The organism is Zoogloea sp. (assembly GCF_041908905.1).
GTDB lineage: Bacteria > Pseudomonadota > Gammaproteobacteria > Burkholderiales > Rhodocyclaceae > Zoogloea.
The window spans coordinates 1-50,802 of sequence record NZ_JAYREK010000026.1 but is presented as its reverse complement, the minus strand read 5'-3'; the positions used below and the strand labels follow the sequence as shown (position 1 = coordinate 50,802).

44 protein-coding genes and 4 tRNA genes are annotated in these 50,802 nt (G+C 69.5%); 23 read left to right on the top strand and 25 right to left on the bottom strand.

All coding sequences use genetic code 11. From position 1 onward, the window contains the following. Positions 1 to 28: 28 nt before the first annotated feature. From ACE3OU_RS13650 to ACE3OU_RS13615, 8 genes are all read right to left on the bottom strand, one after another. Positions 29 to 568, bottom strand: a complete 540-nt coding sequence (locus tag ACE3OU_RS13650; RefSeq protein ID WP_374242101.1) for a multiheme c-type cytochrome — start codon at positions 566 to 568, stop codon at positions 29 to 31. Between the two features lie 393 nt (positions 569 to 961). Continuing rightward, complete coding sequence (locus ACE3OU_RS13645; protein WP_374242100.1) at positions 962 to 1,429, bottom strand: GDP-mannose mannosyl hydrolase; 468 nt, start codon at positions 1,427 to 1,429, stop codon at positions 962 to 964. Then, positions 1,426 to 1,944, bottom strand: a complete 519-nt coding sequence (locus tag ACE3OU_RS13640) for a GNAT family N-acetyltransferase (RefSeq protein WP_374242099.1) — start codon at positions 1,942 to 1,944, stop codon at positions 1,426 to 1,428. Before ACE3OU_RS13640 ends, ACE3OU_RS13645 begins: the two co-directional genes overlap by 4 nt. Positions 1,945 to 1,967: 23 nt before the next feature. After that, positions 1,968 to 2,333: a hypothetical protein gene (locus ACE3OU_RS13635; protein ID WP_374242098.1), complete on the bottom strand. Its 366-nt coding sequence runs from the start codon at positions 2,331 to 2,333 to the stop codon at positions 1,968 to 1,970. Positions 2,334 to 2,373: 40 nt separating this feature from the next. Further along, positions 2,374 to 3,147, bottom strand: a complete 774-nt coding sequence (locus ACE3OU_RS13630; protein ID WP_374242097.1) for a competence/damage-inducible protein A — start codon at positions 3,145 to 3,147, stop codon at positions 2,374 to 2,376. Continuing rightward, complete coding sequence (locus tag ACE3OU_RS13625) at positions 3,148 to 3,891, bottom strand: EI24 domain-containing protein (protein WP_374242096.1); 744 nt, start codon at positions 3,889 to 3,891, stop codon at positions 3,148 to 3,150. It abuts the gene before it with no gap. Between the two features lie 167 nt (positions 3,892 to 4,058). Continuing rightward, on the bottom strand, positions 4,059 to 4,796 hold the full coding sequence (locus tag ACE3OU_RS13620; RefSeq protein ID WP_374242095.1) for an N-acetylmuramoyl-L-alanine amidase: 738 nt from the start codon (positions 4,794 to 4,796) through the stop codon (positions 4,059 to 4,061). Beyond that, the gene (locus ACE3OU_RS13615; RefSeq protein WP_374242094.1) at positions 4,793 to 5,707 is read right to left on the bottom strand and encodes a TraB/GumN family protein; all 915 of its coding nucleotides are present in this window, start codon (positions 5,705 to 5,707) and stop codon (positions 4,793 to 4,795) included. Before ACE3OU_RS13615 ends, ACE3OU_RS13620 begins: the two co-directional genes overlap by 4 nt. Positions 5,708 to 5,776: 69 nt before the next feature. Between ACE3OU_RS13615 and miaA the strand changes: the two genes are divergently transcribed. Further along, positions 5,777 to 6,733: a tRNA (adenosine(37)-N6)-dimethylallyltransferase MiaA gene (miaA, locus tag ACE3OU_RS13610; RefSeq protein ID WP_374242093.1), complete on the top strand. Its 957-nt coding sequence runs from the start codon at positions 5,777 to 5,779 to the stop codon at positions 6,731 to 6,733. Positions 6,734 to 6,823: 90 nt separating this feature from the next. On the opposite strand, the gene ACE3OU_RS13605 is transcribed toward miaA, so the two are convergent. Then, positions 6,824 to 7,468 (bottom strand): PEP-CTERM sorting domain-containing protein, encoded by a 645-nt coding sequence (locus ACE3OU_RS13605; RefSeq protein ID WP_374242092.1) that lies wholly within the window; start codon positions 7,466 to 7,468, stop codon positions 6,824 to 6,826. A gap of 510 nt (positions 7,469 to 7,978) precedes the next feature. Here ACE3OU_RS13605 and nadC point away from each other — a divergent pair. Together nadC and ACE3OU_RS13595 are read left to right on the top strand one after the other, a co-directional pair. Further along, entirely contained in the window at positions 7,979 to 8,827 is an 849-nt protein-coding gene (nadC, locus tag ACE3OU_RS13600; RefSeq protein ID WP_374242091.1) for a carboxylating nicotinate-nucleotide diphosphorylase, read from the top strand. 76 nt (positions 8,828 to 8,903) lie between these two features. Continuing rightward, positions 8,904 to 9,794 carry a hypothetical protein gene (locus ACE3OU_RS13595; RefSeq protein ID WP_374242090.1) on the top strand — a complete coding sequence of 297 codons (891 nt, stop codon included), beginning with the start codon at positions 8,904 to 8,906 and terminating at the stop codon, positions 9,792 to 9,794. 111 nt (positions 9,795 to 9,905) lie between these two features. Here ACE3OU_RS13595 and ACE3OU_RS13590 read toward each other — a convergent pair whose 3' ends face one another. Both ACE3OU_RS13590 and ACE3OU_RS13585 read right to left on the bottom strand, forming a co-directional pair. Beyond that, a complete protein-coding gene (locus ACE3OU_RS13590; protein ID WP_374242089.1) occupies positions 9,906 to 10,109 on the bottom strand; it encodes a SlyX family protein in 204 nt (67 codons plus the stop codon). 72 nt (positions 10,110 to 10,181) lie between these two features. After that, on the bottom strand, positions 10,182 to 10,868 hold the full coding sequence (locus tag ACE3OU_RS13585; protein WP_374242088.1) for a 2-phosphosulfolactate phosphatase: 687 nt from the start codon (positions 10,866 to 10,868) through the stop codon (positions 10,182 to 10,184). Between the two features lie 452 nt (positions 10,869 to 11,320). Here ACE3OU_RS13585 and ACE3OU_RS13580 point away from each other — a divergent pair, with 452 nt between their 5' ends. The 9 genes from ACE3OU_RS13580 (at position 11,321) to ACE3OU_RS13540 (ending at position 19,967) form a co-directional block, all read left to right on the top strand. Then, positions 11,321 to 12,307 (top strand): TerC family protein, encoded by a 987-nt coding sequence (locus tag ACE3OU_RS13580; protein WP_374242087.1) that lies wholly within the window; start codon positions 11,321 to 11,323, stop codon positions 12,305 to 12,307. A 108-nt stretch (positions 12,308 to 12,415) separates the two neighbouring features. Continuing rightward, on the top strand, positions 12,416 to 14,353 hold the full coding sequence (locus ACE3OU_RS13575) for a U32 family peptidase (protein ID WP_374242086.1): 1,938 nt from the start codon (positions 12,416 to 12,418) through the stop codon (positions 14,351 to 14,353). A 13-nt stretch (positions 14,354 to 14,366) separates the two neighbouring features. Next, the gene (locus ACE3OU_RS13570; RefSeq protein ID WP_374242085.1) at positions 14,367 to 15,056 is read left to right on the top strand and encodes a hypothetical protein; all 690 of its coding nucleotides are present in this window, start codon (positions 14,367 to 14,369) and stop codon (positions 15,054 to 15,056) included. Between the two features lie 20 nt (positions 15,057 to 15,076). After that, positions 15,077 to 15,304 (top strand): hypothetical protein, encoded by a 228-nt coding sequence (locus tag ACE3OU_RS13565; RefSeq protein ID WP_374242084.1) that lies wholly within the window; start codon positions 15,077 to 15,079, stop codon positions 15,302 to 15,304. Next, positions 15,301 to 15,696: a thioredoxin domain-containing protein gene (locus ACE3OU_RS13560; protein ID WP_374242083.1), complete on the top strand. Its 396-nt coding sequence runs from the start codon at positions 15,301 to 15,303 to the stop codon at positions 15,694 to 15,696. Before ACE3OU_RS13565 ends, ACE3OU_RS13560 begins: the two co-directional genes overlap by 4 nt. Before the next feature lie 33 nt (positions 15,697 to 15,729). Next, on the top strand, positions 15,730 to 16,140 hold the full coding sequence (locus ACE3OU_RS13555) for an HIT family protein (RefSeq protein ID WP_374242082.1): 411 nt from the start codon (positions 15,730 to 15,732) through the stop codon (positions 16,138 to 16,140). Positions 16,141 to 16,149: 9 nt separating this feature from the next. Further along, entirely contained in the window at positions 16,150 to 17,670 is a 1,521-nt protein-coding gene (locus ACE3OU_RS13550; protein ID WP_374242081.1) for a cyclic nucleotide-binding domain-containing protein, read from the top strand. Between the two features lie 103 nt (positions 17,671 to 17,773). Then, the gene (locus ACE3OU_RS13545; RefSeq protein ID WP_374242080.1) at positions 17,774 to 18,796 is read left to right on the top strand and encodes a class I SAM-dependent rRNA methyltransferase; all 1,023 of its coding nucleotides are present in this window, start codon (positions 17,774 to 17,776) and stop codon (positions 18,794 to 18,796) included. Positions 18,797 to 19,067: 271 nt separating this feature from the next. Beyond that, positions 19,068 to 19,967, top strand: coding sequence for a PEP-CTERM sorting domain-containing protein (locus ACE3OU_RS13540; RefSeq protein WP_374242079.1), 900 nt, complete (start codon positions 19,068 to 19,070; stop codon positions 19,965 to 19,967). Positions 19,968 to 19,986: 19 nt separating this feature from the next. On the opposite strand, the gene ylqF is transcribed toward ACE3OU_RS13540, so the two are convergent. Next, a complete protein-coding gene (ylqF, locus tag ACE3OU_RS13535) occupies positions 19,987 to 20,931 on the bottom strand; it encodes a ribosome biogenesis GTPase YlqF (RefSeq protein ID WP_374242078.1) in 945 nt (314 codons plus the stop codon). Between the two features lie 83 nt (positions 20,932 to 21,014). Between ylqF and ACE3OU_RS13530 the strand changes: the two genes are divergently transcribed. From ACE3OU_RS13530 to ACE3OU_RS13520, 3 genes are read left to right on the top strand one after another with little or no spacing between them, the layout of a single operon-like run. Continuing rightward, positions 21,015 to 21,599 (top strand): DUF1415 domain-containing protein, encoded by a 585-nt coding sequence (locus ACE3OU_RS13530; protein ID WP_374242077.1) that lies wholly within the window; start codon positions 21,015 to 21,017, stop codon positions 21,597 to 21,599. Continuing rightward, positions 21,586 to 22,452, top strand: coding sequence for an SAM-dependent methyltransferase (locus tag ACE3OU_RS13525; RefSeq protein ID WP_374242076.1), 867 nt, complete (start codon positions 21,586 to 21,588; stop codon positions 22,450 to 22,452). The genes ACE3OU_RS13530 and ACE3OU_RS13525 overlap by 14 nt, the downstream gene beginning before the upstream one ends. Further along, positions 22,446 to 23,069 (top strand): hypothetical protein, encoded by a 624-nt coding sequence (locus ACE3OU_RS13520; RefSeq protein ID WP_374242075.1) that lies wholly within the window; start codon positions 22,446 to 22,448, stop codon positions 23,067 to 23,069. Before ACE3OU_RS13525 ends, ACE3OU_RS13520 begins: the two co-directional genes overlap by 7 nt. 10 nt (positions 23,070 to 23,079) lie before the next feature. Here ACE3OU_RS13520 and ACE3OU_RS13515 read toward each other — a convergent pair whose 3' ends face one another. Next, complete coding sequence (locus ACE3OU_RS13515) at positions 23,080 to 23,580, bottom strand: DUF4124 domain-containing protein (protein ID WP_374242074.1); 501 nt, start codon at positions 23,578 to 23,580, stop codon at positions 23,080 to 23,082. A 317-nt stretch (positions 23,581 to 23,897) separates the two neighbouring features. Here ACE3OU_RS13515 and ACE3OU_RS13510 point away from each other — a divergent pair, with 317 nt between their 5' ends. Further along, positions 23,898 to 24,044 carry a hypothetical protein gene (locus ACE3OU_RS13510; protein ID WP_374242073.1) on the top strand — a complete coding sequence of 49 codons (147 nt, stop codon included), beginning with the start codon at positions 23,898 to 23,900 and terminating at the stop codon, positions 24,042 to 24,044. A gap of 122 nt (positions 24,045 to 24,166) precedes the next feature. Here the strand turns inward: ACE3OU_RS13510 and ACE3OU_RS13505 are convergent. The 4 genes from ACE3OU_RS13505 to ACE3OU_RS13490 form a co-directional block, all read right to left on the bottom strand. Then, a tRNA-His gene (locus ACE3OU_RS13505) sits at positions 24,167 to 24,242 on the bottom strand. 57 nt (positions 24,243 to 24,299) lie between these two features. Further along, positions 24,300 to 24,375 (bottom strand) — tRNA-His (locus ACE3OU_RS13500). A gap of 47 nt (positions 24,376 to 24,422) precedes the next feature. After that, a tRNA-Arg gene (locus tag ACE3OU_RS13495) sits at positions 24,423 to 24,496 on the bottom strand. Positions 24,497 to 24,527: 31 nt separating this feature from the next. Further along, positions 24,528 to 24,604 (bottom strand) — tRNA-Pro (locus ACE3OU_RS13490). 208 nt (positions 24,605 to 24,812) lie between these two features. Here ACE3OU_RS13490 and ACE3OU_RS13485 point away from each other — a divergent pair. From ACE3OU_RS13485 to ACE3OU_RS13470, 4 genes are all read left to right on the top strand, one after another. After that, positions 24,813 to 27,635: a PAS domain S-box protein gene (locus ACE3OU_RS13485; protein WP_374242072.1), complete on the top strand. Its 2,823-nt coding sequence runs from the start codon at positions 24,813 to 24,815 to the stop codon at positions 27,633 to 27,635. 250 nt (positions 27,636 to 27,885) lie between these two features. Further along, entirely contained in the window at positions 27,886 to 30,576 is a 2,691-nt protein-coding gene (locus ACE3OU_RS13480) for a GNAT family N-acetyltransferase (protein ID WP_374242071.1), read from the top strand. 98 nt (positions 30,577 to 30,674) lie between these two features. Beyond that, a complete protein-coding gene (locus tag ACE3OU_RS13475; RefSeq protein ID WP_374242070.1) occupies positions 30,675 to 31,268 on the top strand; it encodes a DNA-3-methyladenine glycosylase I in 594 nt (197 codons plus the stop codon). 263 nt (positions 31,269 to 31,531) lie between these two features. Beyond that, positions 31,532 to 32,380, top strand: coding sequence for a D-hexose-6-phosphate mutarotase (locus tag ACE3OU_RS13470; RefSeq protein WP_374242069.1), 849 nt, complete (start codon positions 31,532 to 31,534; stop codon positions 32,378 to 32,380). Between the two features lie 21 nt (positions 32,381 to 32,401). On the opposite strand, the gene ACE3OU_RS13465 is transcribed toward ACE3OU_RS13470, so the two are convergent. Next, positions 32,402 to 34,354 (bottom strand): acyltransferase family protein, encoded by a 1,953-nt coding sequence (locus ACE3OU_RS13465; RefSeq protein WP_374242068.1) that lies wholly within the window; start codon positions 34,352 to 34,354, stop codon positions 32,402 to 32,404. A 132-nt stretch (positions 34,355 to 34,486) separates the two neighbouring features. Continuing rightward, positions 34,487 to 35,863, bottom strand: coding sequence for a hypothetical protein (locus ACE3OU_RS13460; RefSeq protein ID WP_374242067.1), 1,377 nt, complete (start codon positions 35,861 to 35,863; stop codon positions 34,487 to 34,489). 183 nt (positions 35,864 to 36,046) lie between these two features. Between ACE3OU_RS13460 and ACE3OU_RS13455 the strand changes: the two genes are divergently transcribed. Further along, positions 36,047 to 38,377, top strand: a complete 2,331-nt coding sequence (locus ACE3OU_RS13455) for a Tex family protein (RefSeq protein ID WP_374242066.1) — start codon at positions 36,047 to 36,049, stop codon at positions 38,375 to 38,377. A gap of 249 nt (positions 38,378 to 38,626) precedes the next feature. Here the strand turns inward: ACE3OU_RS13455 and dnaE are convergent, their stop codons facing one another. Continuing rightward, complete coding sequence (dnaE, locus tag ACE3OU_RS13450) at positions 38,627 to 42,118, bottom strand: DNA polymerase III subunit alpha (RefSeq protein WP_374242065.1); 3,492 nt, start codon at positions 42,116 to 42,118, stop codon at positions 38,627 to 38,629. A gap of 53 nt (positions 42,119 to 42,171) precedes the next feature. Beyond that, entirely contained in the window at positions 42,172 to 43,296 is a 1,125-nt protein-coding gene (locus ACE3OU_RS13445; RefSeq protein ID WP_374242064.1) for a rhomboid family intramembrane serine protease, read from the bottom strand. Between the two features lie 270 nt (positions 43,297 to 43,566). On the opposite strand from ACE3OU_RS13445, the gene ACE3OU_RS13440 reads away from it, so the two are divergent. Next, positions 43,567 to 44,601 carry a GGDEF domain-containing protein gene (locus tag ACE3OU_RS13440; protein WP_374242063.1) on the top strand — a complete coding sequence of 345 codons (1,035 nt, stop codon included), beginning with the start codon at positions 43,567 to 43,569 and terminating at the stop codon, positions 44,599 to 44,601. 24 nt (positions 44,602 to 44,625) lie between these two features. Here the strand turns inward: ACE3OU_RS13440 and ACE3OU_RS13435 are convergent, their stop codons facing one another. From ACE3OU_RS13435 to ACE3OU_RS13425, 3 genes are all read right to left on the bottom strand, one after another. Then, complete coding sequence (locus tag ACE3OU_RS13435; protein ID WP_374242062.1) at positions 44,626 to 45,009, bottom strand: hypothetical protein; 384 nt, start codon at positions 45,007 to 45,009, stop codon at positions 44,626 to 44,628. A 2-nt stretch (positions 45,010 to 45,011) separates the two neighbouring features. Then, positions 45,012 to 45,986, bottom strand: coding sequence for a quinone oxidoreductase (locus ACE3OU_RS13430; protein ID WP_374242102.1), 975 nt, complete (start codon positions 45,984 to 45,986; stop codon positions 45,012 to 45,014). A 119-nt stretch (positions 45,987 to 46,105) separates the two neighbouring features. Next, positions 46,106 to 48,400: an NADP-dependent malic enzyme gene (locus ACE3OU_RS13425; protein ID WP_374242061.1), complete on the bottom strand. Its 2,295-nt coding sequence runs from the start codon at positions 48,398 to 48,400 to the stop codon at positions 46,106 to 46,108. Positions 48,401 to 48,769: 369 nt separating this feature from the next. Here ACE3OU_RS13425 and ACE3OU_RS13420 point away from each other — a divergent pair, with 369 nt between their 5' ends. Further along, complete coding sequence (locus ACE3OU_RS13420) at positions 48,770 to 49,537, top strand: ParA family protein (protein ID WP_374242060.1); 768 nt, start codon at positions 48,770 to 48,772, stop codon at positions 49,535 to 49,537. A gap of 21 nt (positions 49,538 to 49,558) precedes the next feature. On the opposite strand, the gene ACE3OU_RS13415 is transcribed toward ACE3OU_RS13420, so the two are convergent. Then, on the bottom strand, positions 49,559 to 50,443 hold the full coding sequence (locus tag ACE3OU_RS13415) for a transglycosylase SLT domain-containing protein (RefSeq protein WP_374242059.1): 885 nt from the start codon (positions 50,441 to 50,443) through the stop codon (positions 49,559 to 49,561). Positions 50,444 to 50,802: the final 359 nt, after the last annotated feature.

The window sequence follows — 50,802 nt, the reverse complement described above, 5'->3', positions numbered from 1 at the left end:
CACCAGCGATTGCAGGATATGTTTGAAATCAAGCGGTTTCATCGCCACCCTCCTGATTGCAGCAAAACTGTATATTCAGACAGATTGCAGGGGGTACGGTTCCACAGGCAACGGTGACATAGCCTTTATATTTGCCGGTGGAGTCGTGGCAGACGAGGCAGTCGACGTTCTCTTCGGAGGCGAAGTCGAAACCTTCGTCCTTCAGCCCGTAGCCGATGTGGCAGCTGGCGCAGGCCTTGTAGTTGGACGACACCGAGGTGCAGAAGTTGTTGATGACGTGCTTCTTGCCGAGCTTCTGGCGGGTGGCGGGGTTGATGTACTCCCACTTCCAGTGCTGGGTCTGGTGCAGCTGTTTGGAGGCCTCGGTGTGGCAGCTCAGGCAGGCCTTGGTGACCTCCGGCCCCGAGCTGAAGACCCGCTGCAGCGCCTTGAACTTGCTGTGGTCGGCCGTGGATTTGAGCAGCTTGGACGGTGGCGCGGCGGTTTCTTCGTCCGCTGCTGCGCCGGCCCCTGCTGCGATGAAGCCCATGGCGGCAATGGCCACGAGCGCGCGTCTCAGGAACTGCATGACACCCTCCTTTCAGATCGCCGGGCCGGAAACGGCACGCAACGAAACGAAGCATCGAGGGCTAGTTTAGATTTCTCTTATTTTCGAATATTGATAAGAGTCAATACACCAACCGGGTTTTTAATCAGGTTTTTTTATGGTCTGGGGCCGCAGACGGAGCGCATTCCACCAGCCGCGCGCCCCCGACATCCGGGCGCTGCGCCGCGCTGAGGTTCGCACCCCGCACCCCGACGCCCCACCCGGCGGACGCCCCACCCGGCGGACGCCCCGCGGCGATGTCGGGTCACGCTTCACTGACCCGACAGACGGGGCTTGCCGCGCTCCCTGCGCCGCGGTAGGCCGGATCAGCGCAGCGAAATCCGAGACCTCCCTCTCACCCTCCCCTCCCCCGCCCTAATCCGCCAGCAGCGGCAGGTAGTCCCGGGTGTAGCGATGCACCGCCTCGCTCGCGGCGGCCTCGGCGAGGGGCCACCAGCGCAGCTGGCGGTGCTGGTCGTCACCGCCCGGCACCTCGAAGCCGGCGGGCAGGTCGATGCGGTGGGCGATCACCACGTAATGGGTGCTCACGCCGATGTCACCGGCGAAGCAGTCGGGGTAGAAGTGCTCGAACACGCCGAGCAGCCGGGGCTCGAGGGCCTGCACGTCGGGGATCCGCAGCTCCCCCGCGGCGACCCGCTGCAGTGCGGCGGCGCGGGGCTCGTTCTTGCGGATCACGCCGCCGGGCACGAACCAGCTGCCCTGGGCCGGGCGGTTGTTGCGCAGGCCGAGCAAAACCTCGGCGCCGCCGCGCACCAGCACCAGGTCGACGGACACCAGCGGCGTGTCGCGGACGATCTCGAGGTAGCGTTCGCGCTCGATCACTGGGCGGAGCCTTCGATGGGGGCAAAGGCAGCGTGGTACTCCACGGTGCCGGCAAGGCCCGCCAGGTGGCCGGGCATCAACGGGACGACCATGAAGGCTTCGTCCGGCGCGTCGTAGGGGCAGCGGAGACCGTGGCGCGAGGCGGGCTCGAAGCCGAAGCGCGGGTAATAGCCCGGGTGGCCGAGCACCACCACCGCGCCGGCGCCGGCCTCGCGGGCGGCGGCCAGCCCGGCCTCGACCAGCGCGCTGCCCACGCCGCTGCGCTGGTAGTCGGGCAGCACCGCCATCGGCGCAAGGCCGAGCAGCCGTGCCTCCGGGTGGCCGGGCAGCAGCACCGGGGTGAACAGGATGTGGCCAACGATACGCCCCTTGTCGGTGGCGACCAGCGAGACCTGGGGAAAGCAGCGGCCGCGCAGGCGGTCCACCAGGTCGGCCTCGGCGGGACCGTCGAAGGCGGCAAGGTGGACGGCGCGCACGCCGGACTGGTCGGCGGGGGCTTCGGGGCGGATCTGCATCAGAAAACTCCAGGGCGAGGCGGCTAGCGCAGCCGCCGGTGGCGGAAGCTGGCGGGGGCGTGGGCGAAGATCACCGAGAACACCAGGATCAGCCAGAACAGCAGCGGGCGGCGGGCTTCATCGGCGGCGAACCAGCCGAGCAGCGCAAACTTGACGAGCAGCGACAGGCCGGCCAGCTCCCGCAGCCAGCGCCGCCGCGACCAGGCGTCGAGCAGCGCCATTGCCACGCCGGACAGCACCATCAGGTAAACAAAACCGGCCGCGGCAGCCTCCCCCGCCAGCAGCCCGGCCCCCACGCCGACCACGCCGGCCAGGTGGGCGGCGCGCAGCAGCACGCCGAGCCAGCGGCGGCCGGGGAAGTCGCGGTAGGCGGAGGCAGGCGCGGGCATTAGCGGACGAGGCGGCGGGCAGGGCCGGGAACGACGGGCATCACAGCGCGGCGCGGGGCTCCCATTCGTAGCCGCGGCGGCCGAGCTCGGCGGTGATGCGGGCCATTGCATCGGCGACGCGGGCGGACGGCCCCTTCATGCCCAGCTCCACATGCCGGCGCTGGGTGTCGGTGCCGAAGCTGGGCAGGCTGAACAGGGTGCAGTCGGAGAAGTCGGCGGTGATCTGCTCCATCAGGTCGATGAGCTTGCCCTCCAGCGCCTCCCAGACGATCACCGAGTGCTCCACGTAGTCGGCCTGGTGGTGCAGGTGGGCAAAGCGGTGGTCGAGCACCCATTCGACCATCGGCCAGGCCATCACCGGAAAGCCGGGCACGAAGAAGTGGTTGTGGATAGAAAAGCCCGGGATGCGGTTGTAGGGGTTGGGGATGATCTCGCTGCCCACCGGATAGACCCCCATCTGCAGGCGCTGGGGGGTGATCTCGTCGCCGAAGCGGGCGCGGATCTCGGCCTCGGCCTCGGGGTGCAGCGCCAGCGGCAGGCCCAGCGCCTCGGCGGCGGCCTGGCGGGTGTGGTCGTCGGGGGTGGCGCCGATGCCGCCGAAGCTGAACACGATGTCGCCGCTGGCGAAGCTCTCGCGCAGGGCCTGCACCAGGCGCGGGCGCTCGTCGCCCACGTAGCGCACCGACGCCAGCCGCAGGCCGCGGGCCTTGAGCAGCTCGAGCACCTTGCCCAGGTGCTTGTCTTCGCGGCGGCCCGACAGCAGCTCGTCGCCGATGATGATTGCGCCGAAGGCCGGCGCCGGGGTTTCAGCCATTCAATTCACCTCGATGATGTGTTCGGTGCGCCGGGCGAGCCGCAGCGCGGAGAGCAGATGATGCACGAAGGCCAGCCCCGACAGGGCCGGCGCGAAAAGGTTGAGCAGCGGCACGTGGGCCAGCACCGCCCCCATCAGCCCGACCCCGAACAGGCCCGCCGAGTGGGCGGCCGGCAGGGCCTTCAGCTCGTATTTGTCGGCGTGGGCCATCAGTGCGTCGTAGCGGAAGGCGCGCTGGTTGAGCCAGGCGGTGAGCAGCAGCGAGATCAGCAGCCCGGCACCGGGAATCAGCCACAGGGGCAGGCTCAGCACCAGCATCACGATGAACTGCAGCGAGGCGACGAGGGCATTCACCACACTGCCCAGTTGGCTGCCGCCGCCGCGGCGCTGGAGGTCGGCGTAGTCGGAGGCGGCGACCCGTTCGAGCATCAGCGGTAGCGCCACCGCCGCCACCAGGAAGGCCGCCGTCACATACACCAGGGGCAGCGCCAGCACCGCCAGCCCGATCTTGAACATCAGCAGCGCCACCGTGAAAGCCCAGTCGGTGCCGGTGATCCAGCCGCCGACAAGCGGCAGCCCGCCGATCAGCGCCGCGCCCTGGTCGGTCAGCCAGCCCCAGTTGAAGACCAGCAGGGACGTCCACAGCACGCTCGCGGCCAGGGTCGGCCACAGCAGGTGCCACAGCACACCCGGCCGGCCCAGGCTGCGCAGCGCCGCGAAGTAGGAGAAGAGGATGGTTTTCATGGTGAGGGCTCGGGTGGGTAGGGTCGTCGGGCATCGCGGGGCGTCGGGGAAGCCGCCCGCGCCGCGCCCGCCACGGAAGCCTGGGATGGATCGGCGATTTGCCTCCAAGGTTCCAGGCGACTTGCAGGCAGCCCGCCCGCGGCGACGCGGGCCGGGGCGCCGGGCGTTCAGTTAGGTTGCATTTTCGCCGATCCCCCGCCGGAGGTCACGCCGCAGGCCGCGAGGCCGGCGGCCACGGCGTCGGCGGTGAGGGCGCGGCGGGCGGGGGTGGCGAGGGCGCGTTCTTCATCGCGGTTGACGATCACCCCTGCCTCAAGCAGCACGCCGGGCAGGCGGCTGTATTTGAGCACCACGAGGTTGTCGTAGTAGTACACGCCATTGACCTCGTCGGCCCACGGCCGGCTGACACCTTCGGCGCTCACCCCATGGTGGGGCGTGGGCCGCAGGCCCGCTGCGCGCAGGGCGGCGCCGATCGCGCTGGCGCAGGCGAGGCTCTGCGCGAGCTGCGGATTGCGCCGCGACACGAACAGCGAAAAGCCGGACGCGGCCTCGGAGTGCAGCAGCTCGCGGCCGCGCCAGGTCCACGGTTCGAGGAGGTGGGCCTTCACCGAGTCGTGATGGACCGACAGCAGGAAGTCCGCCCCGCCCTCCTCCGCCTCCCGCGGGCGGGCGTGGAGGTCGGCCATCTCGCCCCGGTGGCCGATCAGGCGCACGGCCGCGCCGTCGGCGGCGAGGCGCGCGGCGATCACCGCGGCGAGGGAATGGTTGTACTCGAACTCCGGCACGCCGTAGGCGCTGGTGGCGCCGGGCTTGTCCAGGAAATGCCCCACGTCGACGGCCACCGTCGCCGCCCGGGCGGTGGTGGCGAGGGCGGCCAAGGCCGCCAGCAGCAGGCGCCGCCTCATTCGTCCGTCTCCATCACCTGCACCGGCCGGTAGCCGCGCCGGGCGAGCAGCGCCAGCAGGCCGGTGGCGCCGCCCAGGTGGCCGGCGCCCACCGCAACGAAGGGGCGCTCGCCGCGCTGCAGGCGGGCGGCGATCTGCCCGGCCATCTCGGCGTTGCGCCGGTCGAGCAGATCGGCGAGGAGCGGCGCCATGCCGGGGCTGGCCATCTCCTCCCGCAGCAGACGGTCGAGGGCCGCCGCGTCGCCCCGGCGCCAGGCGGCCAGCATCTCGCCGAAGTAGCGTGGGCCGGACCGCTGCTCGATGAGCTCGATGACCTCCACCAGGCTCGCCAGCTGCGCCGCATCGCCGCCGGCCGACAGGGCGGCGATCTGGCGCTCAATGGTTTCGAGGGCCGCCAACGGCAGGCCCCGCTCCCGCGCCCGGGTGGCGAGCCACAGGTCGACGCCCTGCTCGGTGTGGAAGCCGGCCAGCCGCGCGGCCTGCAGCGTCATCAGGGTGCCGAGCAGCCAGGGCCGCAGGCGCTGGGCCGAGTCTGCAGGCACGCCGACGGCCGCCAGCGCGGCGGCGAGGCGCGGACGCAGCGCTGCCGGCAACAGGCGGTCCACGCGCTGCCCCGGCGGCAGCGTGCCGGCCCGGGCCAGCGCCGGGCCGAGGGAGGGGTCGGCGGGGTCGAGTTCGAGGGCCAGCCCGTCGGCCGCCGCAAAGGCCGCCCGCACCGGCGCCGGCAGCGGAAAGCAGGCCGCGTCGCACACGTGGATGGTGCCGTACAGCCAGCCCCGCGGCGCGCCCTGCTCGTCGTGGAGCGCCCACAGGTAGAGCGGCCCGCCGGCCGCCGCCAGTCCGGCCCACGACGCCAGCGCACAGACCACCCACCAGGCCAGCACCCGCGCCGCCAATACCCGCCCCGCCATACCCAACCGCTGCCCGATCCTCAACTCGCCCCCACCCGCTACAATGCGCGACCACCAAAGACCCGCATCATGCCCCAAACCTCCGCCCTCCCGCCCGCCATCCTGCTGATGGGCCCCACCGCCAGCGGCAAGACCGCCTGCGCGCTGGCCCTCGCCCGGGTGCTGCCGGTCGAGATAATCAGCGTGGATTCCGCGCTGGTGTATCGCGACATGGACATCGGCACCGCCAAGCCCAGCCGCGACGAGCTGGCCGCCTGCCCCCACCACCTGATCGACATCGTGACGCCGGAGGAGGCCTACTCCGCCGCCCAGTTCTGCGCCGACGCGCGCCGGCTGATGGGCGAGATCACCGCCCGGGGCCGCATCCCGCTGCTGGTGGGCGGCACGATGCTGTATTACAAGGCGCTGCGCGAGGGCCTGTCGGAGCTGCCCGAGGCCGACCCCATCCTGCGCCGCGAGATCGAAGACGCGGCCGCCCGCGACGGCTGGCCCGCACTGCACGCCGAGCTGGCCCGCCTCGACCCCGAGGCCGCTGCCCGCCTGCAGCCCCGCGACGCCCAGCGCATCCAGCGCGCCCTCGAGATCGTGCGCCTCACCGGCCGCCCGCTGGCCGAGAGCTACGCCCGCCGCAGCGCAACGCCCGACACCCACCGCTACCTGCCCCTGGCGCTGATGCCGAGCGACCGCAGCGTGCTGCACGCGCGCATCGAGCGGCGCTTCGACACGATGCTGCTGGCGGGTTTTGTGGACGAGGTGGCGGCGCTGCGCGACAAATACCACCTCACGCCCGAGATGCCGTCGATGCGCTGCGTGGGCTACCGTCAGGCCCTGGAATATCTGGACGGCCACGTCAGCCTGGGCACCTTCCGCGAAAAGGGCATCTTCGCGACCCGTCAGCTGGCCAAGCGGCAGATCACCTGGCAACGCAACTTCCGCGACAACTGGGCGGAGCTGGTCGAGGTGGACAGCCTCGCCCCGGACGCCGAAGCCCGGGTGCGCGCGCTGGTGGAAGCCGGTCTGGGCTGAAGCCAGGCGCAAAAAACGGGGGGCCATGGTGAGCCCCCCGCGTTTCAGTCAGCCTTAAAACCGGGGCCCGTCAGCCGGCCCCGGCGGGTTTCACGCCGCGCTGCGCTTGCGGCGCATCCCAAGCAGCGCCAGCAGCCCCAGCGCCGACAGCGCGATGCCCGACGGCTCGGGCACCGCCGTGGCCTTCGGCGCTGGCTTGATGGAGGCCGGCGGCAGCGGCGCGAAGCCGGTGTTGTACGTCAGATCGGCAGTGTAAACCCCCTGGGTGACCGCCACATTGCCCGGCGTCGCGTTGAACGGATCCGAGGAGACCGCTTCGAGGGCGGAGCTCCCTTTGGCGCTGAAGACCGCCAGGAAATAGCTGTCATCGGCGAGCGTGAAATAGTCGAGGTAAGACTGGGTCCCCAATTCGGGCCACCTCTCGTCGTCGTTCACCACCAGCAGCCCCTTGGAGTTGTAGATGGCGATGGCCGGGTCGAGGGGCGACGTGCCGCCGGAGACGCGCACCTTGATGTTGCCGCCTACGGCAAAGCGGCCCAGATTGTAGAAATCGTAATCCCCATTGCCGTCGAGCGGGTTGGTGGTGATCGCGCCCGTAATGGACACCGAACCAGAACCGGTCAGAGCGAGCGCCTGGGCAGTGGGGATCGAGCCGTTGTTTTCGACCTCGGAAAGGGCCGCAAATGCCGGCAGCGCAAAGGACAGCGCGGCTACGGCCAGGACTCTCTTGATCATGGAATAACTCCTTGTGTTATTTTGAGCTACACAATCAGCAATCTCCATGCCAAAACAAAAAACCAATACATTTCAATTACTTGAATCAATTATCAATAGCCCATATTGGGATGTGTAAAATAGCCTGACACACTTTTATATTTTCCGGATATAAAGGCACGGCGGGTTTTTAGATGGGCTTCGGGCACAAGGAATTAATTCACGGCCCACGATCACTCGCTCCAAAGAAAAGGCAGCCGGGGGGCTTTCAATAAAATGCCCCCAAAAAAACATGTAAATAAACCCTGGGTCGTATTCGAATGCCGCCGGCCGACACCCATTGCGGGCGCCCGCACGGAATGCAACCCCAATACCCGCCGCGCCAGCGGACGGGCATGCCCGGCAGTCCCGCCGGCCCCCTCGAATTCTTCATCGCCTCGCCAGCGACGCCCATCGCCAGCCCGCGGCGTGCCGGCGATGGGCCCGCCCCGGTGGTAGAATCGGTGCCCGGTACTTCTGAGGTGACTCCCGATGGAATTTACAGAACAGCTTCGCGTTGAAGTCCAACGCTCCGTGGCAGCCTCCCTGGCCGAGGACATCGGCACCGGCGACCTCACCGCCCGCCTCGTGCAGGCCAACCGCATGGCCCGTGGCCGGGTGATCACCCGCGAGGATGCGATCCTGTGCGGCACCGCGTGGTTCGACGCCGCCTTCATGGCCCTCGAGCCCGACGCCTCGGTGATCTGGCACGCCCGCGACGGCGAGCGCATCAAGCCCGGCCAGCTGCTCTGTGAAATCGACGCCTCGGCCCGCGCCCTGCTCACCGCCGAGCGCACCGGCCTCAACTTCGTGCAGCTGCTGTCGGGCACCGCGACGATGACCGCCACCTACGTGCAGGCCGTGGCCGGCACCCGCGCCAAGATCGTCGACACCCGCAAGACCTTGCCCGGCCTGCGCCTGGCCCAAAAATACGCGGTGCGCGTCGGCGGCGGCACCAACCACCGCGTCGGCCTCTACGACGGCATCCTGATCAAGGAGAACCACATCATCGCCGCCGGCAGCATCAAGGCGGTGATCGAGAACGCCCGCGCCATCGCCCCGTCGAACGTGTTCATCGAGGTCGAGGTGGAAGACCTCGGCCAGCTCGAGGAAGCCCTTGCCGCTGGCGCCAGGATGATCCTGCTCGACAACATGAGCCTCGACCAGATGCGCGAGGCCGTCGCCATCACCAAGGGCCGCGCCGAGCTAGAAGCCTCTGGCGGCGTCAACCTGGAGAGGGTGCGGGCGATCGCCGAGACGGGCGTCGACCGCATCTCGATCGGCAGCCTCACCAAAGACGTGCACGCGGTGGATCTGTCCCTGCGCCACGTGGAAGAGTAAACCGCCCCGCCCGCGAGGCCCGGCCCGGCGCCGGGCCTTTTGTTTTTTCGCCCCCTGTTTTTCCGGCTCTCCGCCCATGAAGATCGAATTCGACGGCGCCGTGTCCAGCGCCAACGCCAACACCCTCTCCCAGGTCATCGAGGCCCTGCTGGCGCGCATCCAGGCCCGGGACACCGGGCTCGACCTGTCGGCCCTCACCCGCATCCTCGTCACCGACGAGCTCGCCGCCGCCGAACAGCGGCTCGGCGCCGCGCCGGTGTCCGGCGAGCACCTGTCGCGCATCGTCACCGACGGCGACGGGCTGGCCCTGCTCTTCGACGGCGCCCGCCTGTGGCAGATCCTGGAGGGCGACGGCGCCGAGATCGCCCGCCTGATCCACCACCTGCACAAGGAATGCTGGCGCGTCCACGACGCCCGCCAGCCCCAGGCCGCCGAGGCCCCCACGCCGCTGGCCCGCGCCCTGGCGCCCATCGTCGCCGCCATGTGGCAGGAATACCGCATCAACCGGCGCAGCGCCTGGTCGCTGCCGCCCGACTCCGACCTGCTGCTCAACCACCTCGCCGCGCTGCTGCAGGCCCTGCCCGCCGGCATGCAGGAGGAGATCACCCTGTACTTCGCCGACCAGGACCTCGACGGCCTGTTCGCCAAGAGCATGGGCCGCATCGCCCACCTGATGCAGGCCGTGGCCCACGTCCAGGGCTACCTCGACGGCATGGGCCAGCCGCTGCAGGCGGTGAGCGGCGAGATGCACGAACTGGTGGCCGGCTCCTTTTTGTCGCCAATCTGGCTGACCACCGCCCAGCACCTGGCCGCCGGCCACGACATCGGCCCCGGCGAGCTGGCCGACGTGCCCCTGCGCCGCGACATCCACAACGCCTTCGCCACCTTCGGCCTGCAGCTGCGCGAGGAAGACGGCGACGTGTGGGTGGACGTGCAGCCGATCGCGCGGCCGGAGACGCTGCACTGAAGAGGTAGCTCGTGCCGCCTGGGGCTGCAGCCTCAACCGAGCAGGTTGGGGGCCATCATTGCATGAGCCCCTTTTGTGTCTCCGACTCCGCCGCTGGCGATGCCGGCGCCGTCAGTAATGGGGCGGGATCTCGTCCCGCAGGTCGCGCGCCTCGGCGGCCGGGGACGCAGACTGCATCTGCTGGTAGAGCAGGCGGACCTGCCGCTGGAGGGCGTCGATCTGCTCCTGCTGGCGATGCACCGTCATGTTGAGGGCATCCACCAGGTCTTCGGTGAGGGCGAGCTTGATCTCGATTTCGGTGAGTCGGGATTCCATGGCGGCCCTCGGAGAAAGTTTGCGAAGGGCGGATTGTTCCAGCCCGCGGCCCGGGCGCCAAGCCCGACGTGCTCAGCGGATCACCAGGTGCTCGCCCTCGCGGGCCACCGGCATCGCAAAATCGAAGCGATCCACGTGGGCGGCGAGGTCCAGGTCGGCCAGCGGCAGGTTGGGCCAGGTGCCGGCCACGAAGCGCCGGCCGAAGTCGGAATCCCGCACCCGACGGGCGAAATCCTCCGCCGGCGCCGGCTCGCCGCGCAGCAGCGCCTCGATGTAGTCGGCGCAGGCCACGTCCTCGTCGCCGTCCCGGTCGACCCACTCGCCGGTGATCACGAAGCACACCTCATCCGCCCCCGCCGCGCGGATCGCCTCGGCGGTCGCCCGGCCGCACACCAGGCTGGCGGCGTAGAGCCGGCGGGCCTGGCGGAAGCGCTGCAGCCCGCGCACCCCGGCCGCGGTGCTCAGCACCACCGGGCGGCCGGCCAGCCCCACGTCGAGCAGCGCCGCCGGCGAGTTGCCGTACGCGAAGCCGGGCGCCGGGTCGCCGCCGGCCACCGCCCCCACCGACACGGCATCGGCCAGCATGCCGGTCAGCACGAGTCCGGCCGAGACGCCCTCCACCGGATAGATCGCTGCCGCGCCCCGCTCGAGGGCCACCGCCGCAGTGGTGAAGGAGCGCAGCACGTCGATGACGACCACGGTGTCACTGGCGTCCGGCTGGTTGTGCAGGCGGTTCAGGAACACGCGGGAAAATTTCATGATGTCCGGATCCGGGAAAATGGAGCTGCGATGAACCGGCAGATCGCCCGAGAGGCGCGCCGTTGCTTGATTTGACGCCAGGGAGCAAGCCGGGTTCCGGCAGAACTTAGCCCGCCCCGGCACGCCGGGCAAGACGCAGCGCACCATCGCCTCCCGCCGGTCGCGGGGCAAAAAAACCTTGACCCGACGCCAGCGGGCGTCTAGCCTGAGAGCGTCCCAAGGGGGAGTAGCTCTCCGCCGCGGCGTCGTCAATTCGGAAAGTCTGGTCCGTCCAGCCTCTCCCGGCGCCCCGGGCAGTCGTCACCAGGCGGCTGCGAGCAAGACCTTTGCCGCGATGGCAGAGGTTTCCCCGTTCGGAAAAGCGGCCCTCCGTCCTCGCTGGACAAGGGCCGTTTCGTTTGCTGCCCCGGCCGCGCGAAACGGAAAGCTGATCCGACATGGAGGACTTCTCAATGGAAACAATCGGTACGTGGTGGATGTGGGCGGGCTTCTTCGCCATCGTCCTGGTCATGCTGGCCGTCGACCTGTTCGCCACCGGCGGCGGCAAATCGCACAGGGTGAGCTTCCGCGAGGCGGCCGGCTGGTCGGCCATCTGGGTGGGCATCTCGCTGGGCTTTGCAGCGGCGTTGTGGTTCTACCTCGATGGCGCGATGGGGCGCGAGGTCGCCAACGCCAAGGCGCTGGAGTTTCTCACCGGCTATCTGATCGAGAAGTCCCTCGCGGTGGATAACGTCTTCGTGTGGCTGATGCTGTTCAGCTACTTCGCGATCCCCCTCGAACTGCAGAAGCGCGTGCTGATCTACGGCGTGCTCGGCGCGATCGTGCTGCGCACGGTGATGATCTTTGCCGGCGTGTGGCTGATCAGCCAGTTCCACTGGCTGCTCTACGTGTTCGGCGCCTTCCTGCTGATCACCGGCATCAAGATGTGGTGGTTCGCCGACGCCGAGCCCGACCTGGCCAACAACCCGGTGATCCGCTGGATGCGCAGGCACCTCAAGGTCAGCGACACCCTCCACGGCGAACACTTCTTCGTCACCCGCGATACGGCCGGCAAGGCGGTGCGCTACGTGACGCCGCTGTTCCTGGTGCTGGTGCTGGTGGAGCTCTCCGACGTGATCTTCGCGGTCGATTCGATCCCGGCGATCTTCGCGATCACCACCGACCCGTTCATCGTGCTGACCTCCAACCTCTTCGCGATCCTCGGCCTGCGGGCGATGTACTTCATGCTGGCCGGCATGGCCGACCGCTTCTCGCTGCTCAAGTACGGCCTGGCGCTGGTGCTGGTCTTCATCGGCACCAAGATGCTGCTGATCGACGTCTACCCGATTCCGGTGCCGTTCTCGCTGGGCGTGGTGGCGGTGATCATCGCCACCTCCATCGTGCTGTCCCTGCGCCGCGACGCCCGCCAGCGCGCCGGCGAGGCCGTGCGGCAGAACTGACCCGCGCATCCCTCGACGCCCCCCGGGCGTCGGGGGATAATGGCGGGTTGCACAAGCTGCCGTCCGAGCAGCCCGCCCGCCACCGGGCACCCCCTGGAGAGTACCGGCATGACCCACACCCGCAAGCAGCTCGAACTCCTGGCCCCGGCCAAGAACGCCGACATCGGCATCGAGGCCATCAACCACGGCGCCGACGCCATCTACATCGGCGGGCCGGCCTTCGGCGCCCGCGCCAATGCCGAGAACACCGTCGCCGACATCGAGCGCCTGGCCCGCCACGCCCACCGCTTCGGTGCGCGGGTCTTCGTGACCTGCAACACCATTCTGTTCGACGAGGAAGTGGCCAGCGCCGAGCGCCTGATCCGCCAGCTCCACGAGGCCGGTGCCGACGCGCTGATCGTTCAGGACATGGGCCTCCTCGAGCTCGACCTGCCGCCGATCCAGCTCCACGCCAGCACCCAGACCGACATCCGCCACCCCGAAAAAGCCCGCTTCCTGCAGGACGTGGGCTTCTCGCAGATCGTGCTGGCCCGCGAGATGACCCTCACCGAGATCAAGAAGGTCGCCGCCGCCACCGACTGCGCGCTGGAGTTCTTCATCCACGGCGCCCTGTGCGTGGCCTTCAGTGGCCAGTGCTACATCAGCCACGCCCACACCGGCCGCAGCGCCAACCGGGGCGAATGCTCCCAGGCCTGCCGCCTGCCCTACGACCTCACAGACAAGGACGGCAACCTCGTCGCCAGCAACCAGCACCTGCTGTCGATGAAGGACAACAACCAGAGCGCCAACCTGCGCGCGCTGGCCGACGCGGGCATCAGCAGCTTCAAGATCGAAGGCCGCTATAAAGACATGGCCTACGTCAAGAACATCACCGCCCACTACCGCCTGCTGCTCGACCAGATCATGGAGGACGCGCCGGAATACTCCCGCACCTCCGCCGGGCGCAGCACCTTCCTGTTCCAGCCGCTGGCCGACAAGACCTTCAATCGCGGCGCCACCGATTACTTCGTGAATGGCCGCACGGCCGACATCGGCGCCTTCGACTCGCCCAAGTTCGTCGGCGAACCGGTGGGCAGCGTGATCCGCGTGGACGGCAAGCAGCGCCGCCACTTCGACACCACCAGCGCCGTCGAGCTGCACAACGGCGACGGCCTCAGCTTCTACGACCGCAAGGGCGAACTCGTCGGGCTGCGGGTCAACCGCGCCGAGAAGATCGGCGAGGATTTCCGGGTGCACACCGCCGACCAGATCCCCGCCGAGCTCTTTCCCGGCAGCGGCATCTTCCGCAACCACGATCACGAATTCGAGCGAATGCTCGAAAAGAAATCCGCCGAGCGCCGCATCGCCGTGGACATGCGGTTCACCGAAACCCCCGACGGCTTCGCCCTCACCCTCACCGACGAGACCGGCGTGTCCGCCCGCGCCGAGCTGCCCCATGCCAAGGAGCCCGCCAAGGACGCCGAGCGCGCCCTCGCCGGCCTGCGCGACGGCATCGCCAAGCTCGGCGCCACCATTTTCAGCGCTCGCGACGTGCAGCTGGAGCTGTCCCAGGCCTGGTTCCTGCCTGCTGGCGCCGTCAACGCCCTGCGCCGCGAAGCCGCCGACAAGCTCGAGGCCGCCCGCATCAACGCCCTCCCGCCGCTGCCGCGCCGGGCCGCCGTAGAGCCCCCGGTGCCCTACCCCGAAACCGAGCTCAGCTACCTCGCCAACGTGCTCAACCAGAAGGCGCGCGATTTTTACCACCGCCACGGCGTGCAGCTCATCGAGGCCGCCTACGAGGCCAACGAGCACACCGACGACGCCTCCCTGATGATCACCAAGCACTGCCTGCGCTACAGCTTCAACCTGTGCCCGAAGGAAGTGAAGGGCATCAAGCCCGACCCGATGACGCTGATCAACGGCAAGGAAAAGCTCACCCTCAAGTTCGACTGCAAGCGCTGCGAGATGCACGTGATCGGCCGCATCCGCAAGTCGGTGCTCGACATGCCGGCGGTGCCGATCCAGTTCCACGCCAGCCGGCCGGCGCAGTTCCAGGCCCCCCACTAAGCCGTCCCCGCCCATGAAGCTCACCGTCGCCATCATCGTCGCCGCCCTCGCCGTGCTGCTCGGCCCGGTGGTCTGGCAGTTCGCCACCTACAAGCCCCAGAGCGTGCCCAGCAGCGGCCTGCCCTGGCAGATCGAGACCCTGCCCGGCGGCGAGGCGCAGGTCTTCGGCCTGACCCTCGGCCGGAGCACCCTCGCCGACGCCCGCGCCCGCTTCGGTACCGAGATGCAGCTCGCGGTGATCGCCGAGCCCGGCGAGGATGGCAACGTCGAGGGCTACTACGAGAGCGTCACCGCCGGCTTCGTGGCCGGCAAGCTGATCGTCACCGCCGAGCTGTCGCCGGAGCTCATCGCCGGCATGCGCGAGCGGGCCCCCAAGACCCAGTACATGCAGAGCACCACCCGGCGGGCCACCCTCGCCCCGACCGACGAGGCCGCCGCCCTCGCCGCGCCGATCCGCGGCCTGGCCTTCATCCCCGGCGCCCAGCTCGACGAGGCGGTGATCCTCGAACGCTTCGGCCAGCCCGCCGAGCGCATCCGGGTCAACGCGCACCAGGAACACCTGCTCTACCCGGCCAAGGGCCTCGACCTCGTGCTCGACAGCAAGGGCCGCGAGCTGCTGCAGTACGTGGCGCCGGCCCGCTTCGAGGCGCTGCGCGCGCCGCTCCTGGCCCAGGCCGCCGGCGGCAAACCCGACAAGCCCTGAGGCCGGCCGGGGTCTGAAGCGTGGCCAGCCAGCCCGTCGAACGCCGCCGCTGCCTCAGCTGCAACCGCTGGGGCGGCGCGCGCAGCCCCGGCCCCGAACCCGAGACTGTGTCCTACGACGAAGACAACGACCGCGGCGACTGCCAGGACGGCCCCTGGCACGGCACCAGCCGGCGCGGCCCACGCAACGCCTGCGGCCAGTGGATACGCTGGGCCGCCCTCGGCCCCGCCCCCGACGAGACGCCATGAGCACCACCCAGCCCGAATTCCTCGTCGCCTGCCTGTGCGCCGCCTGGTGCGGCACCTGCCGCGACTACCGCGCCGGCTTCGAAGCCTTGGCCGCCCGCTTTCCCGAGGCCCGCTTCCTGTGGCTGGACGTGGAGGACGACGCCGACCTCCTCGACGACTACGACGTCGACAACTTCCCCACCCTTCTCATCCAGCGCCACGAGGCGGTGCTCTTCTTCGGCACCATGCTGCCCCACCACGACCTGCTCCAGCGCACCCTCGAAAGCTTCCACGCCCAGAGCCCCGACGAGAGCACCCGCTACGCCCACGCCGACAGCCTGCGCCGCAGCTGGCAGAATGAGCGCAACCTGCGCCGCGCGCTGGCCGAACGCGACGGGCCGGGCGCCCGCTGAACTCCCACAAAAACCACACCACCGGAGACACCCATGGACGACTGCATCTTCTGCCGCCTCGTGCGCGGCGAGCTGCCCATCTCGAAGATCCACGAAGACGAGCACACCCTGTCCTTCCTCAACATCGTGGCCGCCCACCCGGGCCACGGGCTGGTGATCGTCAAGCCCCACGTCGAGAACATCTACGACCTCGACGACACCCTCGCCGCAGCGGTGTTCCAGGCCACCACCCGGCTGGCGCGGGCCGTCAAGGCCGCCACCGGCTGTGACGGCGTGACCCTCTTCCAGGCCAACGAAGCCGCCGGCGGGCAGACCGTCTTCCATTTCCACATCCACGTGCTGCCGCGCTACAAGGGCGACGAACTGCTGCCCTTCTGGCCCGCCACCGCCCCGACCCGCGAGGCCCTCGACGAGATGGCCGCCCGCCTGCGCGACGCCCTCTGAGCGCGCTCCATGCCCCTGCCCTACCTCAGCGCGGAAGCGCCCTTCGCGATCCTGCTGATGCTCGCCGCGGCGGCGGTGATCTTCAGGCCGCTGCGTGCCTGGCGCCGCTCGCTGGTGAACACCGGCGTGTTCTTCGCCGCCTGCCTCGCCGGCGACCTGCTGGCCGGCCTGCTCGATGGCCTGCTGGCGCCCACCGCGCTGCGCTGGCTGCGCGAGCTGGCGGTGTTCGGCGAGGGCCTGGCGGTGATCCGCTACGTCGGGCTGGCGCTCTTCGACGTGGTGCTGCCGCAGCTGCGCATGCACATCTCGGGCATCCTCGCCGACATCCTGGTGATCGTCGGCTACATCGCCTGGGCCTTCCTGCGCCTCAACCTGGCCGGGGTCGAGTTCACCCACCTGTTCGCCACCTCGGCGGTGCTCACCGCGGTGCTCGCCATCTCGATGCAGGACACCCTCGGCAACCTGCTGGGCGGCCTCGCGCTGCAGATGGACAACTCCCTCGAGATCGGCGACTGGATCGAGATCGGCGACGTGTCGGGCAAGGTCAGCGACATCCAGTGGCGCTACACCGCCATCGTCACCCGCAACGGCGAGCGGGTGGTGATCCCCAACAGCCACCTCATGAAGAACCGCTACACCGTGGTGTGCAGCCCGCGCCAGGCGGTGCCCCAGCAGCGCCGGCTGATCGACTTCAACGTCGACCTCTCGGTGCCGCCGGCGCGGGTCGTCCGGGCCGTGCTCGACGACATCCAGACCGCCCGCATCGCCAACGTCAGCCTCACCCCGGCGCCCCTGTGCCTGCTGCAGTCCTTCGGTGACGGCTACGCCTGCTACCAGCTGCGCTACTGGCTGATCGACCCCGGCCCCGACGAGATCACCGACTCCGACGTGCGCCACCACGTCCTCGCCTCGCTGCAGCGCGAAGGCATCCGCCTCGCCGTGGGCGACCAGACCATCCACCTGGTCCAGGAGAACAAGGCCCACCGCGAGGAAGTCCGCAGCCGCGAGCTCAAGCGGCGGCTCACCGCGATCCAGCGCATCGACCTGTTCTCCCGGCTCTCCGAAGCCGAGCAGGAAGACCTCGCCCACCGCCTCGTCAACGCCCCCTTCGCCCGGGGCGACGTGCTGTTCCGCCAGGGCGACGTGGCCCACTGGCTGTACATCATCGCCAGCGGCGAGGCCGAAGCCTGGTGGACGCCCCCCGACGGCGGCCCGCAGCGCCTCATCGACACCCGCGGCCCCGGCAACGTGTTCGGCGAACTCGGCCTGATGACCGGCGCGCCGCGGCGCTCCACCGTCGTCGCCATCACCGACGTGGAAGCCTACCGCCTCGACAAGGCCAGCCTCGAACACATCCTGCGCGCCCGCCCCGAGCTGGCCGAGGGCATCTCGGTGATCCTCGAACAACGCCGCAGCCGCTTTGCCGCCCTCGAGCAGGGCCACGCCAACGGGAGCCTCGGCCCGCGCAGCGCCACCCGTGTCGACGCCAGCGCCATCCGCAAGAAGATCCGCGATTTTTTCGGGCTGTAGTCGATCCCCACGGGCGCCGGCCGGCCAGCGCCCCGACTTCCGCCCCGTCAGCCCTCTCCGCGCGCCCCGCCAGGCCGGGCGCGCTCCACCTCCGGACCGCCCCATGCACGACACCACCTCCCTGCTTCCCGCCCTCGAAGCCGCCCTCGAAGCCCGCCGCGCGCTCATCACCCGCCTCGCCGCCGAGCAGACCGACGCCTACCGCCTCTTCCATGGCACCGTCGAAGGCCACTCCGGCCTCACCGTCGACCGCTATGGCAGCCTGCTGCTGGCCCAGAGCTTCCACACCCCCCTCGACCCGGCCCAGCTCGCCGCGCTGCGCGACTTCTACGCCGGCGCGCTGCCCGGGCTCGACCTGGTCTACAACGACCGCAGCACCTCCAACTCCCGCATCGCCAACCCGCTGCCCGCCAACGAGCAGGAGAAGGCCGAGCGCCGCCGGGAGTTCTCGGAGATGGGCGTCAAGTACTGGGTCCAGGCCCGCCACCCGGGGCAGGACCCGTGGCTGTTCCTCGACCTGCGCGCCGCCCGCCGCCGCATCATGGCCGAAGCGCCGGGCAAGTCGCTGCTCAACGTCTTCGCCTACACCTGCGGCGTCGGCATCGCCGCGGCCAAGGCCGGCGCGCGGCATGTGGTCAATGTGGACTTCGCCGAATCCAGCCTCGCGGTGGGCAAGGACAACGCCAGGCTCAACGAGCTGCCGATCCGCGTGCGCTTCATCAAGAGCGACGCCTTCGCCGCCCTGCGCCAGTTCTCGGGCATCGGCCAGCCCAGGATGGTGCGCGGCAAGCGCATGCCCCCGTTTCCCGAGCTCGAAAAGCACAGCTTCGACCTGGTCTTCCTCGACCCGCCGCGCTACGCCAAGAGCCCCTTCGGCGTGGTCGACCTGGTCAACGACTACCCGGCCCTCTTCAAGCCGGCCCTCCTCGCCACCGCCGAAGGCGGCACCCTGGTGTGCTGCAACAACGTCGCCCAGGTGAGCCGCGAGGCCTGGGCCGACCAGCTCGAACGCAGCGCGAAGAAGGCCGGCCGGGCCATCCGCGGGATGGAATGGATCACCCCGGAAGAAGACTTCCCCAGCCCCGACGGCAACCCGCCCCTCAAGACCCTGCTGCTGCGGGTGTAAGCCACCCGGCGCGATCTCCGCCGGGCCGGTGTGCCCAACCGCCGGCCCGGGCGGCCATCGCCAGCCAGCCCCTCCCCGCTGGCGGCCTGGACGGGTCGCTGCGGGCAAATATCGCACTTGGCGACGGATAGATCGCCACAATCACCAAAAATATAAATTCTGTAATCTCTGTCACGAGCTCGAACGCCACCTGCGCGTCTAATCGATCGCGTACCGGCAAGCCCTGGCCCCCACCCGGACCGCCGCCGGCCCTCAACGAGGAGACCGTGCCATGACAACAAAGATTACGGCCGTACCCGCCCTGCTCCTGGCCAGCGGGCTGCTCGCCTGCTCCGCCCACGCCGCGCTCCTGCCGGGCTGCCACAGCAGCGACGTCACCATCACCCGCGTCACCCAGTTTCTGGACACCACCGCGGGGGCCACCACGGAAACCATCTACGACGCCACCCTCGCCGGCATGCCGGTGGGCGCCGCCGCCTGCGCGGGAGCCTTTCGCGGCAACGACGGCTTCGAGCCGACGACCAATCTGGGCTACGCCGGTGACGGCCTGCTGAACGGCGGCAGCCAGGTGGCGAGCGGCAGGACGCCCTTCCCCGGCGGCGCCTTCATCGACGCCAGCCACCCGCTGCAGGACCTGGACGGTGACGGCCGCGCCGACGACCCGGGCTGGATCATGCTCGGCAAATATGAAAACGGCCGCTTCACCCCCAGCGCCGTGGGCGGCGACAGTGGCATCGTGCAGGCGTCGTTCTTCAGCGCCACGGAGACCGGCGTCGGCACCGGCACCTGGGCCTTCACGCCGGATGCCACCGTCGCCCAGCGCCTCGGCAGCGCCTTCGGCCGCAACTACTTCGACGCCTTCGCGCTGGTCTTCAAGGCCGGCAACGGCTTTGCCGCCTACGACTTCACGCCCGAACTGTTCGGCGCCGGTGCCCCCGGGCCGGCCGAACCGATCATGAACTGGTACGGCAGCTACGACGTCTCCGACACCCTCCGCGCCGGCGGCAAGGACGGCCTCAAGAACCCGGCCGGCCTGTCCCACATCACCTTGTGGGCGCGGGACCCGGCGCTGCCGCAGCCGACCACCGAGGTGCCCGAACCCGCGGGCCTCGGCCTGGTCGGCATCGCCGCCCTGGCCCTGCTTCGCTCACGCAGGCGCGCGGGCGCCTGAACGGCGCCGGCGCCGGCCTTCACTCGGCCGGCGGCACCTCGTCGGGGGCCGCATCATCCACCTCGCCGGCGGCCTCCGCGGCGGCCCTGGCCGCCATCTCGGCGGCGTGGGCTTCCATCATCGCCTGGCGGGTCGTCGGCGTCTCGAGGCTGACCCGGCCGAGGGCGCCGTCGCGGTAATCCTGCAGCAGCACCAGCGAAGCCTTCTCGATGTCGAGCCCGCCGCCCTTCAGCAGGCAACCGCGCCGCCGCGCGACGGCTTCGACCAGGCCGGGGCCGTCGAGGCCGCTCACGTCGATCTTGTAGCGCGCCGCCACCAGCGCCGGGTAGCGCCCGAGGAGCAGCCCACCGAGGAAGTTGGCCACCGCCTCGTCGATCACCGCGTTGCGGCCGATGGCGTGGCTCGCCGCCAGCATGTATCCGTCGGAATCGTGCTCGATCTTCGGCCACATCATGCCCGGCGTGTCGATCAGGGACGCCGTGGGCGACAGGTCGATGGCCTGCTGGCTCTTGGTGACGGCCGGCTCGTCGCCCACCTTGGCGACGCGCTTCTTGAGCAGCGCGTTCATCAGCGTGGACTTGCCCACGTTGGGGATGCCCATGATCATCATCCGCAGCGGCTTGAGGCGGTCGTTGCGGTGGGGCGCCAGCGGCCGGCACAGGCCGACCACCTTGGCCACGTCGCCGGGCTTCTTGCACGACAGGGCCACCGCGGTGACGCCCTTCTGGGCGTTGTAATAGGCCAGCCACTGGGCCGTGACGGCCGGGTCGGCCAGGTCGGCCTTGTTGAGGATCTTGAGGCAGGGGCGCTGGCGGTGCAGCCGCAGCTCGCGGATCATCGGGTTGCTGCTCGCCTCGGGCAGGCGCGCATCGACCACCTCGATGACGACGTCGATCCTCTCCATGCTCTCCGCCGCCTTCTTGCGGGCAGAGGTCATGTGACCGGGAAACCACTGGATGGACATGGGCGTGCGTTGAATCAATGAAAACCCGCCATTATCAGGGCAAAATGGCAACCCTCGAAGGAATTAGCCGAAAAGGCCCGCCCATGAACCACGAAGAAGTCATCGCCGCCACCCGCGAGTGGATCGAAAAGGCCGTCATCGGCCTCAACCTGTGCCCCTTCGCCAAGTCGGTGTACGTGAAGAACCAGGTCCGCATCGTCGTGAGCGACGCCCGCCACATCGACGGCTTCCTCGAAGATCTCGACCGCGAGCTCGACCACCTGGCCGAGGTCGCCCCCGAGGTCACCGACACCACGCTGCTGATCCACCCCACCCTGTTCCCCGACTTCCTCGACTTCAACGACGTGCACCAGATCGCCGACGAAGCCGTGGCCGAGCACGACCTCGAAGGCGTGATCCAGATCGCCAGCTTCCATCCGCAGTACCAGTTCGAGGGCACCGAGCCGGACGACATCACCAACTACACCAACCGCGCGCCCTTCCCCACCCTGCACCTGATCCGCGAGGAGAGCCTCGACCGGGCCGTCGAGGCCTTCCCCGACGCCGAGATGATCTACGAGCGCAACATGGAAACCCTGCGCAAGCTGGGTCTCGCCGGCTGGCTGGCCCTCGGCCTGCACACCCCCGAAGCCACCCGCAACGCCGGGCAGACCGATGGCCAGGCGTAAGCCCGCGCCCGCTGCCGCCGCGGCCGGCGCCCCGGTCGTCCATCCGGAGTTGCGCCCGGGGCAGTCCGTCGAGCTGCTGAAGGAGCCGCACATCCTCACCCGCGACAGCCAGCTCAACCAGGACAGCCGGCGCAAGCTCAAGCAGGTCTATCACCTCTACCAGTTCATCGAGCCGCTGCTCGCCGAGGTGCTCGCCGCCCGCGGCGACGTCAGCCTGGCCGACCACGGCGCCGGCAAATCCTACCTGGGCTTCATCCTCTACGACCTGTTCCTGAAGGCGCGGGAGGTCGGCACCGTGTATGGCATCGAGACGCGCCGCGAGCTGGTCGAGCACTCCCGCGAGCTGGCCGGCCGGCTGGGCTTCGGGCGGATGAACTTCCTCGACCTGTCGGTGGAGGAATCCACCCGCTCCGAGGCCCTGCCCGAGCGCATCGACGTGGTCACCGCGCTGCACGCCTGCAACACCGCCACCGACGACGCCATCCAGTTTGCGCTGGCCAAGCAGGCGAAGTTCGTGGTGCTGGTACCCTGCTGTCAGGCCGAGGTCGCCAGCGTGCTGCGCAAGAACAAGAACGCCAGCTTCGGCCTCACCCCGCTCTCCGAGATCTGGCGCCACCCCATCCACACCCGGGAGTTCGGCAGCCAGCTCACCAACGCCCTGCGCTGCCTGCAGCTCGAAGCCCACGGCTACCAGCTCACCGTGACCGAGCTGGTGGGCTGGGAGCACTCGATGAAGAACGAGCTGATCATCGCCCGCCACACCGGCGCGCCGCGCAAGAACGCCATGGAGCGCATCGAGGCGATCCTGTCCGAACTCAACCTCACCGAACTGCGGAGCCGCTTCGCGTGCTGAGCACCGGCCTCACCGCCACCGCCCTCGGGCTGCTGGCCCTCGCCCCGCGCCTGCCCCGGCTCGCCCGCCGCTACGACAGCGCGGCGCTGGCGCCCATAGAGGGCACCCCCGCCGAGACCGCCGACCCGCGCCTGCTGCAGCGCCTCGCCACCTGGGCAGCCGAGGGCGCCGGCCATGGCGCGACCCTGCTGCCCTGGTCGCGGCCGGCGCTGCCGGTTCCCCTGGCGATCGCCGCCACGGCGGCCGGCAATGCCCCGGCCGTGCGCCACTTCGGCCATCAGCTGGCCGGCTACCACCAGCTCACCCGGCGCAGCCGCGTGGGCGGCATCCTCTACCGGGTCGGCGTGCAACTGCGTCCGCTGGCGTGGTTCCTGCGCCGCCGCCCCGACGAACCCTGGGACGACGCCTGGCTCACCGACCTCGACGCTGGCCGGCTGGCCGCCCTGGCACGCTGGCTGCCGCGCCGCCCGACCCTGATCGTGCTGGAGGGCCACGCCGCGACCAACGCCGGCACAGTGGCCAAGGCCCTCGACCACGCTGCCCGCAACGGCGATCAGCCGGTGCGGCTGCTCATCCTCGGCCCCGGGCCGGCCGGACTCGCCGCGACGCCGCTGTAAGCGCCGCCGCTCAGCGGAAAGGGGGATAGGCGTTCATCTGCGACGAGCGGCTCGGGTCCGCCGGCCTGGTCGGCTGCGGGGGCGGTGGAGCCGGACGCGGGTGGTAGGGCACCAGCGGCCCGGGGCGAATGACCAGCACCCGCTCGGCCTGCTCCTGCTCGGCCCGCCGCTGGGCCTCCCGCTGGGCGCGGCGCTGCTGCTCGGCCTCGGCGGCCTGCTCGATCTCCTGGCGCCGGCGCCGCTCCGCCGCCTCGCTGGCCTGGCGACCCTCGATGCGGTTCACGTCCTGCACCATCTGTTCGGCCCGCCGGCGCGCCTCGAGCTGGTCCTGCACGCTGGGCGGCGGCAGCGTATCGACCTTCGAGCCCTGGCTGCCCGCCCCGCAAGGGCCGTCGGTGTAGGTCACCCGCCCATCGGCGCCCACGCACTTGTTGACCGCCCAGGCCTGCCCGACCATCACCGCCAGGCACAGGCCCGCCAGCAGTCGGCCGCCCCCACGCGTCACGCGCATTCCTCCTCCCACCGGGTTGCCCCCGAAAAACTCGATCCGCTCCAAAGCTTAGGCCGCGCCTGCGCAAAATGCGAGCGCCTCCCGCCCGGCACACGGGCGCACCACGGGTCTGAAGTGTTGTATTTGAGCAGCATCAGAGTGTGAATTTGTGCACTTTTCACAACGATAAAACCAGCAGGCGCTCCATGGCGCGCTAATCTGGAATCAATGATCCGGGCACGCCCACGCGGGCACGCCCGGAGCTTACGACGAAGCCCCAGGCCCCTGCCCTCGCGCACCGGCTTCGCGCATCGCCCAACTCCACTCCGGAGAAGATCATGTTGACGACCAAACCGATTCTCGACACCACCGACTACCTCCTCAAGGCCCAGACCCTCCCCCTCGAAATGGCAAGCTACGCAGCAACCATCTGGTTTGCGTGGATGCTCAAACCCTGGTCGGGAGTCGGATCGGATCAGAAATGAAGCCTGCCCACCGGCCGTGACAGCGGCCGGCTGGGTAACGCCCCCAGCCAACGCCGTTGTTACGGCGGGCGGACGTCAAAAAGCAGAAAGCCCTGACATGTCAGGGCTTTCTGCTTGGGTCTTGGGGCGACATACCGGGATCGAACCGGTGACACCTGGAATCACAATCCAGTGCTCTACCAACTGAGCTAATGCCGCCATCGGCGTGGCGGGTAAATCCCACCGCGATACTGCAAAACAAAACCGCAAAACTTTTGGGGCGACATACCGGGATCGAACCGGTGACACCTGGAATCACAATCCAGTGCTCTACCAACTGAGCTAATGCCGCCACTGAAGGCCATCGGCTTGCGCCGCCAGCCAGAAACTTTTCAAGAGCCTGCCCGACAGGAATCGAACCTGTAACCCCCGGCTTAGAAGGCCGGTGCTCTATCCAGTTGAGCTACGGGCAGATCGATCGCCGCGGGCGCCGGAGCGAAGCTTTGGTCGGGGTGGAGAGATTCGAACTCCCGACATCTTGCTCCCAAAGCAAGCGCGCTACCGGACTGCGCTACACCCCGAGAGGCGCGAATGATACAGAGCCTCCCCACGGCCGTCAAACATCTTTGAAACTTTTTCCGGGGCCTGCACATGACACCCGCGCGCCGCAAATTTTGCGCGCATTCGTGTCATGTCGCATGGAAGCGGCGAATTTATGACGTCACACGGCGAGCTCAACCCGGATAATATCGCGCGATGCCCGACCGACCGACCGCCCCCCGTGCCCTGATGGCTCCCCTGCACCTCCTGCTCACCGGCGGTGGTCTCTTCGCGCCCGCCGCGATGGCCGCCGAGATCGCGGGCAGCGGCGGGGTTTCGACGCTGCCGGGGCTGCTGCTGGCCGGCGGCGGCGTGGCGGCGGGCCTGCTCGCCAGCCGCCTGTTGGGGCGCAAGCCCGCCCCGCTTCCTGCGGCACCGTCCCCCGAGCAGCCCGCCCCGCCGTGGCTGGACTTCATCGAACTCACCGGCGACTGGCTGTGGGAGACCGATGCCGAGCACCGCTTCGTCGCCATCCCCGGCGCAGCGCCGGCGCCGAGCATCGCCCCCGCCGACGCCCTCGGGCGCGACTGGGAAGAAGTCATCATGCCCGACGTGCCACCCGACTTCGCCCAGGCCCACCGGGACACCCTCGCCCGCCACGGCCCGGTGGCGGTCACCCTCACCCGCCGCAGCCCGAGCGGCGAGTTGCGCTACCTCGAGCTGCGCGGCCGCCCCGTCTTCGATGCGGGCGGGCAGTTCCAGGGCTACCGCGGCATCGGCCGCGAGATCACCGACGAAGCCCGCCTGAAGGCCGAACTCGAACGCACCGAGGAGCGCATCCACGCCCTGATCGCCTACAGCACCGACGGCTACTGGGAACAGGACGCCGACCTCCGCTACACCGCGATCGCCGCCAGCTCCGGGCACCTCGCCGACCTCGGCGCCGAGGACGCCATCGGCACGCGGCGCTGGGAGCTGCCGGGCGAGTCCCCCAACGAAGCGCCGTGGGCCGAGCACATCGCCCTCCTCAAGCAGATCGAGCCCTTCTCGAACCTGGTGTTCTGCCGCCGCGACCCGGCCGGCCGGACGATCTGGCTATCGGAGAGCGGCATCCCGGTGTTCGACCGCAACGGCGTGTTCGCCGGCTACTGCGGCACCACCCGCAACATCACCGCCGAGGTGGAGGCCCGCGACCAGCTGCAGGAAAACGAAGCCCTCTTCCGCGCCCTCTTTGCCGGCGCGCCGGCCTGTGTCGGGCGCATCTCCGCCGACGGCCGCTGGCTCGAGGTGAACGACGCCCTCGCCAACCTGCTCGGACGCTCCGCCGACGCGATCACCGGCCAGCCGGTGGACGGCTTCCTCGAACCCGAAGACGCCGCCAGCGGCCAGACCCTGCGCGGGCGCTGCCTGGCCGGCGAGACCCGCCACTTCGCCCGCGAAGCCCGCTACCACCGCGCCGACGGCCAGACCCTGTGGTGCCGCGAGTCGGCCCGGCTGATCCTCGGTGACGACGACAGCCCGCCCTTCTTCGCGGTCGCCATCGAGGACATCTCGACCCTGCGCAAGAGCCTCGACACCCGGCGCGCCGGCGAGGAGCGCTACCGCCTGCTCTTCGAGCTGTCCCCCGAGGCGACCCTGGTGTGCATCGACGGGCGCATCCACCTCACCAACGAGGCCAGCCGCCGCCTGTTCGGCGCCAGCGACCGGCGCGCCCTCGACGGTGTCGAGATGCTGTCCCTGGTGCACCCCGACGACCGGGCCCTGGAGGCCGCCCGCCTGCAGGAATTCGCCGAGAGCCTGCAGGCCATCCTGCAGCCGCTGCCCCTGCGCTACCAGCGCCTCGACGGCGAGCCGATCAACGCCGAGGCCACCGGCGTGCACATCCACTTCGACGGCCAGCCGGCGATGCTCTACGTGATGCGCGACGTGGCCCGCTGGCTGTCGGCCGAGCAGGTGCTGCGGGAGAGCCGCGCGATGTATCGGGACGTGGTCGAGTCGGTCAACGAGATCCTCTTCCAGACCGACGCCGACGGGCGCCTCACCTTCCTCAACCGCGCCTGGGGGCACACCACCGGCTTCGATACCCGCCTGAGCATCGGGCAGAGCCTGCTCGAGTTCGTCTCCGACGAAGACCGCATCCGCGTCGAGCAGCGGCTGCGCGGCATCCGCGAGGGCTACGCCGACATCGTCCAGTTCGAGTTCCGCCTGCGCACCCACTCCGACGGGCCGCGCTGGGTCGAGGCCACCATCCGCCCCCTGCGCGACACCTACGACCAGGTGGTGGGCAGCTCCGGCACCCTCGACGACATCACCGCCCGCAAGGAGGCCGAGCAGTCCCAGCGCGACCTCAACCGCGAGCTCGAAGCCCGGGTGCGGGTGCGCACCGCCGAGCTCGAAGCCTCCAACCGGGAGCTCGAGGCCTTCTCCTACTCGGTCTCCCACGACCTGCGCGCCCCGCTGCGGGCGATCGACGGCTTCGCCCAGATCGTCGCCGAAGACTACGCCCCGCGCCTCGACGAGACCGGCCGCGAATACCTGCAGCGCATCCGCGTCGCCACCCAGCGCATGGCCCGCCTGATCGACGACCTGATCGACCTGGCCCGGCTGACCCGCCAGACCATGAAGCGCGAGGAGGTCAACCTCAGCCAGATCGCCGAGCAGATCCTCACCGAGCTGCGCCAGGAAGACCCGGGCCGGCAGATCGAGATCCACGTCGAGCCCGGCCTGATGGCCGCCGCCGACCGGGCGCTGATCCGCGTGGCCCTGGAGAACCTGCTGCGCAACGCCTGGAAGTTCACCAGCCGCCGCGAGATGGCGCAGATCCGCTTCCACGCCGAGATGCGCGAGGGGCAGATCGTTTATTGCGTCACCGACAACGGCGCCGGCTTCGACATGAGCTTCGCCTCCAAGCTGTTCCTGCCCTTCCACCGGCTGCACGGCATCAGCGAGTTCGCCGGCACCGGCATCGGTCTCGCCACCGTCCAGCGCGTCATCCAGCGCCACGAGGGCCGGGTGTGGGCCGAGTCCGCCCCCGAGAAGGGCGCCAGCTTCTTCTTCACCCTCAGCCACTGAGCATCGCAGGCCGCCGCCCGGCCTCCGAAGGTGTCGTGCTCCGGACGACCTCGCCGCTCCGCCCAAGGCGCTGAATCCGCAGGGTTTGATCTAGGTCATAAGCCGTGTTGTGCGACGCAATAATTGCGTACTTCTACTCATGCCATGGCAGGGGAACGCGGGGTAAAATTCAAACCCACATTGCACGCAGGCTTAAGCGCGGCCGGAACCGGCCGTTAGGCATGAGAATCGCATCCACCGGGCAGCCATCATGAACGAACAGCACTATCTCACCCCCCTCTTCGAGCCCCGCTCCGTCGCCGTGATCGGTGCCACCGAACGCGAGAGATCGCTGGGCTCCGTCGTCGTCCGCAACATGCTGGAAGCCGGCTTCAAGGGCAAGCTGTTCGCCGTCAACCCCAAATACGAGCAGGTGTTCGGCGTCCCCTGCTACCGCAGTGTCGAGGACATCCCCCACCGCCTCGACCTCGCCATCATCACCACCAAGGCCGACCGCGTCCCGGCCATCGTCGATGCCTGCGGCCGCGCCGGCACCAAGGCCGTGGTGATCATCACCGCCGGCTTCTCCGACGCCGGCCCCCGCGGCCGCATGCTCGAGAAGAACACCTACGAGAACGCCCGCCGCCACCGCATCCGCGTGCTCGGTCCCAACAGCCTCGGCGTGCTGCGCCCCGAGCTCGGCCTCAACGCCAGCTTCGCCCACGGTGGCGCCGGCAAGGGCTCGATCGGCTTCATCTCCCAGTCCGGCGCCCTGTGCTCGGCGATCCTCGACTGGGCCAAACCCAACAACGTCGGCTTCTCGTCGGTGATCTCCCTGGGCACCTCGGTGGACATCGACTTCGGCGAAGTCCTCGAATACATGGTGTCGGACTCCCGCACCGAGAGCATCTTCCTGTACGTCGAGGGCATCAAGGACGCCCGCCGCTTCGTCAGCGCGCTGCGTGCCGCTGCCCGCGTCAAGCCGGTGCTGCTGATCAAGGTCGGCCGCCACCCGGTCGGCTCCCGCGCCGCCCAGCTGCACTCCGGCGCGATGGTCGGCGAGGACACGGTCTTCGACGCCGCCCTGCGCCGCGCCGGCGTGATCCGCCTCTACAACCTCGGCCAGCTGTTCGCCGCCGCCAACGCCCTGTTCTCCCACTTCCGCCCCCGCGGCAACCACCTGGCGATCATCACCAACGGCGGCGGGCCGGGCGTGATGGCCGCCGACCGCGCCGCCGACCTGCGCATCCCGCTGGCCAAGCTCAGCGACGCGACGGTCGCCAAGCTCAACGAGTTCCTGCCGGTCAACTGGTCCCACGGCAACCCCATCGACATCATCGGCGACGCCGACGCCGAGCGCTACCGCAAGACCCTCGAGGTCGTGCTGGCCGACGAGAACGTCGAGGGCGTGCTCACCATGCTGTGCCCTCAGGCCATGAGCTCCGCCACCGAGGTCGCCCAGCAGGTCATCGAGATCGAGCGCAACGCCGACAAGCCGCTGTTTACCTGCTGGATGGGCGAGGAGCAGGTCCGCGAAGGGCGCGAGCTCTTCGAGAAGGCCGGCATCCCCACCTTCGGCACCCCCGAGCCGGCGGTCGAGCTGTTCGGCCACATCTCGGCCTACTACCGCAACCAGAAGCTGCTGGTGCAGACGCCCTCGTCCCTGTCGTCCGATCTCAACCCGCCCTCCGTCGAGAGCGCCCGGCTGGTCATCGAGACGGCCCTCTCCGAGCGGCGCAAGAACCTCAACGAGATGGAGTCCAAGGCCCTGCTGGCGGCCTTCCGGATCCCCATCGCCCAGACCGTCGTGGCCCGCTCGGCCACCGAGGCCATGGTGCTCGCCGAGGAGCTCGGCCTGCCGGTGGCCATGAAGATCGACTCGCCCTCGATCACCCACAAGGCCGACACCGGCGGCGTGCGCCTCAACCTCAACGGCCTCGCCGCGGTGCGCAGTGCCTACCAGGAAATCCTGGAGGACGTGAAGCGCAAGCGCCCCGACGCCACCATCAACGGCGTCGCCATCGAGCCGATGATCATCAAGCCCTACGGCCGCGAGCTGATGGTCGGCGCCGTGCGCGACCCGATCTTCGGGCCGGTGATCACCTTCGGCGAGGGCGGCGCCCACGTCGAGATCCAGGCCGACCGCGCCGTCGCCCTGCCGCCCCTCAACAACTACCTGGTGCAGGATCTCATCAAGTCCACCCGCATCGCGACCCTCCTCGGCGAGTACCGCAACATGCCGCCGATCAACATGGAGTCCCTCGAGTTCGTGCTGCTGCGGATCTCCGAGATGGTCTGCGAGCTGCCCTGGATCCGCGAGATCGACATCAACCCGCTGATCGTCGACGAGAACGGCGCGGTGGCCGTCGATGCCCGCATCACCGTCGACAACATCGCCCCGACGGCGGACCGCTACGACCACATGGCGATCCACCCCTACCCGTCGCACCTCATCACCAAGCTGTCGATGCCCGAGGGCGAGATCACCGTGCGGCCGATCAAGCCCGAGGACGCCGAGCTCGAGATCGAGTTCGTCCGCAAGCTCTCGCCCGAGACCAAGTACCTGCGCTTCATGAACACCATGCGCGAGCTGCCGCCCGCGATGGTTGCCCGCCTCACCCAGATCGACTACGACCGCGAGATGGCCTTCGTCGCCATCATCCCCGACGAAAACGGCAACGAAGTCGAGATCGGCGTCTGCCGCTACGCGGTCAACCCCGACGGCGAGACCTGCGAGTTCGCCATCGTGGTGGCCGAGGACTGGCAGCACCGCGGCCTCGCCCGACGGCTGATGGGCGTGCTCATCGAGACCGCCCGCAACCGCGGCCTGCAGGCCATGACCGGGATCTTCCTGTCGAACAACGACCGCATGCTGAAGTTCGTCAGCAGCCTCGGCTTCGTGCTCACCAACGACCCGGAAGACAACACCATCAAGCACGGCGTGCTGCCGCTGCAGGGCTGAGCCGACGGGGGCCTCCGGGCCCCGCCGCTACCGCACACCAACCAGGGCGCGCCGGGAATACCCGGGGCGCCCTGGCGCATCTCGAGGAGCAACCCCCCATGACCACGGCCTCCGACACGCCCACGCGCTGCAGCTGGTGCGGGCAGGACGCCCTCTACCAGGCCTACCACGACCGCGAATGGGGCGTGCCGCTGCACGACGACCGGGCGCTGTTCGAGCTGCTCACCCTCGAAGGCGCCCAGGCGGGCCTGTCCTGGCTCACCGTGCTCAAGAAGCGCGACAACTACCGCGCAGCCTTCGCCGGCTTCGACCCGGCGCGGGTGGCGCGCTTCGGCCCCGACGACGAAACCCGGCTCCTCGCCAACCCCGGCATCATCCGCAACCGCCTCAAGATCGCCGCGACGATCGGCAACGCCCGCGCCTTCCTGGACGTGCAGGCCGAGTTCGGCAGCTTCGATGGGTGGCTGTGGCGCTTCGTGGATGGCCGCCCCATCCACAACTCCTGGGACGACCTCGGCCAGGTGCCGGCCAGCACCCCGCTCTCCGACGCCCTAAGCAAGGCACTGCGCCAGCGCGGCTTCCGCTTCGTGGGCAGCACCATCTGCTACGCCTTCATGCAGTCGGCGGGGTTGGTCAACGACCACCTCACCACCTGCTTCCGCCATCGTGAAGTGGCTGGGCTATCATCCTAAAAATGGCAGGTGACCGCTTTCCCCCAGCCAAGGAGCCGCACGAGCACGCGCCTTCGGGCCCTCGCCGACCTTTTCCCGGAAGGTGACGGCGCCGCACGCTCGCGGGTACGCCTGCGCGGGCGCCTGGTTTTGTCGCTCTGCCCTGCAGGCATGGGCCTGCAGCGGTCGCTTTGCACCAGACACCCGCCCGGACGCACCCACAAGCGCGTCCCACTGCCGTTTCCAGGATAATCGCCCGCCTGACAAACCCACCCGACCCACCCATGAACGCTCAGATCGAAACCGCCGAGCTCCACGGCCAGCCCGTCCTCAAGCTGCAGACGCCCGACGGCGCCGTGGCCCTCATCAGCCTGTTCGGCGCCCAGGTGCTGTCCTGGGTGCCCGCCGGCGGCGAAGACCGCCTCTACCTCAGCCCCGACGCCGTGTTCGACGGCGCCACGCCGATCCGCGGCGGCGTGCCCCTGTGCTTCCCGCAATTCGCCGGCCGCGGCCCGCTGCCCAAGCACGGCTTCGCCCGCACCCGCCAGTGGGAAGTCGGCAACACCCGCGCCGGCAAGGATTTTGCCCTCGCCACCCTGCGCCTCACCGACGACGCCACCACCCGCGCCCTGTGGCCCCACGCCTTCAGCGCCGAGATGAGCATCTCGATCGGCGGCGACCGCCTCGACCTGGAGCTGGAAGTGGACAACACCGGCGATGCGCCCTTCCACTTCACCGCCGCGCTGCATACCTACCTCAAGGTGCGCGAGGTCGAGGCGCTGCGCATCGAGGGCCTGCGTGGCCTCGAATACTGCGACAGCGCCGCCGGCGACAGCCTGAAGAAGGAGACCGGCGTCGGCCTCACCATCGAAGGCGAGGTGGACCGCATCTACCACAACGCCCCGCCGACCCTGCTGGTCCGCGAGGACAACCGTGCGATGGGCATCCACAGCCAGAACTTCCCCGACGTGGTGATCTGGAACCCGTGGGAAGACAAATGCGCCCAGCTCGCCGACATGCCCCGCGACGGCTTCCGCCGCATGCTGTGCGTCGAGGCGGCCGCCGTGCGCGAACCCGTCGAGCTCGCCCCCGGCGCCGGCTGGTGGGGCCGCCAGTCGCTGGTGGCGATGTAATCCCGCCGGGGCGCGGCACCGTCAGCGTGGCGCGGCGGCCCCCGGCTCCAGCTGCGCCGCCAGCCCCAGCTTGCGCGCCAGCAGCACCGACCCCTCGTGGGTCAGGTGCACGCTGTCCACATACAGTAGCTGCCCGTCCAGGTGGCTCACGCAGCGGGACGCATCGCACAGCGGCCCGTCCAGGGACACCTGCGCCAGGCCCGGCTCGCCCTTCAGGGCGTCGAGCAGCCGGGCCGTGCGGGCATAGCGCTGGCGGTAGGCCTCCAGCGGCACGTCGCAGTCGGCCCGCGGCGCGCCCAGCACCAGCTTGCCCTGGGCCCGGCGCTCCGCGCAGGCGCCAATGCTGAAGCCCGAGGCCGGCGGCGGCGCCACCAGCACGACCCGCTTGCCCATCCCGGTCAGCGCCCGCACCGTCGCGCGCAAGGCCGCCTCGGCCCGCTCGATGCTCGCCTCCCCCTCGACCAGCGTGCCGTCCTGATGCGCGAGGGTGCGCCAGTGGTTGCGCGGGTCCTCCGGCGTCAGCAACTGGCGGAAGGGGCTGGAGAGCACCACCACCTCGATGGATTTCGTCCGGCGCAGGTAATCCAGCACCGAATCGTTGAACGCAATGCAGGCCTCGCTCCACGGGCGCTGGTAAAACACGTCCGACAAGGGCGCCAGCCCCACCGTCGGCGGGCAGTTTCCGCGGGTCGCCTGCTGCACGCCGCGACGCGTCGTCGCGACGATGCCCGGCACCAGGTGCATCGCGAAGGAATCGCCCCACACCATCACGCTGGGGTTCGGCGCGCTCTGGCATTCGGGCTTGGGGCTGAAGGGCGTCTCATACACGCAGGCCGACGAGAAGCCGTCGTTGGCCCGGCGCACATGGGCGTAATCGACGTCGGACGCCAGCCCGGCGGCCATCGCCACCGGCACCCCGATCACGCCGCAGGACGCGGCCAGCGTACCGAGCGCGAAGCGCCGGGACGGCTGCGGCTGCCAGCGGCGGGTCGGCATCTCGACGCAGCGGTAGAGCAGCAGCCCGAGGCCGATCCCGACCATCAGGGTCAGCAGGCTCTGGAGCGGCGTCACAGTGGAGACCGACGCGTTCTTGAGGAAGGCGAAGGGCGGCCAGTGGGCCAGGTAGAGGGAATAGGACACGTCGCCGACGCGGGCCAGGGCGCGGGACACCAGCGCCCGCTCCAGCAACGGGTGGCGTCGGGCGATCACCACCGCCGTCGCCAGGCACACCAGCAGCGCATCGAGCCCCGGGTGCGGCAGGCCGGTGGGGAACACCGGGATCACCGCCAGCACCGCCACCGCCGGCCAGAACAAGGCCGCCAGCACGGGCTGGAGACGCAGCATCAGCCCCGGCATCAGCGCGATCATCGAGCCGACCCCCAGCTCCCAGCCCCGGGTCGGCAACAGGTAGAAGGTGGCGGTCGGCTTGAACGACTGCAGGCCCAGGCACATCCCGAGGCTGGCCACGAACATCAGCACCCCGCCGGGCACCCAGTAGCGGCGCGGCGTGAACGCCAGGAAGGCGGGCAGCAACAGGTAGTACTGCTCCTCGATGGACAATGACCAGGTGTGCAGCAGCGGCTTGAGGTCGGCCGCCCCGGAAAAGTAGCCGGTCTGCATCAGCAGCACCAGGTTGGCGCTGAAGGTCACCGCGCCCCAGACCTGCTTGATGAAATCCTGCAGTTCCTGGGCGTTGAGCGCGAAAGGCGCCACGACGGCCGACGCCAGGAAGGTCGCGTAGGCCGCCGGCAGCAGGCGCTTGGCCCGCCGGAAATAAAAGGTCTTGAAGCTGAAGCGCCCCGCCTCGACCTCCTTGCGAACCATATCGGTGATCAGGAAGCCGGAGATGACGAAGAAGACGTCCACCCCCAGGAAGCCGGCCCCCAGGAAATCGAAGCCCGCGTGATAGAACAGGACCAGTGACACAGCCAGACCGCGGAGGGCCTGAATATCCGTTCTGAATCCTTGACTCATCGCCTGAACACCATTCGCGCCCCATGACCACCGAGCCGCCGGGCCAGCACAAAAAAAGCGGCAGCGCCTCCCCACCGGAAACGCTGCCGCATCATAGTCTGCCAGAGGGGGCCACGCCCCCCTCAATTTGTCTTAGTTCGTGCCAGCCCTCACTGTTTCGGCAACATTGCGGCCATTGACCCGCACCACCGCGATGACGTGTCCGGAGCTGTCGGTGTCGACCGGCTCGATGCTCAGGCTGCCGCCATCGAGCGCCCGCTGCAGGCGCTGGGTGGCGTGTTCGGACGTCATGCCCGGCTCACGCGCGTCGAGGCCCTGGACCCGGATCTTGCGCCCGCCCTGGTAGAAGGTCGCACCATCCATCGCGTAGGCCCGCGCCACGCCACGGGCGGGGCGCTGGACCACCGCCGGCGCGGCCAGCGGCGCCGGGGCCGGCGCACTCACCGCCGGCGAATGGGGCACCGGCGCTGGCGCGGGGGCTGGTGCGGCCGCGGGAACAGGGGCCGGAGCCGGCGCCGACTCGACCGCGCGGGCAGCGGACATCGCGGCGGCGGCCGCAGCGGCAGCCTCGGCAGCCGACAGACTGCTGGAGGACGCGGCGTAGGCCGGCACCACGGGCGCCGCCGGGCGCACCGCCACCGGCTTCGGCGCCTCGGTGGTCGGGCGCAGCTGCGGAACAGCGGGGGCGACCGGCTGCGGCGGCGGGATCGTCACGGACTGGCGCCCCACCGGCGCAGCAGGCGGCTGTGCGGGCTGGAGCGGCTGGGGCGAACGCAGCTGGCGCACGGCCTCGCTGCGCGGGACCGGGGGCGTGGTCGGCACGAAGGCTTCCCGGCCGATGCCCCGGGTGGCCGGCCCCGGTGCGGGCATGGGCGCCGGCAGCGGCGCCGGACGGGCGGCCGCCGGCGGCGGCACGGGGGTCCGGAGCGCCGGCTCGACGGCGGCCTGGCGCGCGCTGCGCGGCGGCGGCTCACGCAGCTCGGAGCGGAGCTGGGCCTGACGCCCGCGGGCCTCGCGCACCGGCTCCTCGCGGGCATCGCGGGCTTTCCGGCCGCGGGCCGCCAGGCGTTCCTCGCGGGCCGCAGCCCGGGCCTCGGCCCGGGTCATGCGCTCGGGCCTGGCCGGCGCCTGGGCGGCGGCCTTCTTGCCAGCGGCGTCCCGCTCGGTGGCCTTGCGCCCCTTCGCCGGCACGTCCTTCTCGACACGCTCCTTGGCATTGCGGCCCTTGGCCACGACGGTGTTGTCGGCCCGGCCCTTGTCCTTGTCGGCGACGCGCTTGTCGGCGCGACGCTCGGCCCGCGACTTGACGGGCTCGGCCTTGGCTGCCGGCGCGCGGGTGGCCGCGGCCTTGGCAGCCGCCTTGGGCGGCGCCTTGACTGCGGCCGCCTTGGGGGCCGCCTGCTTGTGAGCCGGCTTGACCTGCGTCGGCTGGGGCGCGGCGGAGGCATCGCCCCCGAGCACCACCATGCCGAACGCTGCCACTGCCAGCGCAGCAAATACGTGATTCATAAGATGTCATCTCCAGCGTGGCCGGATGCGCCAAAAACGGCGACCGGCGTGGGGTGCGCGGACAAAGACCCTGTCCACGACACGAATAATCGGGGGATTTTACCGGAAACTCCCTCCTCGACGGGCTTGCAGGCAAGCCCGGAGATTGGGCACCATGCGCCCTTTTGAAATCCGGGCCTGCCCATGCTTCTGCCGATCGAACAACGCATTGCCGCCGAGTTAGGTGTACAACCCCGCCAGGTCATCGCTGCGGTGCAGCTCCTCGACGAAGGCGCGACGGTGCCCTTCGTCGCCCGCTACCGCAAGGAAGTCACCGGCGGCCTCGACGACACCCAGCTGCGCAACCTCGAAGAACGCCTCGGCTACCTGCGCGAACTCGAGGAGCGCCGCGCCGCGGTGATCAACAGCATCGCCGAACAGGGCAAGCTCGACCCGGCGCTGCGCGAAGCCATCGAGAACGCCGAGACCAAGCAGCGCCTCGAAGACCTCTACCTGCCCTTCAAGCAGAAGCGCCGCACCAAGGCCCAGATCGCCCGCGAGGCCGGCATCCAGCCGCTGGCCGACGCCCTGCTGGCCGACCCGACCCTGACGCCGGAGACGGAAGCCGCCGCCTACCTCAACGCCGATGCCGGCTTTGCCGACACCAAGGCCGTGCTGGACGGCGCCCGCCAGATCCTGATGGAGCGCTTCGCCGAAGACGCCGAGCTGCTCGGCAAGCTGCGCGAATACCTCAACGACCACGGCGTCGTCGCCTCCACCGTGATCACCGATAAGGAGACCGACCCCGCCGCCGCCAAGTTCCGCGACTGGTTCGATTTCCGCGAAGCCATCGGCACCGTGCCGTCCCACCGGGCGCTGGCCCTGTTCCGCGGCCGCAACGAAGGTTTCCTGCGCCTGCAGCTGGCCCTCGACTCCGACCCCACCGACGGCAGCCCGGCCGGCCCCAACCCCTGCGAGGGGCGCATCGCCGGCCACTTCGGCATCAAGGACCAGGGCCGCCCGGCCGACGCCTGGCTGCGCGAGACGGTGCGCTGGGCCTGGAGCGTCAAGATCTCGCTGCACCTCGAACTCGAGCTGCTCGGCCAGCTCCGCGAGCGCGCCGAAGAAGAAGCCATCCGCGTCTTCGGCCGCAACCTGAAAGACCTGCTGCTCGCCGCCCCCGCCGGCCCGCGCGCCACCCTGGGCCTCGACCCGGGCCTGCGCACCGGCGTCAAGGTGGCGGTGGTGGACCAGACCGGCAAGCTCGTCGACACCGCCACCATCTACCCCCACGAGCCCCGCCGCGACTGGGACGGCAGCCTGCACACCCTCGCGAAGCTGTGCGAGAAGCACGGGGTTTCGCTGATCGCCATCGGCAACGGCACCGCCAGCCGCGAGACCGACAGGCTCGCCGCCGAGCTGATCAAGCTGCGCCCCGCGCTCGCCATGACCAAGATCGTCGTCTCGGAGGCCGGCGCCTCGGTGTATTCCGCCTCCGAGCTGGCCGCCCGGGAGTTCCCCGACCTCGACGTGAGCCTGCGCGGCGCCGTCTCCATCGCCCGCCGTCTGCAGGACCCGCTGGCCGAGCTGGTCAAGATCGACCCCAAATCCATCGGCGTCGGCCAGTACCAGCACGACGTCAACCAGAGCCGCCTGGCGCGGGCCCTCGATTCGGTGGTCGAAGACTGCGTGAACGCCGTCGGCGTGGATGTGAACATGGCCTCCGCGGCGCTGCTCACCCGCATCTCCGGCCTCAACCCCACCCTGGCCGCCAATATCGTGGCCCACCGGGATGCCAACGGCCCCTTCCCCAACCGCGCCGCGCTGCTCGACGTGCCGCGCCTCGGCCCCAAGACCTTTGAACAGGCCGCCGGCTTCCTGCGCGTGATGGGCGGCAACAACCCGCTGGATGCCTCGGCGGTGCACCCCGAAGCCTATCCGGTGGTCGAGCGCATCCTCGCCGATATCCAGAAAGGCGTGCGCGACGTGATGGGCGACAGCCGCCTGCTCGGCCAGCTCAAGGCCGACCGCTACACCGACGAGCGCTTCGGCCTGCCCACGGTGCAGGACATCCTGAAGGAACTCGACAAGCCCGGCCGCGACCCGCGCCCCGAGTTCACCACCGCCAGCTTCAAGGAGGGGGTCGAAGACCTCAAGGATCTCGCCATCGGCATGATCCTCGAAGGGGTGGTCACCAACGTCACCAACTTCGGCGCCTTCGTGGACATCGGCGTGCACCAGGACGGCCTGGTGCATGTGTCGGCCCTCGCCGACCGCTTCGTGAAAGACCCCCACAGCGTCGTCAAGGCTGGCCAGGTGGTGAAGGTGAAGGTGCTGGAGGTCGACCTGCCCCGCAAGCGCATCGCCCTCACCATGCGCATGGGCGACCAGCCCCCGGCCGCCGGCCAGGGCAACGGCACCCGCGAGCCCCGCGACCCGCGCGGCGGCAGACACGGCGCGGCAGCCAAGCCCCAGCGCGAAGCGGCAATGGCCGGGTCCCTCGCCAGCGCGTTTGCCAAGGCGCTGAAAAAGTAAAAGGCGCACCGGGCCGGGCAATGCCTCCCGGCCCGAATCACGGGGGGCTTGCGGACGCGGCCCCGGCCGCCCCCGCCGCACAAACCCGGCGGGCCGACTGGCCCTGAGCGCGGGGTTGCGGCATCCACCGCAGTCACCCACGGCGGGTCAGACCAAGGCAGCCTTCCGGCTGGCCCTGCGCGCGGGGCTATCCAGCAAACCGCCGCCCCACCTGGCCTGCCACGCGCAGCGCGTCACGCATCACTCGGCCTACCCATACACCACCTCGACCGCCTCCGGCGGCAGCCATTCGCGCAGGCTCGCCAGCAGGTCGTCGTCGGGGCGCACGCGCCAGCTGGGGCCGAGGGGCAGCTCGCCTTCGGCGCTGGCGTTGCGGTAGCGCACGCGGATCGGGCACTCGCCCTCGCGGAAGGGTTCGAGGGCGGCCTGCAGGCGGTCGACCGCCGCCACCGCCCCGCCGGCTTCGCCCACCTCGCCGTTCAGGCGGATGTGCAGCGCGCGGGCAAAGCGGCCGCGGGCCTCGCCGAGTGTCATCAGCTTGTCGGCGACGATGCGCAGGCCGCCGGAGAAGTCGTCGTTGCTCACCTTGGCGTCGACGATGAGCACCTCGTCCACCACGATGCGCTGGCGGTTGTTGTCGAAGACCTCGGAGAACACCGACACCTCCCGCGGCGTGGTGCCGTCGTCGAGCAGCACGAAGGCGATCTTGCCGCGGGCGGTCATCTTGGCGCGCACCTCCATCACCACGCCGGCCAGGGTGATGAGGTCCTTGCTCGGCTCCACGTTGGCGAGCGGGCGCCGCACGAAACGCCGTACCTCGTCCTTGAAGGCATTGAACGGGTGGCCGGAGAGGAAGAAGCCGATGGCGATCTTCTCTTCCTTGAGCTTGTCCCGCTCCCCCCACGGGCGCACCTTGACGTAGTCGGCCATCGGCGGCGCGGCTTCGCCGGGGATGTCGAAGAGGCCGCTCTGCAGCGCGTTGGCGGCGATCTGGTCGGCGGCCTCGATGGCCAGGCCGACACTGGCGAGCAGCGTATGGCGCTCGGCCGGCTGGCTGGGGGCGATGGTGTCGAAGGCGCCGGCCCGCACCAGGGCCTCGATGACGCGGCGGTTGGCGAGGCGCTTGTCGACCCGGCAGGCAAAGTCGAAGAGGTCCTTGAAGGGCCCGCCCGCCTCCCGCGCCGCCAGGATCGCCCGCACCGCCGGCTCGCCGACGCCCTTCACGGCGCCGAGGCCGTAGCGGATCGTCTTCGCATCGGTGGGCACGAAGCGGTAGTCGGAGGCGTTGACGTCCGGCGGCAGCACCTTGATGCCGTTGGCCACCGTGTCTTCGTAGAAGATCTTGATGGTGTCGGTGTTGTCCAGGTCGGCCGACATGGTGGCGGCCATGAAGGCCGCGCAGTGGTAGGCCTTCAGCCAGGCGGTGTGGTAGGTGACCACCGCGTAGGCCGCCGTGTGCGACTTGTTGAAGCCGTACTCGGCGAACTTGGTCATCAGGTCGAAGAGCTGCTCGGCCAGCGCCGGGTCGTAGCCCTTGGCCCGGGCACCGGCGGCGATAGTCTCGCGGTGCTTGGCCATCTCCTCGGGCTTCTTCTTGCCCATCGCCCGGCGCAGCATGTCGGCACCCCCCAGGGTGTAGCCCCCGATGATCTGGGAGATCTGCATCACCTGTTCCTGGTACACGATCACCCCGTAGGTGGGCGACAGGCAGCCTTCGAGGTCCGGGTGGAAGTAGTCGATGGCCTGCTGGCCTTTTTTACGCAGGATGAAGTCGTCCACCATCCCCGAGCCGAGCGGCCCCGGGCGGTACAGCGCGAGCACGGCGATGATGTCCTCGAAGCGGTCGGGGGCCAGCTTCTTGAGGAGCTTCTTCATGCCGTCCGATTCCACCTGGAAGATCGCGGTGGTGTTAGCGTCGCGGAGGATCTGGTAGGCGGCCTGGTCTTCGAAGCCCAGGCTCATCAGGTCGGGCCGGTGGCCGGTGAGGCGCTGGACGTATTCGAGGGCCAGCTCGATGATGGTGAGGTTGCGCAGCCCCAGGAAGTCGAACTTGACGAGGCCCACCGCCTCCACGTCGTCCTTGTCGAACTGGGACACCGGGGTGGCATCCTCGCCGTCGGCGATGTAGAGCGGGCAGAAGTCGGTGAGCTTGCCGGGGGCGATCAGCACGCCGCCGGCGTGCATGCCGACGCCACGGGTGAGGCCCTCGAGGGGCTCGGCGAGCCCCCACAGCTCCTGGATCGACTCACCGTCGCTGGAGTCGTTCATCAGCTCGTTGATCTGCGGCTCCTGATCGCGGGCGTCGGCGAGCGACAGGGGCTTGTTCTGCACCACCGGGATCAGCTTGGAGAGCCGGTCGCACAGGCCGTAGGGCAGGTCGAGCACGCGGCCGACGTCGCGCACCACGGCCTTCGAGGCCATGGTGCCGAAGGTGGCGATCTGGCTGACGGCGTCCTTGCCGTAGCGCTCGCGCACGTATTCGATCACGCGGTAGCGGTTGTCCTGGCAGAAATCGATGTCGAAGTCGGGCATCGACACCCGCTCGGGGTTGAGGAAGCGCTCGAACAGCAGCGCGTAGGCCAGCGGGTCGATGTCGGTGATCTTGAGCGAATAGGCCACCAGCGAGCCCGCCCCCGAGCCCCGCCCGGGGCCCACCGGCACGCCGTTGTTCTTGCCCCACTGGATGAAGTCGGCCACGATCAGGAAGTAGCCCGGGAAGCCCATCTGGATGATGGTGTCGGTCTCGAACTTGAGCCGCTCCTCGTAGCGCGGGCGCTGCTGCTCGCGCTCCTCGGGGTGCGGGTAGAGCTGGGCGAGGCGCTCCTCGAGGCCGGTCCTGGCTTCCTGGATCAGGAAGTCGTCGAGGCTCATGCCCTCGGGGGTCGGGAAGAGCGGCAGGAAGTTCTTGCCGAGCTGCACCGTGAGCGAGCAGCGGCGGGCGATCTCAACGCTGTTCTCGAGGGCCTCGGGCAGGTCGGCGAAGAGCGCCGCCATCTCGTCCTGGGTCTTGAAGTACTGCTGCTCGGTGAATTCCTTGGGCCGGCGCTTGTCGGCCAGCACGTAGCCCTCGGCGATGCACACCCGGGCCTCGTGGGCCTTGAAGTCTTCGGGGCGGGTGAACTGGATCGGGTGGGTCGCCACCACCGGCAGCTCGAGCCGGTTGGCGATCGCCACCGCGTCGCGGATGTAGGCCTCGGTGCCCGGATGGCCGGCGCGCTGGAGCTCGATGTAGTAGCCGCCGGGGAAGCGCCGCGACCAGTCGGCGGCGAGGGTCTCGGCGAGGCGCGTGTTGCCGGCGGCGATCGCCTGGCCCACGTCGCCGTCCCGGGCGCCGGAGAGGCACAGCAGGTCGGAGGCGGACTCGGCGGTGAGCCAGTCGCGGCGGATCTCGGCCCGGCTGCGGTACTTGTTTTCCATGTAGGCGCGGGTCAGCAGCTCGCACAGCTGGCCGTAGCCCTTGCGGTTCTTGCAGATCAGCAGCACCCGGTGGGGCTTGTCCCGGTCGGGCTCGGCGGTGATCCAGCAGTCGGCGCCGATGATCGGCTTGATGCCCTTGCCGCGGGCACCCTTGTAGAACTTGACCATCCCGAACAGGTTGGCCAGATCGGAGATGCCGAGGGCCGGCATGCCGTCGGCGGCGGCGCGGGCGATGGCGGAATCGACCTGCACGATCCCGTCGGAGATCGAGTACTCGGTGTGGAGGCGCAGGTGGACGAAGCGGGGGGCGTGGGATTCAGGCATGGGCGGATTTTACCTGCCACCCACGGCGCCATCACCCCCGCGGCGGCAATTTATCAGCGGCCGCCGGAGGCCTCCAGCGAGCGGCGCAGGCGCATCTGCAGCAGGATGTTGTCGGCCTGCAGCTGCAGCGTGCGGGAGCGCTCGAACCACAGGGGCTGGCGCGTCTCGAGGCCCTGGGCGAGGGCCTTGAGGGCGTCGCGGCGGGCCTCGGCGTAATGCACCAGCTCGTCGCGGTGCATGTCCTGGCCGGGCGGCACCTGGCGCCAGCCGAGCTGGGTGATGGCCCGCTCCCAGCCGGGGATCAGGTCGCGCTCGAGCCGCTCGAGGGCGGCAAGCTCGGTGAACTGCTTCTGGCGCAGCCCCTCGAGCAGCTCGCCCTGCTCCCGCAGCAGCTCCTGCTCCTCCAGCGAGAAGCGCTGCAGGGTCTGGTTGAAGGCGCTGTCCATCTCGAAGCGCTGCACCGTCTGCGGCGCCGACAGCCACATCGCCGCGCCGAGGGCGGCGCACACCACGAGCCCGCCCAGCGCCCGGGGCGTACGCCAGTCCACCGGCTGTGGGGCAACCAGCGGCCGGGCCAGCGCCGCCCCCATCACCAGCCCGCCGAGAAGGCCGCCGAGGTGGGCGGCGTTGTCGATGCCGGGAATCGAGAACCCGGCGAACAGCGAATAACCGATGAAACCCAGCGTGCCCGAACGCATCTCGCGGAAGATCTCGTTGGGCACCGAGCCACGCTGGAGCAGCAGGTAGGAGAGCAGCGCCCCATACACCCCGAAGATCGCGCCCGAGGCGCCAACGCTCACCGGCCCGGGCTTCCACCACAGGCTGGCCAGGTTGCCGAGCAGCCCGGCCACCAGGTACAGCACCGCGAACCCCAGCCGCCCATACAGGCGCTCGACCACCTGCCCGGCCTGGTGCAGCGCCAGCATGTTGAGGCCCACGTGCAGCAGCCCGCCGTGCAGGAACAGGGCCGTGAGCAGGCGCCAGGGCTGGTCCTTCTGCACCAGCGGCGCAAAATTGCCGCCGACGCGGATCAGCAGCTCCGAGGGGATCAGCAGCGGGCTCATGCAGGCGAGCGCGAGCAGCGCGAAGATCACCGCGTTGGCTACCACCAGGGCACGGGTGACCGCTGCCGTCTCGACCCGGGAAAACAGGACGTTGATGAAAGTGTCGTAGTTCAAGGGAGGCGCCAGGGCGGTAACGGATCAGGCTGGATTATCCTGGAAACGGCGGCAGGACGCGCCGGCAAAGGCACGACAATCAGTGCTCATGCGGTTTCCGGGCGTGCGGGCAAGCATCGAGCGGCGGCGGGAGGATTATACCCAGCGCGTGCCGGCTCCACCCCTGGCGCCGCAGGGCCGGCGTGACCGATGCCGCCTTGCTGAAACAACCCACGCCGCGGCGCTTTTCGTCAATATAATCATGGGTTGTCATGCAAAACCCCAGGCACCATGATCCACGTCCTCAAACACGTCGAGTCGATCACCCAGCACAGGGACCGCAGCCTCCTCGAGCTGGGGGTCGCGTCGGCCCTCTTCGAGCTGGTGAAGGCCACCGAGGTCAACCTCTACAAGGTGCTCAACGAGGGTGACACGCCGCTGCTCGAACAGGTCACCCACGTGGGCACGGACGGCCTGCGCTTCAACTCCGAATTCGACGAAGAACACGAGCCGACGCCGGTCACCGAGCGGCCCGAGATGGAAGCCTGCGTCAATCAGGTGCAGATCATCCTGCGCCACGACGAAGCCAACGGCCTCTACGTGCATTGTTTCCCGATCAGCCTCGAGCGGGGCGTGCTGGGCGTGCTCGAAGTGATCTGTACCCGGGCCCTGGTCGACGACGACCTGGGCACCGCGGAGGGTTTCCTGGGGCTGTACCGCAACTACCTCAACCTGCTCGACTACAGCGAGCGCGACACCCTCACCGGGCTGCGCAACCGCAAGACCTTCGACGAGAACATCGGCAAGATCCTCGGCAACATCGCCCGCCTCGGCTCGGACGGCTCCGGCCAGCGCCGCCGCCCCCGGGACGGCTACCAGCACTGGCTGGCGGTGGTGGACGTGGACCATTTCAAGCGCATCAACGACCAGTTCGGCCACCTGTACGGCGACGAGGTGCTGCTGCTGCTCGCCCGCATCATGCGGCAGAGCTTCCGCCAGCAGGACAAGCTGTTCCGCTTCGGCGGCGAGGAGTTCGTGATCGTGCTGCGGGCCGCCTCCGAAAAGGAGGTGCGCAGCGCCCTCGAACGCTTCCGCCGGGCCATCGAAGCCTACGACTTCCCGCAGATCGGCCAGGTCACGGCGAGCATCGGCTTCACCATGATCAAGGCCGACGACACCATCCCCGAGATCGTCGGGCGCGCCGACGAGGCGCTGTATGTGGCCAAGGAGAGCGGCCGCAACCAGCTCGCCAACTACGAGCAACTGCTGGCCGAGGGCCGCGTCAGCGTGCGCGAGCAGCCCGGCGGCGACATCGAGTTCTTCTGACCCCGGCCGGGGCCCTGCCCTGCGCTACTTGGCGGCCGCCTGGGCCGGCAGCTCCTTGAGGGCCTGCTTGCGCTCGCCTTCGGCGGCGTAGATGCGGCCCTGCTGCTCGTCGGTGAGGGGCGCCTTGAGATCCCGCTCGAGGGAGTTGTAGATGCGCGGCAGGCGGTCTGTGAGCCGGCCCTTGGCGGGGATCGCCCGGAGCACCTGCTCGCGGCTGGCGCCGGTGATGAGCATCACCTTCTGCACGAAGGCGTCCTCGATGCGGCGGGTCTCGGCCTGCAGGTAGGCGACCTGGGTCGGCGTCAGGACCGGCGCCGGCGGCTGGGCGAGGCCCGGGCGGGGCGACAGGCCGAACGACAGGGCGAGCACGGCGGCCAGCAGGCCGCCACGGGAAATCAGGCTTTTCATGGTCACGGAATCAATACGGTGGAACCGGTGGTGCGCCGCGCCTCCAGCGCGGCATGGGCAAGGGCCGCATCCCGGAGCGGATAACGCTGATTGACCGAGATGCGCACCTGCCCCGAGGCCACCACGTCGAACAACTCGCCGGCCATCGCCAGCAGGTCGGCCCGACGCTGGGTGTAATGGAACAGGGTCGGGCGGGTCAGGAAGAGCGAGCCCATCTTCATCAGCAGGGACGGCTCGAAGGCCGGCACCGGGCCGGAGGCGTTGCCGAAGCTGACCATCATGCCGAGGGGCCGCAGGCAGGCCAGGGAATCGAAGAAGGTGTCCTTGCCGACGGAGTCGTATACCACCGCCACGCCTTCGCCGGCGGTGAGCTCGCGCACCCGCTGGGACACCTTCTCGCGGCTCGTCACGATGGTGTGGTCGCAACCGTGCCGGCGGGCCAGCTCGGCCTTTTCGTCGGAGCTGACGGTGCCGATCACGGTGGCGCCGAGGGCCTTCGCCCACTGGCATACGATCAGGCCGACGCCACCCGCCGCCGCGTGGATGAGGAGGGTGTCGCCCGGCTGCACGCGGTAGGTGCGCCGCAGCAGATACTGGGCGGTGAGGCCCTGCATCATGACCGCCGCGCCCTGCTCGAAGGACAGGGCCTCGGGCAGCTTCACCAGCTCGGCGGCGGCGATGTTGCGGACGTCGGAATAGGCGCCGACGGGCCCGCCGGCGTAGGCAACCCGGTCGCCCGGCAAGAATTCGGAGACACCCTCGCCCACCGCCTCGACGACGCCGGCCGCCTCCTGGCCGAGGCCGGAAGGCAGCGGCACCGGGTAGAGCCCGGAGCGGTGATAGGTATCGATGAAATTGACGCCGACCGCCCGGTGACGGACCTGCACCTCACCCGCCGCCGGGGCGTCGAGGGGCGCCTCGACCCACTGCAGGACATCGGGGCCGCCGGTCTGGTCGAAACGGATGAGATGGCGAATGGGCTGGGGCATGCATCACCTCTGACGAAGCTGGACACCCCGATTGTACCGGACGCAGCGCAACATGCGCGGCGCATGCACGCCGCCCCGTGGGGAGCGGCGTGCAAAAAGGCGCAGCCTCAGCCGGCCTGCTGCTCGCGCTGCTCGCGGGCATCGACCACCGCGAGGGCGGTCATGTTCACGAGCCGGCGCACCGACGCCGACGGGGTCAGGATGTGCACCGAGCGGGCGCTGCCGAGCAGGATCGGGCCCACCGCCACGCCGTCGCCGTTGGCCACCTTGAGCAGGTTGAAGGCGATGTTGGCGGCGTCCAGGTTGGGCATCACCAGCAGGTTGGCCTCGCCGTGGAGGGTCGAGTCCGGATGCAGGCGCTCGCGGATCTCCGGCGACAGGGCCGAATCACCGTGCATCTCGCCGTCGCACTGCAGCTCGGGAGCCCTGGCCTGCAGGATCTCGCGGGCCGCCCGCATCTTCAGCGACGAGGCGCTGCGGGCGCTGCCGAAGTTGGAGTGGGACAGCAGGGCCACCTTCGGCTCGATGCCAAAACGGCGCATCTCGTCGGCCGCCATCAGGGCGATCTCGGCGGTTTCCTCGGCGTTGGGCATCTCGTTGACGTAGGTATCGGCGATCGCGATGACCCGCTTGGGCAGCAGCAGGATGTTCATAGAGGCCAGCAGGCCGGCACCCGGTTTGCGGCCGATGAGGCTCTCCACGTGGCGGAAGTGCTGGTCGTAGGAACCCGTGGTGCCGCAGATCAGCGCGTCGGCGTCGCCGCGGCGCAGCAGCATGCAGCCGATCAGGGTGGAGTCGGCGCGCAGGGCCTCGCGGGCGGAGTCGGGGGTGACACCGTCGCGGCTCATCAGGCGGTAGTACTCCTGCCACAGCTCGCGGTAGCGGCTGTCGGACTCGATGTTCACCACATCGAAATCGCGGCCGGACTGCAGGTTGAGACCGAGCTTCTCGATGCGCATGTCGATCACTGCCGGGCGGCCGATGAGGATCGGGCGAGCCAGGTTCTCGTCCACCACCGCGCGCACCGCGCGCAGCACGCGCTCGCTCTCGCCTTCCGAGTAGAGCACGCGCTTCTGCTCGAGGGGCACGCGCTTGGCGATGCTGAACACCGGCTTCATCACGATGCCGGACTGATACACGAACTCGTTGAGGCTCTGGACGTAGGCCTCCATGTCGATCGAGCGGGTCGCGACGCCCGAGTCGATGGCCGCCTGGGCCACGGCGGGGGCGATCTTGACGATCAGGCGCGGGTCGAAGGGCTTCGGGATCAGGTAGTTGGGGCCGAAGTTGAGATCGGCGCCGACGTAGGCCTGGGCCACCACGTCGGAGGACTCGGCCTCGGCCAGCTCGGCGATGGCCTTCACGCAGGCGAGCTTCATCTCCTCGGTGATCTTGGTCGCCGCCACGTCGAGGGCGCCCCGGAAGATGAAGGGGAAGCACAGCACGTTGTTGACCTGGTTCGGGAAGTCCGAACGGCCGGTGGCGATGATGGCGTCGGGGCGGACCTCCTTGGCCAGCTCGGGCATGATCTCGGGCGTCGGGTTGGCGAGCGCGAAGATCAGCGGCTTGTCGGCCATGGTCTTGACCATCTCGGGCTTCAGCACGCCGGCGGTGGACAGGCCGAGGAACACATCGGCGCCGACCATCGCGTCGGCCAGGGTGCGGAACCCGGTGTCCTGGGCGTAGCGGGCCTTGGTGGGCTCCATGTTGGCGTCGCGGCCAATGTAGATCACGCCCTTGGAATCGCACACGAAGACGTTCTCGCGGCGGATGCCGAGGCTGCACCACAGCTCGAGGCAGGCGATGGCCGCGGCGCCGGCGCCGGAGCACACCACCTTGACCTCGTCGATCTTCTTGTCGACCACCTTGAGGCCGTTGAGCATCGCCGCCGCCGAGATGATCGCGGTGCCGTGCTGGTCGTCGTGGAAGACGGGGATGTTCATGCGCTCGCGCAGCTTCTGCTCGATGTAGAAGCACTCGGGCGCCTTGATGTCCTCGAGGTTGATGCCGCCGAGGGTGGGCTCGAGGGCGGCGATGATGTCGATCAGCTTGTCCGGGTCGTTCTCGGCCAGTTCGATGTCGAACACGTCGATGTTGGCGAATTTCTTGAACAGGCAGCCCTTGCCTTCCATCACCGGCTTGGCGGCCAGCGGGCCGATGTTGCCGAGGCCCAGCACCGCCGTGCCGTTGGTGACCACCGCCACCAGGTTGCCGCGGGAGGTGTACTCCTGCGCGTCGGCCGGATCGGCGACGATCGCATCGCAGGCCGCCGCGACGCCCGGCGAGTAGGCCAGCGCCAGGTCGCGCTGGTTGGTCAGCCCCTTGGTGGGCACCACCGAAATCTTGCCGCGGGTCGGGCTGCGGTGATAATCGAGGGCGGCGGCGATGAAATCCTTGTCCATGTATCTCTCTTCTTCTCGCTAGTTATTGTTCTGACGGCGTTGCGGCACAAACGCAGCGTCGACAGCGGAAAAACGGCCCTCATCCGCTTGATGGATGATCATGGCCGGGAGTCTTGAATCCTGGTGTAGCCCGAAAATGGGCAGTCGCCCCAGCACGGCGCCCGGCGGCAACGCTTTCGCGTGGCACCCCGGCAACCGCATGCGGACAAAAGTGCGCCGCCTGCGCGGCAACAGGCACAAACGGCTCTCAATCAATAAGAGTTTACCCGACAGGGCGCGATTTCGCACCCCCGGTAAATACGGACAGACCCCGATTGCGTGGCACAATCGCGCGCATTCGACAATATTCCGCACAGGAGGGGAGAAAAGATGCGACGCGTGGTGTTCAACCAGAAGGGCGGCGTGGGCAAATCCACCATCACCTGCAACCTGGCCGCGATCAGCGCCCAGAACGGCCTGCGCACCCTGGTCGTGGACCTCGACCCCCAGGGCAACTCGACCCACTACCTGCTGGGCGACGCCGCCGAGGAGGCCGAAGACACCCTCGCGGGCCTCTTCGAGCAGAGCCTGAACTTCAAGTTCAACCCCAAGAAGACCGCCGAGTTCGTCCACGCCACGCCCTACGCCGGGCTGTCGATCATGCCGTCCCACCCCGACCTGGGCGACCTGCAGGGCAAGCTCGAATCCCGCTACAAGATCTTCAAGCTGCGCGAGGCCCTCGACGAGCTCGAGGACGACTTCGACGCGGTGTTCATCGACACGCCGCCGGCGCTCAACTTCTATACGCGTTCGGCGCTGATCGCCACCCAGCGCTGCCTGATCCCCTTCGACTGCGACGACTTCTCGCGCCGCGCGCTGTACTCGCTGCTCGACAACGTCCAGGAGATCAAGGCCGACCACAACCGCAACCTGGAGGTAGAGGGCATCGTGGTGAACCAGTTCCAGCCCCGCGCCAGCCTGCCCCAGAAGCTCGTCCAGGAACTCATCGCCGAGGGCCTGCCGCTGTTCAAGACCTATCTCTCCAGCTCGATCCGGATCCGCGAGAGCCACGAGCAGGCCAGGCCGATGATCCACCTCGACCCGAAGCACAAGCTCACCCAGGAATTCATCGCCCTGCACGCCGAGTTGCAGGGCTGAGGCCCGCGAGCCCCCGCGCCGTCAGCCCTTCGCCAGTTCGGCGTGGCGCGGCGCGCGGTAGAAGGTGAGGATGCGGCGCACGTACTCCTGGGTCTCGGCGAAGGGTGGCACGCCCTTGTAGCGCATCACGTTGCCCTCCCCCGCGTTATAGGCCGCCGCGGCCAGCGCCACGTCGCCCTTGAACTGGCTCAGCAGCCAGCGCAGGTAAGCCAGGCCGCCGCGCACGTTCTGCTCCGGATCGAGGGCATCCCGCACGCCAAAGCGCTCGGCGGTGTCGGGGATCAGCTGCATCAGCCCGAGGGCGTTCTTCGGCGAGCGGGCCGCCGCGTCGAAATTGGATTCGGTGCGCACGATCGCCAGCGCCAGGCGCGGGTCCACCTTGAAGCGCGGCGCCAGCTTCTGCACCAGCAGCGCATGGCGGCGCTTGTCGGCCGGCAGGGCCTTCACGAAACGCTCCACCACCTCGAAGGGCACCGCCTCGTTCGCGTCGGCCTCGGCCAGCACCGGCGCCGCACCGCTGGTCAGGCAATCGGGCAGGCGCTCGCCGGCGGCGAGGGGCCCCACCAGGCTGGCCGCCCGCTCGTGGCCACGCTGGGCCGCGATCGACAGCAGGGTGATCGCCACCTGGTTGTCCCGTGCCACGCCCTGCCCCATCAGGTACAGCCGGCCGAGGCGATACTGCCCCTCCACGCTGCCGTCCCGCGCCGCCGCGCAATACTGGGCCGCCGCGACGCCGGGCTGACGGTTCAACTCCGCCCGATAGCCGCCCTCCAGCAGGCGCGCGATGGCCGGCGGCTCCTCGCTCCACTCAGGCGCCTCCGGCGGCGCCCCGGCCGCCTGCACCCCCAGGGCGAGGATGGACGGCAGCAGCGCGGCAAGAAGACGGGGCAGGCGGAAAAGCATCATCGGGGCGGACAGGGGGAGGAATTCAGGGCTGAATGATGGATCAGGCGCGGCGGATCCGCCGTGACGGCGTTCCGCCCGCCCCCCGGATCGGGGCGCTGCAGCAACCTGCGTCACAAGACGCAACAAATAACGTGCATTTGACTAATGATCCCGTCCCGCACCTAGCCAGATTGTTGGCGCTGTCGCGGACCCAAGCAGCTTGAAGCACATGGGTAAAAGCAAGGCACGACCTCCCAGCCCTCACTGGGAATACCCCTGCATGTAGCCCTCCCACTTCACGTCCTTGCGCAGGCCCCACCAGGGCAGGTAGGCGTGGCGCTCGCCGCGGGCGCGGAACCAGTCCTTGGTGGGGTCAACGC

Bases quoted from the DNA above. Each gene is read 5' to 3' on its own strand.
- ACE3OU_RS13650 (WP_374242101.1), bottom strand. From the start codon at position 568: ATGCAGTTCCTGAGACGCGCGCTCGTGGCCATTGCCGCCATGGGCTTC.
- ACE3OU_RS13640 (WP_374242099.1), bottom strand. From the start codon at position 1,944: ATGCAGATCCGCCCCGAAGCCCCCGCCGACCAGTCCGGCGTGCGCGCC.
- ACE3OU_RS13635 (WP_374242098.1), bottom strand. From the start codon at position 2,333: ATGCCCGCGCCTGCCTCCGCCTACCGCGACTTCCCCGGCCGCCGCTGG.
- ACE3OU_RS13630 (WP_374242097.1), bottom strand. From the start codon at position 3,147: ATGGCTGAAACCCCGGCGCCGGCCTTCGGCGCAATCATCATCGGCGAC.
- ACE3OU_RS13625 (WP_374242096.1), bottom strand. From the start codon at position 3,891: ATGAAAACCATCCTCTTCTCCTACTTCGCGGCGCTGCGCAGCCTGGGC.
- ACE3OU_RS13620 (WP_374242095.1), bottom strand. From the start codon at position 4,796: ATGAGGCGGCGCCTGCTGCTGGCGGCCTTGGCCGCCCTCGCCACCACC.
- ACE3OU_RS13615 (WP_374242094.1), bottom strand. From the start codon at position 5,707: ATGGCGGGGCGGGTATTGGCGGCGCGGGTGCTGGCCTGGTGGGTGGTC.
- miaA (WP_374242093.1), top strand. From the start codon at position 5,777: ATGCCCCAAACCTCCGCCCTCCCGCCCGCCATCCTGCTGATGGGCCCC.
- ACE3OU_RS13605 (WP_374242092.1), bottom strand. From the start codon at position 7,468: ATGATCAAGAGAGTCCTGGCCGTAGCCGCGCTGTCCTTTGCGCTGCCG.
- nadC (WP_374242091.1), top strand. From the start codon at position 7,979: ATGGAATTTACAGAACAGCTTCGCGTTGAAGTCCAACGCTCCGTGGCA.
- ACE3OU_RS13595 (WP_374242090.1), top strand. From the start codon at position 8,904: ATGAAGATCGAATTCGACGGCGCCGTGTCCAGCGCCAACGCCAACACC.
- ACE3OU_RS13590 (WP_374242089.1), bottom strand. From the start codon at position 10,109: ATGGAATCCCGACTCACCGAAATCGAGATCAAGCTCGCCCTCACCGAA.
- ACE3OU_RS13585 (WP_374242088.1), bottom strand. From the start codon at position 10,868: ATGAAATTTTCCCGCGTGTTCCTGAACCGCCTGCACAACCAGCCGGAC.
- ACE3OU_RS13580 (WP_374242087.1), top strand. From the start codon at position 11,321: ATGGAAACAATCGGTACGTGGTGGATGTGGGCGGGCTTCTTCGCCATC.
- ACE3OU_RS13575 (WP_374242086.1), top strand. From the start codon at position 12,416: ATGACCCACACCCGCAAGCAGCTCGAACTCCTGGCCCCGGCCAAGAAC.
- ACE3OU_RS13570 (WP_374242085.1), top strand. From the start codon at position 14,367: ATGAAGCTCACCGTCGCCATCATCGTCGCCGCCCTCGCCGTGCTGCTC.
- ACE3OU_RS13560 (WP_374242083.1), top strand. From the start codon at position 15,301: ATGAGCACCACCCAGCCCGAATTCCTCGTCGCCTGCCTGTGCGCCGCC.
- ACE3OU_RS13555 (WP_374242082.1), top strand. From the start codon at position 15,730: ATGGACGACTGCATCTTCTGCCGCCTCGTGCGCGGCGAGCTGCCCATC.
- ACE3OU_RS13550 (WP_374242081.1), top strand. From the start codon at position 16,150: ATGCCCCTGCCCTACCTCAGCGCGGAAGCGCCCTTCGCGATCCTGCTG.
- ACE3OU_RS13545 (WP_374242080.1), top strand. From the start codon at position 17,774: ATGCACGACACCACCTCCCTGCTTCCCGCCCTCGAAGCCGCCCTCGAA.
- ACE3OU_RS13540 (WP_374242079.1), top strand. From the start codon at position 19,068: ATGACAACAAAGATTACGGCCGTACCCGCCCTGCTCCTGGCCAGCGGG.
- ylqF (WP_374242078.1), bottom strand. From the start codon at position 20,931: ATGTCCATCCAGTGGTTTCCCGGTCACATGACCTCTGCCCGCAAGAAG.
- ACE3OU_RS13530 (WP_374242077.1), top strand. From the start codon at position 21,015: ATGAACCACGAAGAAGTCATCGCCGCCACCCGCGAGTGGATCGAAAAG.
- ACE3OU_RS13525 (WP_374242076.1), top strand. From the start codon at position 21,586: ATGGCCAGGCGTAAGCCCGCGCCCGCTGCCGCCGCGGCCGGCGCCCCG.
- ACE3OU_RS13515 (WP_374242074.1), bottom strand. From the start codon at position 23,580: ATGCGCGTGACGCGTGGGGGCGGCCGACTGCTGGCGGGCCTGTGCCTG.
- ACE3OU_RS13510 (WP_374242073.1), top strand. From the start codon at position 23,898: ATGTTGACGACCAAACCGATTCTCGACACCACCGACTACCTCCTCAAG.
- ACE3OU_RS13485 (WP_374242072.1), top strand. From the start codon at position 24,813: ATGGCTCCCCTGCACCTCCTGCTCACCGGCGGTGGTCTCTTCGCGCCC.
- ACE3OU_RS13480 (WP_374242071.1), top strand. From the start codon at position 27,886: ATGAACGAACAGCACTATCTCACCCCCCTCTTCGAGCCCCGCTCCGTC.
- ACE3OU_RS13475 (WP_374242070.1), top strand. From the start codon at position 30,675: ATGACCACGGCCTCCGACACGCCCACGCGCTGCAGCTGGTGCGGGCAG.
- ACE3OU_RS13470 (WP_374242069.1), top strand. From the start codon at position 31,532: ATGAACGCTCAGATCGAAACCGCCGAGCTCCACGGCCAGCCCGTCCTC.
- ACE3OU_RS13465 (WP_374242068.1), bottom strand. From the start codon at position 34,354: ATGAGTCAAGGATTCAGAACGGATATTCAGGCCCTCCGCGGTCTGGCT.
- ACE3OU_RS13460 (WP_374242067.1), bottom strand. From the start codon at position 35,863: ATGAATCACGTATTTGCTGCGCTGGCAGTGGCAGCGTTCGGCATGGTG.
- ACE3OU_RS13455 (WP_374242066.1), top strand. From the start codon at position 36,047: ATGCTTCTGCCGATCGAACAACGCATTGCCGCCGAGTTAGGTGTACAA.
- dnaE (WP_374242065.1), bottom strand. From the start codon at position 42,118: ATGCCTGAATCCCACGCCCCCCGCTTCGTCCACCTGCGCCTCCACACC.
- ACE3OU_RS13440 (WP_374242063.1), top strand. From the start codon at position 43,567: ATGATCCACGTCCTCAAACACGTCGAGTCGATCACCCAGCACAGGGAC.
- ACE3OU_RS13435 (WP_374242062.1), bottom strand. From the start codon at position 45,009: ATGAAAAGCCTGATTTCCCGTGGCGGCCTGCTGGCCGCCGTGCTCGCC.
- ACE3OU_RS13425 (WP_374242061.1), bottom strand. From the start codon at position 48,400: ATGGACAAGGATTTCATCGCCGCCGCCCTCGATTATCACCGCAGCCCG.
- ACE3OU_RS13420 (WP_374242060.1), top strand. From the start codon at position 48,770: ATGCGACGCGTGGTGTTCAACCAGAAGGGCGGCGTGGGCAAATCCACC.
- ACE3OU_RS13415 (WP_374242059.1), bottom strand. From the start codon at position 50,443: ATGATGCTTTTCCGCCTGCCCCGTCTTCTTGCCGCGCTGCTGCCGTCC.